The 57,671-nt window shown below is 60.5% G+C and carries 47 protein-coding genes and 1 pseudogene (1 of these 48 running past the window's edge); 12 read left to right on the forward strand and 36 right to left on the reverse strand.

All coding sequences use genetic code 11. The annotated features are described in order from the left end of the window. A pseudogene (locus J1G18_RS22465) lies at positions 1–1,102 on the forward strand (hypothetical protein); the annotation flags it as partial. Positions 1,103–1,572: 470 nt separating this feature from the next. Here J1G18_RS22465 and J1G18_RS22470 read toward each other — a convergent pair. Then, positions 1,573–1,932, reverse strand: coding sequence for a DUF6124 family protein (locus J1G18_RS22470; protein WP_223008499.1), 360 nt, complete (start codon positions 1,930–1,932; stop codon positions 1,573–1,575). Positions 1,933–2,072: 140 nt separating this feature from the next. Further along, on the reverse strand, positions 2,073–2,447 hold the full coding sequence (locus tag J1G18_RS22475; protein WP_223008501.1) for a DUF6124 family protein: 375 nt from the start codon (positions 2,445–2,447) through the stop codon (positions 2,073–2,075). A gap of 617 nt (positions 2,448–3,064) precedes the next feature. Here J1G18_RS22475 and J1G18_RS22480 point away from each other — a divergent pair. Continuing rightward, positions 3,065–3,847 (forward strand): endonuclease/exonuclease/phosphatase family protein, encoded by a 783-nt coding sequence (locus J1G18_RS22480; RefSeq protein ID WP_098963919.1) that lies wholly within the window; start codon positions 3,065–3,067, stop codon positions 3,845–3,847. Positions 3,848–3,997: 150 nt separating this feature from the next. Here the strand turns inward: J1G18_RS22480 and glgB are convergent, their stop codons facing one another. The 3 genes from glgB to J1G18_RS22495 all read right to left on the reverse strand — a co-directional run bounded on the left by glgB (position 3,998) and on the right by J1G18_RS22495 (position 11,762). After that, a complete protein-coding gene (gene glgB / locus J1G18_RS22485; protein ID WP_095135576.1) occupies positions 3,998–6,229 on the reverse strand; it encodes a 1,4-alpha-glucan branching protein GlgB in 2,232 nt (743 codons plus the stop codon). Between the two features lie 2 nt (positions 6,230–6,231). Then, positions 6,232–9,573, reverse strand: a complete 3,342-nt coding sequence (gene treS, locus J1G18_RS22490; RefSeq protein WP_223008503.1) for a maltose alpha-D-glucosyltransferase — start codon at positions 9,571–9,573, stop codon at positions 6,232–6,234. A 191-nt stretch (positions 9,574–9,764) separates the two neighbouring features. Continuing rightward, positions 9,765–11,762 carry an alpha-1,4-glucan--maltose-1-phosphate maltosyltransferase gene (locus J1G18_RS22495; RefSeq protein WP_223008505.1) on the reverse strand — a complete coding sequence of 666 codons (1,998 nt, stop codon included), beginning with the start codon at positions 11,760–11,762 and terminating at the stop codon, positions 9,765–9,767. Positions 11,763–11,979: 217 nt separating this feature from the next. On the opposite strand from J1G18_RS22495, the gene J1G18_RS22500 reads away from it, so the two are divergent. Then, positions 11,980–12,138, forward strand: coding sequence for a hypothetical protein (locus J1G18_RS22500; RefSeq protein ID WP_003224520.1), 159 nt, complete (start codon positions 11,980–11,982; stop codon positions 12,136–12,138). Between the two features lie 40 nt (positions 12,139–12,178). Here the strand turns inward: J1G18_RS22500 and J1G18_RS22505 are convergent, their stop codons facing one another. Continuing rightward, a complete protein-coding gene (locus tag J1G18_RS22505) occupies positions 12,179–12,691 on the reverse strand; it encodes an MgtC/SapB family protein (RefSeq protein WP_223008507.1) in 513 nt (170 codons plus the stop codon). Positions 12,692–12,814: 123 nt separating this feature from the next. Here J1G18_RS22505 and J1G18_RS22510 point away from each other — a divergent pair, with 123 nt between their 5' ends. The 3 genes from J1G18_RS22510 (at position 12,815) to mapR (ending at position 16,319) form a co-directional block, all read left to right on the forward strand. Next, on the forward strand, positions 12,815–13,063 hold the full coding sequence (locus J1G18_RS22510; protein ID WP_223008509.1) for a DUF3203 family protein: 249 nt from the start codon (positions 12,815–12,817) through the stop codon (positions 13,061–13,063). Between the two features lie 195 nt (positions 13,064–13,258). Further along, positions 13,259–14,689: a cytochrome c oxidase accessory protein CcoG gene (gene ccoG / locus J1G18_RS22515; protein ID WP_223008511.1), complete on the forward strand. Its 1,431-nt coding sequence runs from the start codon at positions 13,259–13,261 to the stop codon at positions 14,687–14,689. A gap of 220 nt (positions 14,690–14,909) precedes the next feature. Beyond that, positions 14,910–16,319, forward strand: a complete 1,410-nt coding sequence (mapR, locus tag J1G18_RS22520; RefSeq protein WP_008087199.1) for a GntR family transcriptional regulator MpaR — start codon at positions 14,910–14,912, stop codon at positions 16,317–16,319. A 142-nt stretch (positions 16,320–16,461) separates the two neighbouring features. Here the strand turns inward: mapR and J1G18_RS22525 are convergent, their stop codons facing one another. The 11 genes from J1G18_RS22525 to J1G18_RS22575 all read right to left on the reverse strand — a co-directional run bounded on the left by J1G18_RS22525 (position 16,462) and on the right by J1G18_RS22575 (position 32,069). Further along, positions 16,462–17,208, reverse strand: a complete 747-nt coding sequence (locus J1G18_RS22525; RefSeq protein WP_007968514.1) for an SDR family oxidoreductase — start codon at positions 17,206–17,208, stop codon at positions 16,462–16,464. A gap of 243 nt (positions 17,209–17,451) precedes the next feature. Then, positions 17,452–19,533: a putative bifunctional diguanylate cyclase/phosphodiesterase gene (locus J1G18_RS22530; protein ID WP_223008513.1), complete on the reverse strand. Its 2,082-nt coding sequence runs from the start codon at positions 19,531–19,533 to the stop codon at positions 17,452–17,454. Between the two features lie 253 nt (positions 19,534–19,786). Then, the gene (locus tag J1G18_RS22535) at positions 19,787–21,247 is read right to left on the reverse strand and encodes an efflux transporter outer membrane subunit (RefSeq protein ID WP_139054519.1); all 1,461 of its coding nucleotides are present in this window, start codon (positions 21,245–21,247) and stop codon (positions 19,787–19,789) included. Continuing rightward, positions 21,244–24,351: an efflux RND transporter permease subunit gene (locus tag J1G18_RS22540; protein ID WP_223008515.1), complete on the reverse strand. Its 3,108-nt coding sequence runs from the start codon at positions 24,349–24,351 to the stop codon at positions 21,244–21,246. The genes J1G18_RS22535 and J1G18_RS22540 overlap by 4 nt, the downstream gene beginning before the upstream one ends. Before the next feature lie 142 nt (positions 24,352–24,493). Beyond that, positions 24,494–27,589 carry an MdtB/MuxB family multidrug efflux RND transporter permease subunit gene (locus J1G18_RS22545; RefSeq protein WP_223008517.1) on the reverse strand — a complete coding sequence of 1,032 codons (3,096 nt, stop codon included), beginning with the start codon at positions 27,587–27,589 and terminating at the stop codon, positions 24,494–24,496. Then, a complete protein-coding gene (locus J1G18_RS22550; protein ID WP_135295701.1) occupies positions 27,586–28,893 on the reverse strand; it encodes an MdtA/MuxA family multidrug efflux RND transporter periplasmic adaptor subunit in 1,308 nt (435 codons plus the stop codon). Before J1G18_RS22550 ends, J1G18_RS22545 begins: the two co-directional genes overlap by 4 nt. Before the next feature lie 175 nt (positions 28,894–29,068). Beyond that, positions 29,069–29,569, reverse strand: a complete 501-nt coding sequence (gene tpx, locus J1G18_RS22555) for a thiol peroxidase (RefSeq protein WP_003224497.1) — start codon at positions 29,567–29,569, stop codon at positions 29,069–29,071. 230 nt (positions 29,570–29,799) lie between these two features. Then, a complete protein-coding gene (locus J1G18_RS22560; RefSeq protein ID WP_236645243.1) occupies positions 29,800–30,264 on the reverse strand; it encodes a hypothetical protein in 465 nt (154 codons plus the stop codon). Then, entirely contained in the window at positions 30,251–30,949 is a 699-nt protein-coding gene (locus J1G18_RS22565) for a hypothetical protein (RefSeq protein ID WP_123587948.1), read from the reverse strand. The genes J1G18_RS22560 and J1G18_RS22565 overlap by 14 nt, the downstream gene beginning before the upstream one ends. After that, positions 30,949–31,452 carry a PAAR domain-containing protein gene (locus J1G18_RS22570; protein ID WP_096797341.1) on the reverse strand — a complete coding sequence of 168 codons (504 nt, stop codon included), beginning with the start codon at positions 31,450–31,452 and terminating at the stop codon, positions 30,949–30,951. Before J1G18_RS22570 ends, J1G18_RS22565 begins: the two co-directional genes overlap by 1 nt. Positions 31,453–31,700: 248 nt before the next feature. Continuing rightward, the gene (locus tag J1G18_RS22575; protein ID WP_139054515.1) at positions 31,701–32,069 is read right to left on the reverse strand and encodes a DUF6124 family protein; all 369 of its coding nucleotides are present in this window, start codon (positions 32,067–32,069) and stop codon (positions 31,701–31,703) included. A 571-nt stretch (positions 32,070–32,640) separates the two neighbouring features. On the opposite strand from J1G18_RS22575, the gene J1G18_RS22580 reads away from it, so the two are divergent. Continuing rightward, on the forward strand, positions 32,641–33,066 hold the full coding sequence (locus tag J1G18_RS22580; protein WP_047602197.1) for a YciI family protein: 426 nt from the start codon (positions 32,641–32,643) through the stop codon (positions 33,064–33,066). A gap of 122 nt (positions 33,067–33,188) precedes the next feature. On the opposite strand, the gene J1G18_RS22585 is transcribed toward J1G18_RS22580, so the two are convergent. From J1G18_RS22585 to J1G18_RS22600, 4 genes are all read right to left on the reverse strand, one after another. Further along, positions 33,189–33,860: a DUF3313 domain-containing protein gene (locus J1G18_RS22585; protein WP_139054513.1), complete on the reverse strand. Its 672-nt coding sequence runs from the start codon at positions 33,858–33,860 to the stop codon at positions 33,189–33,191. A gap of 328 nt (positions 33,861–34,188) precedes the next feature. Further along, positions 34,189–35,163: a hypothetical protein gene (locus J1G18_RS22590; protein ID WP_098963910.1), complete on the reverse strand. Its 975-nt coding sequence runs from the start codon at positions 35,161–35,163 to the stop codon at positions 34,189–34,191. Between the two features lie 307 nt (positions 35,164–35,470). After that, positions 35,471–35,950 carry a DUF934 domain-containing protein gene (locus J1G18_RS22595; protein WP_096797324.1) on the reverse strand — a complete coding sequence of 160 codons (480 nt, stop codon included), beginning with the start codon at positions 35,948–35,950 and terminating at the stop codon, positions 35,471–35,473. Continuing rightward, positions 35,947–37,620 (reverse strand): nitrite/sulfite reductase, encoded by a 1,674-nt coding sequence (locus J1G18_RS22600; RefSeq protein WP_223008519.1) that lies wholly within the window; start codon positions 37,618–37,620, stop codon positions 35,947–35,949. The genes J1G18_RS22595 and J1G18_RS22600 overlap by 4 nt, the downstream gene beginning before the upstream one ends. A gap of 353 nt (positions 37,621–37,973) precedes the next feature. Between J1G18_RS22600 and ccoN the strand changes: the two genes are divergently transcribed. Both ccoN and J1G18_RS22610 read left to right on the forward strand, forming a co-directional pair. After that, a complete protein-coding gene (ccoN, locus tag J1G18_RS22605) occupies positions 37,974–39,401 on the forward strand; it encodes a cytochrome-c oxidase, cbb3-type subunit I (RefSeq protein ID WP_027613751.1) in 1,428 nt (475 codons plus the stop codon). An 18-nt stretch (positions 39,402–39,419) separates the two neighbouring features. Next, entirely contained in the window at positions 39,420–39,638 is a 219-nt protein-coding gene (locus tag J1G18_RS22610; protein WP_096797626.1) for a CcoQ/FixQ family Cbb3-type cytochrome c oxidase assembly chaperone, read from the forward strand. A 133-nt stretch (positions 39,639–39,771) separates the two neighbouring features. Here the strand turns inward: J1G18_RS22610 and J1G18_RS22615 are convergent, their stop codons facing one another. Beyond that, positions 39,772–40,263, reverse strand: coding sequence for a hypothetical protein (locus tag J1G18_RS22615; protein WP_223008521.1), 492 nt, complete (start codon positions 40,261–40,263; stop codon positions 39,772–39,774). A 205-nt stretch (positions 40,264–40,468) separates the two neighbouring features. On the opposite strand from J1G18_RS22615, the gene J1G18_RS22620 reads away from it, so the two are divergent. Further along, entirely contained in the window at positions 40,469–41,161 is a 693-nt protein-coding gene (locus J1G18_RS22620) for an aspartate/glutamate racemase family protein (RefSeq protein ID WP_223008523.1), read from the forward strand. Positions 41,162–41,180: 19 nt separating this feature from the next. Here J1G18_RS22620 and J1G18_RS22625 read toward each other — a convergent pair whose 3' ends face one another. From J1G18_RS22625 to J1G18_RS22690, 14 genes are all read right to left on the reverse strand, one after another. After that, positions 41,181–41,690, reverse strand: a complete 510-nt coding sequence (locus tag J1G18_RS22625) for a GNAT family N-acetyltransferase (RefSeq protein ID WP_223008525.1) — start codon at positions 41,688–41,690, stop codon at positions 41,181–41,183. Positions 41,691–41,881: 191 nt separating this feature from the next. Further along, positions 41,882–42,862, reverse strand: a complete 981-nt coding sequence (locus J1G18_RS22630; RefSeq protein WP_223008527.1) for a LysR family transcriptional regulator — start codon at positions 42,860–42,862, stop codon at positions 41,882–41,884. A gap of 161 nt (positions 42,863–43,023) precedes the next feature. Beyond that, the gene (locus J1G18_RS22635; RefSeq protein WP_134786271.1) at positions 43,024–43,971 is read right to left on the reverse strand and encodes a peptidylprolyl isomerase; all 948 of its coding nucleotides are present in this window, start codon (positions 43,969–43,971) and stop codon (positions 43,024–43,026) included. After that, on the reverse strand, positions 43,968–44,438 hold the full coding sequence (locus J1G18_RS22640; protein WP_115987509.1) for a YbjN domain-containing protein: 471 nt from the start codon (positions 44,436–44,438) through the stop codon (positions 43,968–43,970). The genes J1G18_RS22635 and J1G18_RS22640 overlap by 4 nt, the downstream gene beginning before the upstream one ends. Before the next feature lie 21 nt (positions 44,439–44,459). Next, the gene (locus J1G18_RS22645; protein ID WP_223008529.1) at positions 44,460–45,089 is read right to left on the reverse strand and encodes a DNA repair protein; all 630 of its coding nucleotides are present in this window, start codon (positions 45,087–45,089) and stop codon (positions 44,460–44,462) included. A gap of 18 nt (positions 45,090–45,107) precedes the next feature. Further along, positions 45,108–46,805, reverse strand: a complete 1,698-nt coding sequence (locus tag J1G18_RS22650) for a putative porin (protein ID WP_223008531.1) — start codon at positions 46,803–46,805, stop codon at positions 45,108–45,110. A 39-nt stretch (positions 46,806–46,844) separates the two neighbouring features. Beyond that, entirely contained in the window at positions 46,845–47,549 is a 705-nt protein-coding gene (locus J1G18_RS22655; RefSeq protein ID WP_027613761.1) for an energy transducer TonB, read from the reverse strand. Positions 47,550–47,552: 3 nt separating this feature from the next. Continuing rightward, positions 47,553–47,978 carry an ExbD/TolR family protein gene (locus J1G18_RS22660; protein WP_003224462.1) on the reverse strand — a complete coding sequence of 142 codons (426 nt, stop codon included), beginning with the start codon at positions 47,976–47,978 and terminating at the stop codon, positions 47,553–47,555. A gap of 11 nt (positions 47,979–47,989) precedes the next feature. Next, the gene (locus J1G18_RS22665) at positions 47,990–49,789 is read right to left on the reverse strand and encodes a DUF2341 domain-containing protein (RefSeq protein ID WP_223008533.1); all 1,800 of its coding nucleotides are present in this window, start codon (positions 49,787–49,789) and stop codon (positions 47,990–47,992) included. A 12-nt stretch (positions 49,790–49,801) separates the two neighbouring features. Then, positions 49,802–51,400 (reverse strand): ShlB/FhaC/HecB family hemolysin secretion/activation protein, encoded by a 1,599-nt coding sequence (locus J1G18_RS22670; RefSeq protein WP_223008535.1) that lies wholly within the window; start codon positions 51,398–51,400, stop codon positions 49,802–49,804. A gap of 57 nt (positions 51,401–51,457) precedes the next feature. Further along, positions 51,458–52,069 (reverse strand): transposase, encoded by a 612-nt coding sequence (locus J1G18_RS22675; protein WP_223008537.1) that lies wholly within the window; start codon positions 52,067–52,069, stop codon positions 51,458–51,460. Positions 52,070–52,343: 274 nt separating this feature from the next. Continuing rightward, entirely contained in the window at positions 52,344–53,552 is a 1,209-nt protein-coding gene (locus tag J1G18_RS22680; RefSeq protein ID WP_223008608.1) for a DSD1 family PLP-dependent enzyme, read from the reverse strand. A gap of 74 nt (positions 53,553–53,626) precedes the next feature. Beyond that, positions 53,627–54,955: a D-arabinono-1,4-lactone oxidase gene (locus tag J1G18_RS22685; protein ID WP_193774891.1), complete on the reverse strand. Its 1,329-nt coding sequence runs from the start codon at positions 54,953–54,955 to the stop codon at positions 53,627–53,629. Positions 54,956–55,031: 76 nt separating this feature from the next. Beyond that, a complete protein-coding gene (locus J1G18_RS22690) occupies positions 55,032–55,385 on the reverse strand; it encodes a c-type cytochrome (protein WP_098963893.1) in 354 nt (117 codons plus the stop codon). Between the two features lie 373 nt (positions 55,386–55,758). Between J1G18_RS22690 and J1G18_RS22695 the strand changes: the two genes are divergently transcribed. Both J1G18_RS22695 and J1G18_RS22700 read left to right on the forward strand, forming a co-directional pair. Continuing rightward, entirely contained in the window at positions 55,759–57,384 is a 1,626-nt protein-coding gene (locus tag J1G18_RS22695) for an NADP-dependent glyceraldehyde-3-phosphate dehydrogenase (RefSeq protein ID WP_223008539.1), read from the forward strand. A gap of 46 nt (positions 57,385–57,430) precedes the next feature. Further along, positions 57,431–57,671, forward strand: partial view of an FUSC family protein gene (locus J1G18_RS22700; RefSeq protein WP_223008610.1) — the 5' portion only. The gene runs 800 nt beyond the window's last position; only the first 241 of its 1,041 coding nucleotides appear in the window; it begins with the start codon at positions 57,431–57,433; the stop codon falls past the right edge of the window.

Below are 57,671 nucleotides of genomic sequence, written 5' to 3' on the forward strand. Positions count from 1 at the left end.
GTATGGTAATGAGGAGGTATCGCTTCCGCGGATCGTGGTCGTGGTGGCTGCCGACACACCGGCCATCACATCAGTAAAAGACGAGAGCAACTGGAACATCCGCGAAAACGGTTACACCGTGCACACCAGCGTCACATTCACTGGCTCCGTGCCGGTCGGCCAGGAGGTGGAGGTTTTCCTCGGTGCGGTCTCCAAAGGCAAGGCCAAGGCAGAGAGCAACTCCATCTGGACCCGTACCGTGAGCGGGTTATCACTGAACGTGTTGCATACCTTCAAGGTTATTGGTCAATACGCAAATAACCCGCCGTCGAATACTTGGCGCCTGACCGTGTTGAATGGGGTCCGGCCGGCCATCACCGGTGCGGAAGATTCCAAAGGGCAGCCAATCAGCAATGATGGAAGCACCGGTGACACCACTGTTCGTCTGAGGGGGACGGCGACCAAGCATCTTGAGGTGGAAATTTTCGACGGTAACAGCTCCACAGGAAGAAGGGTCGAGGCCAATGCAGATGGAATATGGACGGTTGAACTGACCGGACTGACGCGTACGAAGCATGTGTTCAAAGCCAAGGCGTTGTATGGCAGCGGGACGGAGTCGGGAGAGTGGATAGTAAACGTGGCCGATCTCGTTGACTTCGTCGAAAACTTTGATTCATATCCAAGAGAAAAATGGGTCACAAACCCAGGGGAAACCCTCGAAGGGACGCACACCAAACTAACGGTATTTACAGACATAGGGCGGGATTTTCGTTGGGTCCAAGTGACAGAAAGCCGAACTCTTTGGATGCAGATCAGCAGCCAAATTGCTCCAGCCGCATTTGGGTATGCCGTAGCACTGAAACAAGGGAACGCCAAGAGTGCGACAATCAAGGGAGAGTTTCAGAGTCTTAGGCGTCACCGCATCCAGATTGAGTTTCTACAGAGTAATGATGTGGTCTCCTCAATACTCTTCTTCGAAGGCGTCAGTCTTGAACGGTTTGAGAGGGACGTCGCTCCACAAAACGGCCAAGCGTTCAACGCTATCAAATTTGTGATGACGATTTTGGAGGGGATAGGCGCTATGGAGATGTTTCTTATATATGAAATTGCTTACAGAAGTTAAAGGCTTCTGTTGCCTACAATTTGGTGAAGAACAGATGCCCCCGATGCTTTAGATCAGAGGAAATCACTTTTGCATCACTGACACGAAAAACGGTAATCCACGCTAAGCGCCTCTCCTTGGTGGGAAGGGGCTTAGCAGTTGCTCCTAAAGCTGGTGTGTTTTCAATGAACTGAAGTAAACACAGGAGGTTATTGGCAGGGTAACGCTTTCCCACGAAAGTGTTATCCCAATCAATTGTCCCGAGCACAGCTTTATCCCAATACTTACCTCCACTGCACAAAATATCTGTAGGCGAATTCTTGGGCTGCGAAAAAATCTGGATTGAGGCGGATAAGAGTGCGGATTCATTTAATGCCAATCGCGAGCAGGCTCACTCATGCAATGGATCTTTGCCGGACACATAACCTGTGACTAACGCAGATCCACTGTGGGAGCGGGCTTGCTCGCGAAGAGGCCAGAACTGTCAGCACCTATTCCTTGGGCACAACATTATCCAGCACCTGATTCACCGCCAACTCCCCCAGCATCACCACCTGCGCAATGCCCAACACCGTATTACGACTCGGCCCCTCCAGCGTGCCGGCGAAATCGCCGAGCATGACCGTGGCCGAGGCCAGGGATTCGCAGGCGTTGGCCAGCAGGGATTCGGTGTCGGTCTGCGGGTTGACCATGAACATGCTGCTGGGGATGTAGGGCGTTGCCATGATGTTCGCGGGCGCGAGGTAATGGTCGAGGGCGCGTTCGGCGGCTTCGTGGAGTTTTCTGGAGTTGAGGGATTCGTAGGGTGATAGCGGGTCTGTGATTGGCGGATTGGGCTTGGTTTCGGACATCAGCTGGAACTCCGATCGAGGCACTTTGGAAGAATGATGACCTGTAGGAGCTGCCGAAGGCTGCGATCTTTTGATCTTGTTTTTTAAAAGCAACATCAAAAGATCGCAGCCTTCGGCAGCTCCTACAGGGGACCGAGCAGTTAGTTCGGCACGCGGCGGCCGTCCAGTACCCGGTTGACCATCAGTTCACTGAGCATGATCACCTGATGCAGCATCAGCATCGCCCGGCGCTGTGGGTTGTCGACGGTGTCGCCGATGTCGCGGGCCATGTCGCTGGCGGCGGCTAATGATTCGCAGGCTTCGACGAGCAAGGTTTCTTCGTCCACGGTGGGGTTGATGAGGAAGATTCTGTTGGATTTGCTTGAGGGGGTTGAAGGGATCGAAATCTTCAGTGCGCCGGGGTTGAGGTAGAAGTTGATGGCGCGGTCGGTTGCCGCTTTTATCTTCTGCGGGTCGAGGGCCGGGTCGTATGGGATCGGGTCGACGTCTGGGGGGTTGGGTGTGGCTTTGAACATAAATATCTAATTCCTGATTGAGGGCCGCGACCGTTCTCTACTAAAAGAAGGGTGGCGGCTGTGCACAGGTTAGTAGACCGGAGGAATTAGCAAGACCGGCGCGCTCGAGAGCGCCCTGCGCACAACCACCATCGAAGTGCAGGCAATAGATACGCCTGGCTCAATGGGACTCATGCACTTACTAAAACCATACGAGCTACTAAACCCGACCACCGATGGGCAGTGGCAGGGAAACGATATAGCGCAGAGCATGGTCGTGTAAGCCGGCGGATTCTGGCGTACGCGTAGGTAACGGCGCAAGGCGTTGTAGCCGTTATGGCGTAACGGTTCGTGTACTTTAAACGCGGATGCGGAGTTATGTTTATTTGCGGGGTTTGCTCTGTTGTTTTGATTTTGTCTGATAGGCCGCTTTCGCGAGCAAGCCCGCTCCCACAGTTTGACTGAGTGCATTCAGTCAGAGATTGGTCGATCGGGAGGCCGCTTTCGCGAGCAGGCTCGCTCCCACAGGTTTTCTGGCGGCTCTGGTGATTTGTATTACGGCCTGGGGCATCTGGAAGGAACTGCCCGCTCACAGACCAGTCGCATGAACAGGAAGCCGTTTTTTCAGAGGAGTGAACGTGTCCAGCGATCCCAAGCGTCACGCCGTAGACGCACCCGTCATCCATCGCCTGCGCGTGTTGACGGTCAACACTCACAAGGGTTTTACCGCCCTCAACCGGCGCTTCATCCTGCCGGAACTGCGCGAAGCGGTGCGCAGCACCTCGGCTGATCTGGTGTTTCTGCAGGAGGTGGTGGGCGAACACGAGCGACATTCCAATCGCTACCACGAGTGGCCGCAAACCTCGCAATACGAATTTCTCGCCGACAGCATGTGGAGCGACTTTGCCTACGGGCGCAACGCGGTGTACCCCGATGGCCACCATGGCAATGCCCTGCTGTCGAAATACCCGATCCGCGAATACCGCAACCTCGACGTGTCGATCACCGGCCCCGAGCGCAGAGGCCTGCTGCACTGCGTGCTGGACGTACCGGGCCACGCCGAAGTGCACGCGATCTGCGTGCACCTGAGTCTGCTGGAAAGCCACCGCCAATTGCAGTTGCAGCTGCTTTGCCAGTTGCTCGAATCATTGCCCGACGATGCGCCGGTGATCATTGCCGGCGACTTCAATGACTGGCAGCTGCAGGGCAATGCCGCCCTCGCCCGTCGCGATTACCTGCACGAAGCCTTCGAACGCCACCACGGCCGCCCAGCCAAGACCTATCCTGCGCGTTTTCCACTGCTGCGCCTGGACCGCATCTACCTGCGCAATGCCAGCAGCCACGACCCGCAGATCCTCGGCAACAAGCCGTGGACACACTTGTCGGATCATTTGCCGCTGGCGGTGGAAGTGCACCTGTAATCCTGCTGCGGCAGCGATCCCCGGATCACCGAAAACGCCTGTGGGAGCAGGCTTGCCCGCGATGACGGCGGATCAGGCAACACAGATGATGTTGAATGTTCCGACCTCTTCGCGAGCAAGCTCACTTCCACAGGGTTAGCGGTGTCTGGATCAACCCTCCGGCTTGAGAATCAACACCGCCAGCGGCGGCAGATTCAGCTCCAGCGACAGCGACTGGCCATGGCTCGGCACCTCTTCGGTAAACGCCCCGCCGCCATTGCCATAATTGGACCCGGCGTAGGTGTCGGCATCGCTGTTGAGCAGCTCGTTCCAGCGCCCGGCGAACGGCACGCCAACCCGGTACGACTGACGCGGCACCGGAGTGAAGTTGGCCACCACCAGCACCGGTTTGCCGTCCTTGCTCCAGCGCAGCCACGCGTACACGCTGTTGATCGCATCATCGCCGATCAACCACTGGAAACCCTGCGGCGCATCATCCTGATCGTGCAGCGCCGGTTCCTCGCGGTACAAGCGGTTGAGGTCGCCGACCAGTTTCTGCACGCCTTTGTGTTCCGAGTATTGCAGCAGGTACCAGTCCAGTTGCTGATCGTGATTCCACTCGCGCCACTGGCCGAATTCGCAACCCATGAACAACAGCTTCTTGCCCGGATGGGTCCACATGAAACTCAGATAAGCGCGCAGGTTGGCGAATTTCTGCCAGCGGTCGCCAGGCATCTTGTCGATCAGCGAATGTTTGCCGTGCACCACTTCGTCGTGGGAGATCGGCAGGATGAAGCGCTCGGACCAGGCGTAAACCAGGCCGAAACTCAATTCGTTGTGATGGTGCGCGCGATACACCGGATCCTGCTGGATGTAGTGCAGCGAGTCGTGCATCCAGCCCATGTTCCATTTGTAGGCGAAACCAAGACCGCCCTGCTGGGTGCTCTGACTGACGCCCGGCCATGCGGTGGACTCCTCGGCGATCACCAGCGCCCCCGGGGCCTCCAGCTCGACCACGTCATTCAAGTGGCGGAGGAAATCGATTGCCTCCAGATTCTCGCGCCCGCCGTGACGGTTCGGCACCCATTCGCCGGCCTTGCGCGAATAGTCGCGATACAGCATCGAGGCCACCGCATCGACGCGCAGGCCATCGATGTGGAAATGCTTCAACCAGTGCAACGCCGACGCCAGCATGTAGCCGTGAACTTCAGTGCGCCCAAGGTTGTAAATCAGCGTGTCCCAGTCCTGATGAAAGCCTTCCAGCGGGTTGCCGTATTCGTACAACGCCGTGCCATCGAACTGCGCCAGACCGTGAGTATCAGTGGGGAAATGCGCTGGCACCCAGTCAAGGATCACGCCGATGTCGGCACGGTGGCAGGCATCGACGAACTCACCGAACTGCTCCGGCGTGCCGTATCGGGCGCTCGGGGCGAATTGCGAGAGCAACTGATAACCCCACGAACCACCAAACGGGTGCTCCATGATCGGCATCAGTTCGATGTGGGTGAAACCCAGTTCCTTGACGTAAGGAATCAAGCGCTCGGCCAGTTCCGGCCAGGTGTACTGGCGGGCGACTTCGCCCAGATCGTCGAGTTCGCACTGCCACGAGCCGGCATGCAATTCGTAGATCGACAGCGGCGCTGAATGCTTCTGCCGCTCGCGGCGGCCGTTCATCCAGTCCTGATCCTGCCAGTTGATCTGCAGCGGTGCGGCGACTTTCGAAGCGGTGTCCGGCGGCAGACTGGTGGCCAGGGCCATCGGGTCGGCCTTCAGCGGCAGGATGCCGTGGGCGCCGAGGATTTCGTACTTGTACAACTCCCCTGCTTGCAGGCGCGGAATGAACAACTCCCAGACCCCGGATGGATGGCGCAGGCGCATCGGATGGCGGCGACCGTCCCACACGTTGAAATCACCGACCACCGACACCCGCCGGGCATTCGGCGCCCACACGGCAAAACGCACACCGTCGACGCCATCGACCGTGGTCAGTTGCGCGCCAAGGCAACTGCTGAGGTCGCGGTGATTGCCTTCAGCGAACAGATACAAATCCATTTCGCCGAGCAACTGGCCGAAGCTGTAGGGATCTTCCGCGACCTGTTCGCCGCCGGCCCAACGCGTGCGCAGCAGATACGGCCGCGCCTGATCGAAGTGACCGACAAACAATCCCGGTGTTTCGGTGGCTTGCAGTTCGCCGCGTTCTTCACCGCTGTCCTTGTCCAGCACTTCGACTTTCAATGCACCCGGCAGATAAGCGCGGATGAACTGCCCACCGGCACCATCACCGTGCGGGCCGAGAATGGAAAACGGGTCGTGGTGTTCAGCGCGCACCAGGGCGTCGATGTCCCGCGCCGCCGGCAATAACGCTTCTTTAGCGTGACCCTGTTCCTTGTTCGAGAAACTCATGACTACTCTCCACCAAGATCGGAAAAGGGTTTAAGCCCCGTCAATAACCCATACAAACCGTGCAACGGCACGGGCAGCCACGTGGGGCGATTTTCGGCTTCATAGGCCACTTCATAGGCCGCCTTCTCCAGGCCGAACAGCGCAAGCGCAGCGTCGGCACCCGCAGGATCCTGCCAGGCATGATCAAGACTAGCTGCCGCTTGGCGATATGCCTGAACAAATGCCTCGCGCGCCTCACGCAGGTAGCGCTCGGCAACCCGATGCCGGGCCGCTTCCGACTCTGTACTGTGATCGACGTTGTGCACGTTGATGGTCATCGCCGCCGCGTAATCGAAGGAGCGCAGCACGCCGCTGACGTCCTTGTACGGACTGTGTTTGCCGCGCCGTTCGTGCAGCGGCCGCGCCGGTTCACCCTCGAAATCGATCAGATAGGCATCGCCCTTGATCACCAGCACCTGACCCAAATGCAAGTCGCCGTGGACGCGAATCCGCAAACCGCCAACGGCTTTCTGCGCGAGTTCCTGCACATGGCCGAGGATGACTTTTTTGTTGTCGAGCAGCCGCGCGACCATTTTCTGATCCGCCGCGCTCAGATGACTCTGATGCTGCTTGAGCAGCTTCAACGCATGCTCGACCTGCGCCGCGACGTCCTTGCCAGTGGCTTGGGCGTCCTTGGCGCTGGTGGTTTGCGGGGCGAAGTCGGGGTTGTCGCTCGGCGCCGCCAGCACCTGGTGCATTTCGCCCAGACGCTGGCCGAGCATGCCGGCAAAGTCCTTCAGTTCGCCGAGGGCGTTGTAATGCTGTTCCTGCTCGGACATCGCGTCCGCCAGCTCATCACGCAACGCCCGTTCGAGGTTGTTCTGCGTCCATTCCCAGGCATCGCCCTGATTGCTCAGATAGCCTTGGGCGATCAACAGCAGGTTGTCTTCGCCCGCGCCATCGCGGCGGATCACCGAGCCGAGCAGCGGCGAGATGTTGGCGAAACCGGCCTCGGTCAGGTACGCGCTCATTTCCAGTTCCGGGTGAACACCCGAGGCGACCTTGCGGATCAGCTTCAGCACCAGACTGTTGCCGATCACCACCGAACTGTTCGATTGCTCGGCCGACAGATAACGCACCTCGGATTCGGCACCGAGGCCGAGTTTTTCCAGCTGCGCGGTCGGCGCAAAACGAATCTCGCCCTGTTCGGAGTTGAGCACGGTGTTGCTCTGCATGCCTTGCAGCACCGCGTGGACAAACGTTTCGAGGCTGAACGCGTCAGTGATCAGACCGACCTGACGCCCGCGACGAACACGCGACAATGCCAGTTGCTGCGGCAATGCCGGCCCGACCTGATCTTCAGCGATGAAGCCGAACGGCAGTTGATAGCGACTGGTCTGCCCGGCGCTGGTGACTTCGATCTCGCTGAGCAACACCGGATGTTGCGCGTCGCCGAAGCGCACGCCATAGGCCAGATTGACCTGTTCGATGGCTGCGTCCTTGCCGGCGAACCAGCGGCGGTTTTGCAGCCAGCTCGGCAGAATGCTCTGCTCCAGGGTGGTACGCGTCGGCGCCTCGAGCAGCTCTTCCATGCGTTTTTTCAGCACCAGCGTGGTGAAGTCCGGCAGGCTCTGCGCCGGTTCCACGTGCCAGCTCGGCATCTGGTTTTCTGCAGCCAGGGCGAACCAGTAGAAACCATACGGCGCCAGGGTCAGGAGGAAATTCAGTTGGCCGATCGGCGGGAACGCGTTACCGCCGAGCATCTCCACCGGGACCATGCCGACGTAGGCCGACAGATCGAGTTCCGCCGCCTGCGCGCTGCGCGAGACGTTGGCCACGCAAAGAATGATTTCGTGCTTGCCGTCGGCGTCGGTGAATTCCCGGGTGTACGCCAGAATCCGCCGGTTGCTCGGCGAGAGCATCTTCAGCGTGCCGCGACCGAACGCCTTGGACTGCTTGCGCACGGCGAGCATGCGCCGCGTCCAGTTCAGCAGCGAATGCGGATCGCCGGCCTGGGTTTCGACGTTGACCGAGAGGTAACCGTATTGCGGGTCCATGATCGGCGGCAGCACCAGACTCGCCGGATCGGCGCGGGAGAAACCGCCGTTGCGGTCGATCGACCATTGCATTGGCGTGCGCACGCCGTCGCGGTCGCCGAGGTAGATGTTGTCGCCCATGCCGATTTCGTCGCCGTAATACAGGGTCGGCGTGCCGGGCATCGACAGCAGCAGGCTGTTGAGCAGCTCGACACGGCGGCGGTCACGCTCCATCAACGGCGCCAGACGCCGACGAATGCCAAGGTTGATCCGCGCGCGACGGTCAGCGGCGTAGTAGTTCCACAGGTAATCGCGCTCCTTGTCGGTGACCATCTCCAGCGTCAACTCATCGTGGTTGCGCAGGAAGATTGCCCACTGGCAGTTGGCAGGAATTTCCGGGGTTTGCCGCAGAATGTCGGTGATCGGGAAGCGATCTTCCTGGGCCAGCGCCATGTACATGCGCGGCATCAGCGGGAAGTGAAAGGCCATGTGGCATTCGTCACCGTTGACGCCCTCGGCATCGGTGTCGCCGAAGTACAGCTGGGTGTCTTCCGGCCATTGGTTGGCCTCGGCCAGCAGCATGCGGTCCGGGTAATTGGCATCGATCTCGGCACGGATCTGCTTGAGGACATCGTGGGTCTCGGGCAGGTTTTCGTTATTGGTGCCGTCGCGCTCGATCAGATACGGAATGGCGTCGAGGCGCAGGCCGTCGATGCCCATGTCCAGCCAGTAGCGCATCACCGACAGCACGGCTTTCATCACTTGCGGATTGTCGAAGTTGAGGTCGGGCTGGTGCGAATAGAAACGGTGCCAGAAGTACTGGCCGGCGACCGGGTCCCAGGTCCAGTTGGACTTTTCGGTGTCGAGAAAGATGATCCGCGTGCCGTCGTACTTCTGATCGTCATCCGACCACACATAGAAGTCCCGCGCCGCCGAACCGGGCTTGGCCTTGCGCGCCCGCTGGAACCACGGGTGCTGATCCGAGGTGTGGTTGATGACCAACTCGGTGATCACCCGCAAACCACGCTTGTGCGCCTCGGCGATAAAGCGCTTGGCGTCGGCCATGGTCCCGTAGTCGCTGTGTACGCCGCGGTATTCGGCGATGTCATAGCCGTCATCGCGACGTGGCGACGGGTAGAACGGCAGCAGCCAGATGGTGTTGACGCCGAGTTCGGCGATGTAATCGAGTTTGGCGATCAGGCCGGGAAAGTCGCCGATCCCGTCGTTGTTGGAGTCGAAAAACGATTTGACGTGAACTTGATAGATCACCGCATCCTTGTACCAGAGCGGGTCTTTGATAAAGGTGGCTGCCTTGGGTTTCTTCGCCATGTGAAACTCCTGTTCAATTCTGTCAGACCACACGGATGCCCTGTGATGAGGGGCTCTGTGGTGAGGGGATTCATCCCCCGACGGGCTGCGAAGCGGCCCTGCTTTTATTCAGTTTTACCCGGTTGTTCTTTGTGGCTGCTGCGCAGCCAGTCGGGGATAAATCCCCTCACCACAAGTTTTTGAGCAAGGTCTTACGCGGCAGTAATCCGCCAAATCCCGAAGGGCTGGTACGCCGGGTCAATGCGCATGAACTGATACTTGCCATGCCAGTCCCAGCGATGCCCGTTCATCAAGTCCTCACCGTGGGTGGTTGCGTCGTCAGGCAGGCCCATCTCCCACAGCGGCAGTTCGAAATTGGCTTCCTGCACGTTGTGCGGATCGAGGCTCACCGCCACCAGAATGAAATTGCTGCCGTCAAAGCTGCGCTTGCCGAAGTACAGAATGTTGTCGTTCCAGGCGTTGTAGACCTTCAGCCCCAGGTGCGTGTGCAGCGCCGGGTTCTGCCGGCGGATGCGATTGAGCTGGGCGATTTCGGCAATGATGTTGCCCGGCGCATTGAAATCGCGGACGCGGATCTCGTACTTCTCCGAATCGAGGTATTCCTCCTTGCCCGGCACCGGCGCCGCTTCGCACAACTCATAACCGGAATACATGCCCCACAGGCCCGAGCCCATGGTCGCCAGCGCCGCGCGGATCAGAAACCCCGGCCGCCCCGACTCATGCAGGAACGCCGGGTTGATGTCCGGCGTGTTGACGAAGAAGTTCGGCCGGTAGCATTCGCGCCACGGCGACTCGTTGAGTTCGGTGAAGTAGCTCGCCAGTTCCGACTTGGTATTGCGCCAGGTGAAGTAGGTGTAGCTCTGGCTGTAACCGACCTTGCCCAGACGCGCCATCATCGCCGGTGTGGTGAACGCCTCGGCGAGGAAGATCACTTCCGGGTGCAGTGCCCGCACATCGGCAATCAGCCATTGCCAGAACGGCAGCGGCTTGGTGTGCGGATTGTCGACGCGAAAGATCTTCACACCTTCGTTGACCCAGCCGACGACGATATCGCGCAGCTCGACCCACAGGCTGGGGATGGCATCCGGCGCATAGAAGTCGACGTTGACGATGTCCTGGTACTTCTTCGGCGGGTTTTCCGCGTATTTGATCGTGCCGTCCGGGCGCCAGTTGAACCAGCCTGGATGCTGCTTGAGCCACGGGTGATCCTGCGAACACTGGATGGCGAAATCGAGGGCGATTTCCAGGCCATGCTCAGCGGCAGCGGCCACCAGCCGGCGGAAGTCTTCGCGAGTACCGAGCTGCGAGTGAATCGCCTCATGGCCACCCTCCTCACTGCCGATCGCGTACGGACTGCCCGGATCATCGGGACCTGCGGTCAGGGAATTGTTGCGGCCCTTGCGGTGGGCGCGGCCGATCGGGTGGATCGGCGTGAAGTACAGCACGTCAAAACCCATGTCCTGAATCATCGGCAGCCGCGAGTGCACGTCGTTGAAAGTGCCGTGACGCTTGGGATCGTCGGTGATCGAGCGTGGAAACAGCTCGTACCAACTGGCGAACTCGGCCAGTTCCCGTTCGACATCCACCGGGAATTCAGCGCTCAGGCTCAGATAGGCGCGGTGATCGGCCTGCGCCATCAATTGCGCACTGCGCGAGTGCAGAAACAGCGCCACCTGCTCGGTTTCGAGCAGGCCGGACAATTCGTGATGCAAGGCAGCGAGTTCCTCGCTGAGCTGACCTTCGCTGCGTTCGGCAGCCTGCTGCACCATGCTGCGGCCTTCCTGCAGTTCGAGTGACACCGGGACGGCGGCGTTATGCTTTTTCTCCAGTTCGTACTGGAAACTGGCGAAATGGTCGATCCACGCTTCGATGCAGTACAGGTAGCGCCCCTGGCGGTCGGGACGAAACTGCCCCTGCCAACTGTTATTGCCCAGCTCGTTCATCACCTCGCTGTGCCAGGACTCTTCGCCCTCGGCACGCCAGCGGATGCGCACGGCCAGCTTGTCGTGGCCGTCGGCAAAGACCTTGCTGGTGACGATCACGTCACGCTCGACGATCGACTTCACGGCAAACTGCCCGCCATCGAGGGTCGGCATGGTGTTTTCGATCACGATGCGCGGCAGCAGCAACGCCTGCGACAGCGGCATGTGCGGGTTGTAGCTCTGCTCTGAAGGTTTTTCAGCAGACATCGAGCATCTCTCCTTAACGCCCCAAGGACGCTCTTGTGCCGGAACAGTGTTCACAATGAGGCACCCGCCCCGACTTGAACTCACTTAGGTTCCGAGCGACCGGCGCGGGGAAAAGTTCACAGGGATTTGTCTGGACAGAAAAGCGGATCGAATTCATCACACGGTGGTCAATCCACTTAAGCACTTCTCACGCCATGTGCCACACGGAGGTCTACAGATGAACATCCCGATTCCGGCCGAAACGCCAGATCCGAACATCGACAAACCCACCCTGCCCGAGACCGAGCCACAACCGATCCCCGAGCAGGAACCCCCAGGCACCACGCCACCGCCGAAGGAAGAGCCGCCGACGACGATGCCACCGGTGATCGTCTAAGCACCCAGCCGATCGTTCCCACCATCATGGGAACGATCGGTTACAGATGCTGGTTTTTCTCGCCGTCCTTCTCAAACATCCTGACCACCCGTGGCATCACGCTGAAAATCCCCAACGCCAGCAAAGTGCTGAGCAGCGCCGTCGCTTCCCTGCCCAACCCGGCTGCCACGCCGATCGCCGCCGTCATCCACAATCCGGCTGCCGTGGTCAGCCCTTTCACGTGCCCTTCGTCACCTTCCTGATTCTTCAGAATCGTCCCGGCACCGAGAAAGCCGATCCCGGCGATCACTCCCTGCAAAACCCGGCTCATCGCATCGGATTCAGCCCCCGAGGTCTGCGGCACCAGCACAAACAGCGCCGCCCCCAACGCCACCAACATGTGCGTGCGTACTCCGGCAGCCTTGCCCTTATGCTCACGTTCGAAACCGAGAATTCCGCCCAGCACCGCCGCCATCAACAGGCGCACGGTGATGCGCGTCAGTTGCGAGGTATCGCCGACATCAGCGAACTCCGCTTGCAGCGTCACCCACACTTCATGCCACCAGGCGTTCATCGCTCCGTCCTTTCTTATTGGTCGTTAGTGGATGGACAGCAGCGACCATTAATCAGTTGCGCAGAACGATCGGCAAAGCGCGCGCCCTAACCTTTCAGGTACCCATGAAAAAAGGACAGCCTCATGCCCGTTCGAATCGATGAATCCAATCCCGAATCCAAAGTGTGTTTTTTCACCGTCGAAAATGGCGAGGAAATTCGTATCTGCGACACGCTGGAAGTCAAAACCGATAGCGAAAAAGCCATGTCGTTCGTTGAGATTGAAGGCCGGCGCGTTTACATCACCGAAGCAGAGGCGGATGCCTTGACCGTCGCTGGCGCGACAGACGGTCGCAAGCACCTGAAGGCTGACGAGAGTGATTCGGTGATTTGACTGACCCGGATCAACATCCGGCGCAGACGCCTGCGATAGGCGTTTGCGCCTGCGTCTGCGGGCTGCTTCAAGTTGTCGCAGGATGTGTACCAAACGCCATCTGATACGCTTTTTATTAAAATAGCTGAGTCTGTTATGCAAACAGATCGGCGCTCATAGTTCGTCCGCCTGATGGAGGCTGATGAGCGAATGACCATGAGCGAACAAATCCCCGTCCGAACCGTAGAAGCAAGCCCCACCATAAAAAATGTGCCTGGTCGCCCGATGAAGGCGAAGGCCGGCTCCACCGACAATCACATCCACACCCGCAGTTTCACCGGCCTGTTCCGCACCTTGCGCATCAGCGGCGCGGGCTTTCTCTTTTTGCTGTTCTTCGGCACCGTGTGGCTGAACTGGGGCGGTCGTCAGGCCGTGCTGTGGGACTTGGCCGAAAGCAAATTCCATATCTTCGGCGCGACCTTCTGGCCACAGGATTTCATCCTGCTCTCGGCGCTGCTGATCATTGCTGCGTTCGGTATGTTCGCCATCACCGTGTTCGCCGGCCGGGTCTGGTGCGGTTACACCTGCCCGCAGAGCTCGTGGACATGGATCTTCATGTGGTGCGAAAAAGTCACCGAAGGCGAACGCAACCAGCGGATCAAACTGCAAGCGGCGCCCTGGGGCCTGAACAAACTGGCGCGGCGCGCGGCCAAGCACACTCTGTGGCTGGCGATCAGCGTGATGACCGGGCTGACGTTTGTCGGCTACTTCACGCCGATCCGGCCGCTGGCCGAAGAGCTGTTCACCCTGCAGATCGGCGGGGTCAGTCTGTTCTGGGTACTGTTCTTCACCGCCGCCACTTACATCAACGCCGGTTGGCTGCGCGAAGCGGTGTGCATGCATATGTGCCCGTATGCGCGGTTCCAGAGCGTGATGTTCGACAAGGACACCCTGGCGATTTCCTACGACGTCGCCCGTGGCGAAAACCGTGGCCCGCGCAAACGCGACGTGAAACCCGCCGAAGCCGGCCTCGGTGATTGCATCGATTGCCAGTTGTGCGTGCAGGTGTGCCCGACCGGCATTGATATCCGCGACGGCCTGCAGATGGAATGCATCGGCTGCGCGGCGTGCATCGACGCCTGTGATTCGATCATGGACAAAATGAATTACCCGCGCGGCCTGATCCGCTACAGTTCCGAACGCGAATTGCAGGGCGGCAAGACCCATCTGCTGCGGCCTCGGCTGATCGGTTATGTCGCGGTGCTGCTGGTGATGATCGGCGCTCTGGCACTGGCCTTGGTCGAACGGCCGATGGTCTCGCTCGACGTGACCAAGGATCGCGGGCTGTTCCGCGAGAACGGTCAGGGCCAGATCGAGAACATCTACACCCTCAAGGTCATCAACAAGACCCAACAGCGCCAGGACTACACCCTGAGTCTCGTGGAGGGCGATGGCTTCCAGTTGCAGGGCAAGACCGAACTGAGCCTGGCGCCGGGAGAGATTGTCGATGTGCCCGTATCGGTGGCGATGACCACGGAACGCCCGGCCAGCAGCTCGCAGACCTTGAGCTTCAAGATCGCCGACAGCGACGAGCCCGAGATTTATAGCGTGGCGAAAAGCAGGTTTGTGGCGCCGATGAATCGCTGAGCCGTTAGAATCCTCCCCCTCACCCCAGCCCTTTCCCCCCAGGGGGCGAGGGGGAAAGGGAGCAGATCTCAGTGGCTTTCAAACCCGAGTTCGACTCCGGGCTTTCAAGTCGGCGTAACTCGAACATACAACCCGATCAGTCCCCTCTCCCCCCGGGAGAGGGCTAGGGTGAGGGGCTTTCCCTGACACCCTACACACCCAACCAGCACCAAGGCCCCCGATGAAACGCTACGAAAAATTCGCCGACGACATCGCTGAACTGATCCGCTCCGGCGTGCTCGGCCCCGGGCAACGGGTGCCGTCGGTGCGCTACGCCAGCCAGACTTACGGGGTCAGCCCGTCCACGGTGTTCCAGGCCTATTACCTGCTGGAACGTCGCGGTCTGATCCGCGCGCGGCCGCGCTCCGGTTACTTCGTCAACACCCACGCACCGAGTCCGTTCTCGGAGCCGGTGATCAGCAGCCACGTCAACGACTCCACCGAAGTCGACGTCAGCGAACTGGTGTTCTCGGTGCTGGAATCGATCAAGGATCCGAGCACCGTGCCCTTCGGCTCGGCGTTCCCCAGCCCGACCCTGTTCCCATTGCAACGGCTGTCACGTTCGCTGGCCAGTGCGGCGCGGGAGATGGACCCGCGCATGGTGGTCACCGACATGTCGCCGGGCAACCCGCAACTGCGTCGGCAGATCGCCCTGCGCTACATGGTTGGCGGCTTGATGCTGCCGATGGAAGAACTGCTGATCACCAACGGCGCCCTCGAAGCGCTGAATCTGTGCCTGCAAGCGGTGACCGAGCCGGGCGATCTGGTGGCCATCGAAGCCCCGGCGTTCTACGCCAGCCTGCAAGTGCTGGAGCGCTTGAAACTCAAAGCCGTGGAAATCCCCGTGCACCCGCGCGACGGTATCGACCTCGGCGTGCTCGCCCAGACCCTGGAGCGCCATCCGATCAAGGCCTGCTGGTGCATGACCAGTTTCCAGAACCCGATGGGCGCGACCATGCCCGAGGCGAAGAAACAGGAACTGGTGGAACTGCTGCGCCGGCATCAGGTGCCGCTGATCGAGGACGACGTCTACGCCGAACTCTATTACGGTCAGCAGGCACCGAAACCGGCCAAGGCCTTCGACACCGAAGGGCTGGTGATGCACTGCGGTTCGTTCGCCAAGAGCCTGGCCCCCGGCTACCGCATCGGCTGGGTCGCCGCCGGGCGTTACGCACAGAAAATCGAACGGCTGAAACTGATGACCTCGCTCTGTGCCTCGATGCCGGCGCAAGCGGCCATCGCCGACTACCTGCAACACGGCGGCTACGACCGCCACTTGCGCAAACTGCGCTACGCCCTGGAAGAACAGCAAAGCGCGATGCTCGCAGCGATTGCCCGCTATTTCCCGGCGCAGACCCGCGTCAGCCAGCCGGCGGGCGGCTACTTCCTTTGGCTGGAACTGCCACCGCAGATGGATTCGTTGAAGTTGTTTCAGATGGCATTGGCGCAGGGCATCAGCATCGCGCCGGGGCCGATCTTCTCGCCGACTCAGCGGTTCAGGAACTGCATTCGCCTGAATTACGGCAGCCCGTGGACCGAGGATTCGGAGAAGGCGATGGAGACGTTGGGGCGGATTGTGCGGTCGTTCTGACAGACAGATGTTGGGGCTTATGACGCCTTCGCGAGCAAGCCCGCTCCCACAGTAGACCGCATTCCATCTGGAGAAACGCGGTCTACTGTGGGAGCGGGCTTGCTCGCGAAGAGTCCAGATCAGGCAACACAAATCCCAACGATCAGCGCCCGCCACCCAAATCAACAAACGTCCCGGTCGCATAAGAAGCCTTGTCCGACAACAACCAGACAATCGCCTCCGCCACTTCATCCGGGCGCCCGCCCCGGGCCATCGGAATCGCCGACTCAAGCTTGCTGACCCGATCAGGATCGCCGCTCAGTGCATGGAAATCGGTATAGATATAGCCCGGACGCACCGCGTTGACCCGAATCCCCTCACCCGCCACTTCCTTGGACAGACCGATGGTGAAGGTGTCGAGTGCGCCTTTGGACGCGGCGTAGTCGACGTACTCGTTGGGCGAACCCAGGCGCGCGGCGACCGAGGAGACGTTGACGATGCTGCCGCCCTGCCCGCCGTGTTTGGGCGACATGCGCAGGATCGCGTGCTTGGCGCAGAGGATCGGCGCCAGGACGTTGGTTTTCATGATTTTAAGAATGCGGAATTCGGACATTTCATCGACCCGCGACTTGTGCCCGACGGTGCCGGCGTTGTTCACCAGCGCGGTGACCCGCCCCAATTCGGTGTCGACCCGCTGAAACAGCGCGATCACTTCGTCTTCGATGCTGACATCGGCGCGTACCGCAATGGCTTGCGCCCCCAGCGCCCGCACTTGCTCCAGCACGCTTTGCGCGGCCTGTTCATCCGACTGATAGTTGATGCAGATCCGATAGCCCTGCCCGGCAGCCAACAACGCCGTAGCGGCGCCAATTCCGCGCCCGCCACCGGTGATTACCATGACTTTATCCATGCTGGCCCTTCCCCCCAATGCACACGTAACAGTCGGGTTGAAGAATAACCGCCATTGGGCGGTTTTGCATGGGCTCTGTCAAAGACAAAACCCTGCATGAGACTGAGATGTTTTTTGTGGCGAGGGAGCTTGCTCCCGCTCGGCTGCGAAGCATCCGTGATGCCGGGCAACACAGTAAAACCGAGTAAAAACGCGGCCGCTTCGCGCCCCGGCGGGAGCAAGCTCCCTCGCCACCGAATGCAGTCAGACTGCCGCCAAAGCCTCTCCACGGGCAATTTTCTGCATGAACGCATCCGCCGGCATCGGATGCCCCAACAGATAGCCCTGCAACGAATCACAACCCAACTGCGTGAGAAAATCCTGCTGCACGCCGGTCTCCACCCCCTCGGCAACAATGCGCAAACCGAGTGCCTGGCCCAACGCCACAATCGCCGAGACGATGGCCGCGTCATCGCTGTCGTGCTCCAGATCGCGGACAAAACCGCGGTCGATCTTCAGCTCGTTGGCCGGCAAACGCTTGAGGTACATCAGGCTCGAATAACCGGTGCCGAAGTCGTCGATCGACAGGTCGACGCCCATGTCGGACAACTCCTGCAACACCTTCATGCTCGCATCCGCGTCGCTCATGGCCGTGGTTTCGGTGATCTCCAGGGTCAGGCTGTTGGCCGGCAGATGGTGGGTCGCCAGCGCCTTGGCCACGCTCTGCACCAGCCCCGCGTGGCAGAACTGCAAGGCCGAGAGGTTCACCGCAATGCGCCAGTCGGTGTAACCGAGCACGTACCATTCGCGCATCTGCCGGCAAGCTTCGTTGAGCACCCACTCACCGATGGCGATGATCAGGCCGGTCTTCTCTGCCAGATCGATAAATTTGTCGGGCAGCAACATGCCCTGGGTCGGATGCTGCCAGCGCAGCAGCGCTTCGGCACCGACCGGACGACCACTGATGGCGTCGAATTTGGGCTGGAAATACAGGCTGAACTGACTGTGTTCCAGCGCGGCGCGCAGGTCCTGCAACAGCTGCAGCTGCTTGCGCGCGTTGCTGTTCATCGAAGCATCGAAGAAGCTGTAACCGTTTTTGCCGCTGCCCTTGGCGTGATACATCGCCGCGTCGGCATTCATCAGCAGTTCCTGGGCGCTCAGGCCGTTACCCGGGTACAGGGCGATGCCGACGCTGGCAGAAATCTGCAAGTCGTGCTCGGCCACGCGGAACGCCTGACCGAGCAACCCGACCTGACGCGCAGCCAGTCCCAGAGCATCGTCGGGTTCGCTCAGACGCACCAGCAGCACGAACTCGTCGCCGCCAATTCGCGCGAGCGTATCCTGACTGCGCAGATCTTCGCGCAGGCGCACCCCGACTTCACGCAGCAACTGGTCACCCATGTGGTGGCCGAAGGCATCGTTGACCGGTTTGAAACCGTCCAGATCGATGAACATCAACGCAAAACAACCGCCCTGCTCCTCGACCTTCTTCATCGCCTGATTAATCCGGTCGTCCAGCAGCATACGGTTCGGCAGACCGGTCAGGGTGTCGTGCAATGCCAGTTGCGTCAGTTCACGGTTGGCCAGGGTCAGCGAATGCGCCAGATCGGCGGTACGCGCTTCAAGGCGCGCATCGAGAATCGAAGTGAGCAAGGCGATCGACAGCACCGCCAGCGTGGTGATCAGCACCAGATTGTCGAGGCCGTTGCCTTTTAGGCCGTCGAGCGTTGCGCCGCAGAAACTGCCATCAGGAAACTGCGCGGCGGCCATGCCGGTGTAGTGCATGCCGACAATCGCGATGCCCATGATCACTGCCGCACCACCACGAATCAGACGTACATAAGGCGAGTGCTGGCGCAGGCGGAAGGCGATCCATAACGCCGCCGCCGAGGCCCCGACCGCGATCAGCAATGAGGCGCCGAACAGGGTCGGGTCGTAATCGATGCCAGGCGTCATGCGCAGCGCGGCCATGCCGGTGTAATGCATTGCACTGATGCCGGCGCCCATGACCAAAGCGCCAAAGGCCAATTGCAAAATCGGCAGTTTCGGCTGGCTGACCAGCCACAGGGCAAACCCGCAGGACAGCACGGCAATCAGCAGCGACAGCGCGGTAATCGCAATGTCGTAGCCCAGGTCGATCGGCAGCTTGAAGGCCAACATGCCGATGAAGTGCATTGACCAGACGCCGACCCCCATCGCCAGTGCACCGCCGGCCGTCCAGAAATGCACTGCGCGCCCACGGGCGCTGGCGATGCGCCCGGTCAGATCGAGCGCGGTGTAGGACGCGAGGATCGCCACACACAAAGAAATGAAAACCAGGGTGAAGGAATAATTACCGATGAGCATGAAGATTCTCGCGACCACCCGCGCCGTACTGCGTCCATTCTCGGCTGGGCAAATGCGGCGATTGTACTGATTGCGCGGAAGAACGCACTGACAAAGTAATCATTTTGCCATCAACCCGATGAAACGCTTGTTTGATGGTTTTGCGAGGCTCTGGAACAACCATCACAACCTGTAGGAGCTGCGGCACGCTGCGATCTTTTGACCTTGTTTTTAAAGATCAAAAGATCGCAGCGTGCCGCAGCTCCTACACAGGCTATTCGGTGGCCAGTTGTCCGTCCCAGCCGCCACCCAGCGCCGCAATCAACTGCACGCTGGCAATCAGGCGACTCTGCAGAATGTTCAGCACAGTCCGCTCGTTGCTCAGCGCCGTGGCTTGCACCACAACCACATCGATGTAGGCAATCAACCCGGCCTTGTACTGGTTCTGGGTCAGGCGCAGCGAGTCGCGTGCAGCATCCAGTGCTTCCTGACGCACCGCCGCCTCGTCTTCATACACCTTCAGTTGCACCAGATAGTTTTCCACTTCGCGGAAGCCGTCGAGCACGGTCTGGCGGTACTTGGCAACGGTTTGGTCATACACCGCCTCGGTACGGTCAACCTCGGCCGAACGAATACCACCGTCGAATATCGGCAAATCCAGTTTCGGCCCGACCGACCAGAAACGGTTCGGCAGCGTTAAAAGATTTTTCGAGGTACTGCTGCTGTAGCCGCCGCTCATGCTTAAGGTCAGATCGGGGTAGTACGCCGCTTTGGCCACACCGATATTGGCGTTGGCGGCGATCACCGAACGCTCCGCCGAGGCAATGTCCGGGCGGCGTTCCAGTAGCTGCGACGGCAGGCTCAGGGGAATCTGCGGCAGATTCGGAATGTTCTGGGTTTCAGCGATGCTGAATTCGGCCGGCGCCTGCCCGGTGAGCACGGCGATGGCATTTTCAAACTGCGCCCGCTGCCAGATCAGGTCGACCAGATCGGCCTGGGTGGTTTTCAACTGGGTCTGCGCCTGCGCCACCGCATCACGCCCGGAAATCCCCGCGCGGTACTGGTTCTGGGTCATTTGCAGGGATTTTTCGTAGGCCGCGACGGTGGCTTCGAGCAGGCGTTTCTGCTGGTCGATAACTCGCAGTTGCAAGTAATTCTGCACCAGCTCCGACTGCTGGCTCAGGCGCATCGCGGCCAGATCGGCGAAGCTCGCCTGGGCGCTGGCCTCGTTGGCTTCCAGACCTCGGCGCAACTTGCCCCAGATATCCGCTTCCCAACTCACGCCCAACTGCGCGTTGTAGGTGTCGCGAATGCCGCTGGCGGAACTGCTCAGGCTCGAACTGCTGCTGCCGGTGCCCTGGCTGGAGCGGGTCTTGCCCACGCTCAGGTCGACACTGGGATAAAACGCTCCACGGGCGCTACGCACCAAGGCCTGGGCCTGACGAAACTGCGCTTCGGATTGCGCGACGGTCTGGTTGGAACTGTTGAGTTTTTCGATCAGGCCATTGAGTTGCTGATCGCCGTACAACTCCCACCAGGCGCCGCGCGCCAGCGAATCGCTCGGATTGGCCTGACGCCAGCCCTTGGCCTCCTTGTATTGCGCGACCTCGGCGGTCTGCGGACGCTGATAGTCCGGGCCCACAGCGCAGGCACTGAGCATCGCCACGCACAGTGACAGACTCAACAGGCGCGAGCCGCGCGCAGTGGCCAGATTGAGAAGCGAACGGTCAGTCATAGCGGAGTTTCCAGAGCGGCGTCAGTACGCACGCCACGCCACTTGTTGAAGCGGTGGCGCAGCTTGTCGAGATAGAGGTAAACCACAGGCGTGGTGTAAAGGGTCAGGACCTGGCTGAAGATCAGGCCGCCGATGATGGTCAGGCCCAACGGCTGGCGCATTTCTGCGCCTTCCGCGCGGCCGAGCAGCAACGGCAAGGCGCCGAGGATCGCCGCCAGGGTGGTCATCAGAATCGGCCGCAGCCGTTGCAGGCAAGCGCTGCGGATCGACTCCAGCGGCGACAGGCCTTGATGGCGTTCCAGTTGCAGCGCCAGGTCGATCATCAGGATCGCGTTTTTCTTCACCACCCCGATCAGCAGGAACAATCCGAGCAGGGAGATCAGGCTGAACTCGCCGCCCAGCGCATAGATCGACAACAGCGCACCGACCCCGGCCGAGGGCAAGGTCGAGAGAATCGTCAGCGGGTGAATGTAGCTTTCATACAGCACACCGAGCACCAGATACACCGCCAGCAGCGCACCGAGGATCATGAATGGCTGACTCTTCTGCGTGGCGGCAAAGGCATCGGCGGTGCCGGCCATTTTCGCGATCACGTCTTCCGGCAGACCGACCTTGGCAATCGCCCGCTCGATCGCAGCACTGCCCTGCTCCACGGTCACGCCTTCAGCCATGTCGAACGCGATGCTTTCGGAGGCGAACTGGCCTTCGTGGCTGACGCGGTCGTCTTCCAGGCTGTTTTCATAATGGGCGATGGTCGACAACGGAATCCGCGCACCGTCAGCGGTAATCACCTGCACCTGATTGAGCGTCACCGGATCCTGCGCGTATTTCGGATTGACCTCCATCACCACCTGATACTGGTTGAGGCTGTCGTAGATCGTCGAAATCTGCCGCTGGCTGTAGGCGTTGTTCAACACCGCCGTGACCATGTTCATGTCGACCCCGAGGCGCTTGGCCTGATCGCGGTCGACAATCAACGTCACCTGCTGCGCGCCGCGCCCCTCGCGGGCATCAATGGCGGTCAGCTCCGGCAGTGCGCGCAGCGCGGTCACCACTTTCGGGTACCACTCGCGCAACGCCCCCAGATCGCCGCTTTGCAGGATGTAGCTGTATTGCGAGGTGGTCTGCTCGCGACCACCGCCGAATTGCAGATCCTGATCGGCCATCAGCATCAACTGGGCGCCGGGCACCTTGGGCATTTCCTTGCGCAGGCGCTCGATGACTTTCTGCGCCGACAGGTTGCGCTCCTTGATCGGCTTCAGGCGTACCAGCATGAACGCGTTGTTGGTGCCGTTGGTGCCGCCGATGAACCCGGCGACGCTTTCCACTGCTTCGTCCTTGAGCACGGCGCGGCGGAAGGTTTCCATTTTCGGTTGCATCACGCTGAACGACAGACCGTCGTCACCCCGGACGAAACCGATCAACTGGCCGGTGTCCTGCTGCGGCATGAACGTCTTCGGCACCACCACGTACAGCGCGACGTTGACCCCGACCGTAATGATCAGGCTGAGCAAAGTCAGACGGCGGTGGCGCAGCACCCAGTCGAGGCTGGTCGCGTATTTGCCGACCATCCAGTCGTTGGCGCGGCGGCTGCAGCGTTGCAGGCGGTTTTCCTGGCCCGGCGTGTGCGGCTTGAGCCAGCGGGCGCAGAGCATTGGCGTCAGGGTCAGCGAGACCACCAGCGAGACCACGATGGCTGCTGCCAGGGTGATGGAAAACTCACGGAACAGGCTCTCGACAATCCCGCCCATGAACAGGATCGACAGGAACACCGCCACCAGCGACACGTTCATCGACAGCAAGGTGAAACCGACTTCCTTGGCCCCGAGGTAGGCAGCCTGCATCGGTTTGACGCCTTCGTCGATGTGCCGGGAGATGTTCTCCAGCACCACGATGGCATCGTCCACCACCAGTCCGGTAGCCAGAATCAGCGCCATCAGCGACAAGTTGTTCAGCGAGAAGCCATAGAGGTACATCACCGCAAAGGTGCCGACCAGCGACACCGGCACTGCCAGCGTCGGAATCAGCGAGGCGCGGAAATTCCCGAGAAACAGGAACACCACCAGAATCACCAGCGCCACGGCGATCAGCAGGGTCATTTCCGCTTCGTGCAGCGTGGCCTTGATCACCGGCGAGCGGTCCATCGCCAGGTTCAGTTTGACGCTGGCCGGCAGCACCGCTTGCAACGCCGGCAACTGCGCCTTGATCTCGTTGACCGTCTCGATGATGTTGGCACCGGCCTGACGGTTGATCACCAGCAGTACCGCCGCGTCATCGTTGAAGAAGCCGCTGTTGTAACGGTCTTCGACGCCGTCGCTGACCTTGGCCACGTCCTTCAGGCGCAGGGCCGCGCCGTCCTTGTAATGGATGATCAGCGACTCGTAATCCTTGGCTTTCTCCAACTGGTCGTTGGCCTGGATCTGCCACAGGCGCTCGCCGTCTTCGACCGAGCCCTTGGGCCGGCGCACGTTGGCCCCGGCGATGGTCTTGCGCACATCGTCGAGCGCCACGCCGTACTGGTTAAGCGCCTGCGGTTCAAGTTCGATGCGCACCGCCGGCAGCGAACTGCCGCCGATCTGCACTTCACCGACACCCTGCACCTGGGACAGGCTCTGGGAGAGGATGGTCGAGGCCAGGTCATAGAGCTGGCCTTTTTCCAGCACATCCGAGGTCAGCGACAGCACCATGATCGGCGCCTGCGACGGGTTGACCTTCTTGTAGGTCGGCATGCTGCGCATCCCGCTCGGCAACAGGTTGCGTGAAGCGTTGATCGCCGCCTGCACTTCCCGCGCCGCGCCGTTGATATCACGGTCGAGGTCAAATTGTAGAATGACCCGGGTCGAACCCTGGCTGGAGCGGCTGCTCATGGTGTTGACGCCGGCAATCGCCCCGAACGAGCGCTCCAGCGGCGTCGCCACCGTGGACGCCATCACCTCGGGACTGGCGCCGGGCAGACTGGCCTGGACCACGATCACCGGGAAATCCATTTGCGGCAGCGGCGACACCGGCAACAGACCGAAACTGACACCGCCCAGCAGCATGATCGCCAGACTCAGGAGCATGGTCGCGACCGGGCGCTTGATGAAAGGACCGGAGAGGTTCATTGACCGCAATCCCCAACATCACACCAGTCCCTTGTGGGAGCGGGCTTGCTCGCGAATACGGTCTGACATTCAACATTCATGTCGCCTGATACAGCGCTTTCGCGAGCATGCCCGCTCCCACAGGGGGAATGTGTCCAGACAGTCATACCGGTACCTCTTCGGCATTGGTTTTGCCAAAGCGCCGACCGAGACGGTCGAAGTACAGATAGATCACCGGCGTGGTGAACAGGGTCAGCACCTGGCTCACCAGCAGACCGCCGACCATCACCAGACCCAGTGGCTGACGCAACTCAGCCCCGGAACCGGTGGCGAGCATCAACGGCACGGCGCCGAACAACGCTGCCAGAGTGGTCATCAGAATCGGCCGGAAGCGCAGCAGCGCCGCCTGATAGATCGCCTGCTCCGGCGCCATGCCCTGGGTGCGTTCGGCGTCGAGGGCGAAGTCGATCATCATGATCGCGTTTTTCTTGACGATACCGATCAACAGGATGATGCCGATGATTGCGATCATGCCCAGATCATTGCCACTGAGCAGCAACGCGAGCAAGGCACCCACCGCCGCCGACGGCAGGGTCGACAGGATGGTGATCGGGTGAATGTAACTTTCGTAAAGCACGCCGAGCACGATGTACATGGTCACCACCGCCGCCAGAATCAGCAGCAAGGTGCTCGACAGCGACGCCTGGAACGCTTCGGCCGCGCCCTGAAACTGGGTCTGCACGCCAATCGGCATGCCGATGTCCTTCTGCACCTGATCGATGATGTCCACCGCATGTCCCAGCGCCACACCGGGCGCCAGGTTGAACGACATCATCACCGCCGGGAACTGGCCGATGTGGGTGATCGCCAGTTGCGCCTGACGCTCCTCGACATGGGCCAGGCTCGACAGGCGCACCTGTGCACCGTCGGTGGTCTTGACGTGAATCTGATCCAGTGCCGCCGGCCCGATCTTCTCCCCGGCCTGCGCCTGCAGCACCACGCGGTACTGGCTGGCCTGGGTGTAAATGGTCGAGATCTGCCGCTGGCCGAAGGCGTCATACAGCGCGTCGGTGATGTTCTGCACCGAAACGCCAAGGCGCGAGGCCGCGTCACGGTCGATCACCAGATAGACCTGCAGGCCCTTGTCCTGCAAGTCACTGGCTACGTCGGTCAACTCCGGACGCTGGGCCAAGGCCTCGACCAGACGCCCGCTCCACTGACTGAGCAATTCTGCATCCGGCGAAGACATGCTGAACTGGTACTGGGTCCGGCTGACCCGATCCTCGATGGTCAAATCCTGCACCGGCTGCATGAACAGGCGGATGCCGACCAGCTTGTCCAGTTGCGGTTGCAGGCGCGCGATCACTTCGGTGGCGCTCAGGTCACGCTGGCCGTGGGGCTTGAGGTTGATCAGCAGGCGACCGCTGTTGAGCGTGGCGTTGTCGCCGTCGACACCGATGTAGGACGACAGGCTTTCAACCGCCGGATCTTCAAGAATCACCTTGGCCAGCGCCTGCTGACGCTCACCCATGGCGGCGAAGGAAATCGACTGCGGCGCCTCGGAAATGCCCTGAATCACCCCGGTGTCCTGCACCGGGAAGAAGCCCTTGGGCACCACCATATAAAGGAACACGGTCAGCGCGAGCGTACCGATGGCCACCAACAGGGTCAGCGGCTGGTGTTTGAGCACCCATTGCAACTTGCGCCCGTACGCGGCGATCATCCAGTCGATGACCGCGCCACTGGCCCGGTAGAAGCGGCCCTGTTCGTGGGCCTCCGGCTCACGCTTGAGCAAGCGCGCGCACATCATCGGCGTCAGGGTCAGCGAGACCACCAGCGAAATAAGGATCGCCACCGCCAGAGTGATGGCGAACTCGCGAAACAGCCGCCCGACCACGTCGGCCATGAACAGCAGCGGAATCAGTACCGCAATCAGTGACAGGGTCAGGGAGATCAGGGTGAAGCCGATCTGCTTCGCGCCTTTGAGCGCCGCCTGCAGCGGGCTGTCCCCTTCTTCAATGAAACGCGCGATGTTCTCCAGCATCACAATCGCATCGTCGACCACAAAACCGGTGGCGATGGTCAGCGCCATCAAGGTCAGGTTGTTGACCGAGAAGCCGGCCAGGTACATCACGCCAAACGTACCGATCAGCGACAGCGGCACCGCAACCGACGGGATGATCGTCGCGCTGGCACGCCGCAGAAACAGGAACGTCACCATCACCACCAATGCAATGGCGATCAGCAGTTCGTGCTGCACGTCAGTGACCGAGGCGCGGATGGTCTGGGTGCGGTCGGTGAGCACGGTGACGTCAAGGCCGGCCGGCAGGTTGTCGGTGATGCTCGGCAGCAAGGCCTTGATCCGGTCGACCACCTCGATCACGTTGGCGCCCGGTTGACGCTGGATGTTCAGCAACACTGCCTGATTCTGATTGGCCCACGCGGCGAGACGTTCGTTCTCCGCGCCGTCGACGATTTCCGCCACATCCTTCAGACGCAGCGGCGCGCCGTTCTTGTAGGCGAGGATCAGGTTGGCGTAGTCCTTGGGCGACGTCAGTTGGTCGTTAGCGTCGAGCATCGAGACCCGGGTCGGGCCGTCGAAGTTACCTTTCGGCTGGTTGACATTGGACGCGCCGATCAGGGTGCGCACGTCTTCCAGGTTCAGGCTGTTCGCCGCGAGGGCTTCCGGGTTGACCTTGATCCGCACCGCCTGCCGCTGACCGCCGGCAATGCTGACCATGCCGACGCCGCTGATCTGGGCGATCTTCTGCGCCATGCGCGTATCGACCAGATCATTGAGCTTGGGCAGGAGCATGGTTTTCGAGGTGATCGCCAGGGTCAGCACCGGGGTATCCGCCGGGTTGACCTTGTTGTACACCGGCGGCGCCGGCAGGTCGGTCGGCAGCAAGTTGGTCGCGGCGTTGATCGCGGCTTGCACCTGCTGTTCGGCGACGTCCATGTTGATGTCGAGGCTGAAGCGCAGGGTCAGCACCGAAGCGCCGCCGGAGCTGGTCGAGGCCATTTGCGTCAGGCCCGGCATCTGCCCGAACTGACGTTCGAGCGGCGCGGTGACGGCACTGGTCATCACGTCCGGACTGGCGCCGGGGTACAGGGTCATGACGCGAATGGTCGGATAATCGACCTGCGGCAATGCCGAGACCGGCAGCAGGCGATAAGCAATCAGGCCGGCCAGAACAATGGCCAGCATGCTCAGGGTGGTGGCTACCGGACGGAGGATGAACAGCCGCGAAATGTTCATGCGCCCTTCTTGGCCTTGTCAGCCGCGGCGGCGTCCGGTGCACTGGCGGCGGGTTTGCCCTGCAGGTGCCCGGTCGGGGTTGTCGGCACGTCATTGCTGTCGTTGACCACTTCCACTTCGCTGCCTTCCTTCAGGCGGTCGGTGCCTTCCAGCACCACGCGATCGCCCGCGGCGAGGCCTTCGGTGACCACGGTGTTGGTACCGTCACTGGCGCCAATCTTCAGTTGGCGGATGGTGACTTTCTTGTCGCCGTCCAATGCGTAAACGAATGTGCCGTTGGTGCCGAACTGAATCGCCGCCGACGGTGCGAGTACCACGCCTTTCAAGGTATCGGCCAGCAGATGGACGTTGACGAACTGATTGGGGAACAGCGACTGGTCGCGGTTATCGTAACGGGCCTTGAATTTCAGGGTGCCAGTGGCGACGTCGATCTGGTTATCGAGACTTTGCAGCACGCCGCTGGCCTGGATCTTGGTATCGCCGCGATCCCATGCCTCGGCCGGCAGTCTGGCGCCGCTGTGGTAGCGCGCCAATACGGTTTCGAGACTGTTTTCCGGCAGGGTGAAGACCACGCTGATCGGTTGGGTCTGAGTGATGACCGCAAGGAACGTGGTGTCGTTGGCCGCGACGAGGTTGCCGACGTCGACCTGACGCAGACCGACGCGACCGGCAATCGGTGCGCGGATCTTGGTGAATTCGAGATTGAGCTTGGCGTCGTTGACCGCCGCCTGATTGGTCTTGACCGTGCCCAGGTACTGGCCGACCAGCGCTTCGGCAGTGTCCAGGGTCTGCTTGGCGATGCTGTCTTCCTTGTACAGGCCGCGATAACGCTCGACGTCGACCTGTGCGTTTTTCAACTGTGCCTGATTCTGCAGCAAGGTGCCTTCAGCCTGGAGCAAGGCGTTCTGGTACGGACGCGGATCGATCTCTGCCAGCAGGTCGCCGGCCTTGACCATCTGCCCTTCCTCGAAATTGATCTTCACCAGTTCACCGCCGACCCGGCTGCGCACGTTGATGGTGTTGAGCGCAGTCACCGTGCCCAGTGCCTTGTAATACAGCGGGAAGTCGCCCGTGACCGCCGGCGCCACACGCACCGGAATCGGCCCGGCCGCGCCGCCGAAGCCCGGCCGCATCATTCCTGAACGTCCGGCATGGCCGCTCGCAGCCTTGTCGGCGCCCTCCTTGTGGGCCGAACCGGCGGGCCAGAATTTCCAGCACAAAACGGCGATGACCAACAGGACGAGCAGGCTGATCAGCCAGCGACGGGAATTGCGAGGGGACGATTGCATGGATTGATTAACCATTGGGCGCGTGGGCTTCTTTTACGGGAGGCTGAACGATAAGCACTGATCGGATTTAAGCAAAGCAGCTTTACCGGCAATTTACCTTCAACTTACGTTTCAAGGTGTGAGGCAAAACACTGATACACAAATGAAAACGGCCTGGACAGGGCCAGGCCGTTAACAATTGTAAAAGCGCTTATTTCAGAACGGCGAGTGCTGCGTCGTAGTTCGGCTCTTCAGCGATTTCCTTGACCAGTTCGCTGTGCAGGACGTTGTCGTTCTCGTCCAGCACTACCACGGCACGGGCGGTCAGGCCTTTGAGCGGGCCGTCAGCGATGGCTACGCCGTAGTTTTCGATGAATTCGGCACCGCGCAGGGTCGACAGGTTCTGCACGTTTTCCAGACCTTCGGCGCCGCAGAAGCGTGCCTGAGCGAATGGCAGGTCAGCCGAGATGCACAGCACCACGGTGTTGGCCAGTTCGTTGGCCTGAGCGTTGAACTTGCGTACCGAAGTGGCGCAGGTCGGGGTATCAACGCTTGGGAAGATGTTCAGCACTTTGCGCTTGCCAGCGAAGCTCGCCAGGGTGACGTCGGACAGATTGCCGGCAACCAGGGAAAAGGCTGGCGCCTTGGAACCGGCTTGTGGCAACTGGCCGTTGACTTGAACCGGGTTGCCTTTGAGGGTGACTTGAGCCATGACTTTAGTCCTTCTTAACGTGGTGATTGAGCATGCAAGAGGCCGAAGTTAACCACGAAATTGTCCGACGACCTATGCCCTGACTGAAAATTGTCAGGGGCCTGCGCAGAAAATTGTATACAACCCAAGCCCCCCTGTAGGAGCTGCCGCAGGCTGCGATCTTTTGACTTTATCTTTTCATCAAGATCAAAAGATCGCAGCTTCGTTTCACCGACAGCTAAAAGAATGGGTCAGTCGGGCATGGATCGGATGATGTCGGCTAGATCATCCTTGGTTATTTCATTGGCCTTGATAGCAGCGGCAATATCGGTTTTGGAGAGCGGAAACCGTTTGAAAATTTCTTTCAAGGTTTCCTCATCAACATTGGCCAGCCAGAGCGGATCTATAAATGAACCGCCATACTCAGGCTTCATGGGTACTTCTTCGTGTGCAATTGCACCTTTATGATTGAGATACACCACATAACGGTCATGCCCTTCAGGAAAGCTTTTATCGTGATAAAGGGTAGTACCCAAAGGCAGGACATAGTAATTCTCGTCACCATTTGGCCCTTCAATCAGCAACGGTTCTTTAGTTTTGATCATTTTCATATTGTGCCCCTTCGCAATATCGCCAAAAATCAGAAAAGCCAAAAAAATCGCATTGACGGATAAAACTGCCACCAGCCATAGGCCAAGACGTCTATTTGTAAACATTTTTCTTATCATAGGGGGCCTCGGTATTCGCTTCGAGCATGGCTTGTAAATCCGCAGGCATGAAAATACCGTCCTTCGGACTACTTTGCGTACGCGCTGCCTGTCTTTCGATAAAAGAAAGACCTCGCATCTCATTGAATTTCGCCGGGTTCTGCACAATTGACTTTCCCGAAACCTTTGCTCCTGCGATTGTCACGGTTGTGCAATTATTCGTGGTCGGATGATAGTTCGATGGCAAGACATACCGAGCTGATGAGGCAGTCTTTTTTCGCTGTTCTTTTTGCTGGGCGACAATACCGTCGAAATGAGCGATCACAGCCTCGGCTTTTGCATTTTCCAAAAAATAAACAAAACCTGTTGTTGTACGCCCCAAACTGTTTTCACCAGAGATATACGCTTTGAAGGACGTCCAGACGTTCAACACGCCTTCGCCCTCGCTATCGAACGTGCCCCAGGTTTTTCCATAGCGACCAAAGTCATAAGTAATGTCTTTGCTACCGACCACCACGTGTAAAGCAGCGTGCCCGAAAGGATGTTCTTCTTTATCGCGGGTGTAGGGACCACCCACCAGCACTTCCATATACGCACCGGATACGACCACCTGATTGGTTTTCGTGGTTTTCCCTGATGCGCCTGTATTTTTTGCTGCCTGGGTTGTGCTGGTAGTTTTAGTAGACTGAACCATTAAAGATGTTCCGTATCTTCAAGTTTCGGAAACTTTATGCTGCAACTCCCCCTGGGAATATTTGCAACATGCACAAAGCCATTTTCGTCGAGGACGCCAGTCATCAAGGTTCCATCGGGAAGCGTCAATTCATACGCCTCGTTGGCTACAGGTTCATCTCTTTCATTAAGCAACTGAAACTCGACGAACGTCTTTTCTTTCAGAAACTGCGAGAAGAAGCTGGCGGGAGCACTACCAGAATCACCGACGAAGGTGTCGGGTGATCCAGCAGTAATCGTCGCTCCACATGCCGTTTGGGAACCGACATGGGCAACGTCCTTTCCCAATCCAAAAACATGGGGGGCGCCCGTTGTTATGGGATTACTGCCGTGAATCGGGCAGGAATAGATATCTCCTACCAAAGCTACGGGAGTCGAGTTAACAAAAATAGGACTTGATCCAGTGCTGATATTTCCACCATGACTACCTGGATCTCCGAGCCTTGCGACTGGCTTTCCTGCCATCGTTTCTCTCCATTGAATATCACGACCTGCGGATGTTACCCGATCTTGTTTTGGAAAACAGGGTATCCATGGCACCTGCGGACTGGATAGAAAATACAACCGGCTAGAGTCTTTTTTGGTTGGTCGTTGACCGTTCCAACGCGCGGTAAAGGAATGTAACAAGAGAGCTCTGTGCGCCAACTCACGAATCTGACGCAGAGCCTCAAGGGCTTCATTGCTTTGCTGCGCGCGGGAAGGGTCATGATCAATCAGTCTTTAAGTTCTACGTGATCCAGTGCTTGATTTACCGCTAACTCCCCCAGCATGACGACCTGAGCAATGCCCAGTGCTGTTTTGCGCTGGGAGGTTTCCAGCGAGGCAGCGAAGTTGATGAGCATCTCGCTGGCCGAGCCGAGTGTTTCGCTGGCGTTGGCTAAAAGAGATTCGGTGTTGAACCTGGGATTGGCGAGGTACATGGACCCCGGCTCGTTGGCGCTAGACATGATACGGGCGGCGGGATTGAGGTAGTAGTCGAGGGCGCGGTCGGCGGCTTCGTGGAGTTTTTTACTGTCGACTGAGGCGTAAGGGGTTGTGGTGTCGGCGCCTGATTCTGGGGGGTTGGGTGTTGGTTTTTTCATGGTGTAACTCCACTGAATAGTCGGAGCTGCCCCCTTCGGTTTCCGGACGAAGAGGTGGCAGCTGTACGCAGGTTGGAAACCCGGGCAGCGGCGACCCGGACGACCCGAAGGTCCCCCGCGCACAGCCGCCATAACGGAGTGCACACATTCGAAGTGCGCAAGGATACGTTATGAAAGGCGTGTACGCGCCACTAATACCCATCGGGGTTTCCAGTCCCGGTCGCTGAATTGGCAGCGACGAACACAGGCTAGAGACCCTACGTCCGACGGACAACCTGAAAACCTTGTGGGAACGTTCCGCAAAATCGAAACAACGTTTAAACATCCTGAATTGAAATACGCACGGGGAGCTGCCGCAGGCTGCGATCTTTTGATGTTGGTTTTTAACGACAAGATCAAAAGATCGTCCGATCGCGGCCCGAGCCTGCGGCAGCTCCTACATTGGCAGTTGCAGTGTGTCGGATTGCGTTTGTTAAAACGCCGGACTGCATCTTTTATTCAGAGACCTGTCGATTCACGCCCTGCCCGCTCGACTATGCAGTGAATCGCCCCATTCCCTGGAGACATCACCATGCGATTCATGATCCTTGTCAAAGCCAGCGCCGACTCCGAAGCCGGCATCATGCCCAGTGAAGAGCTGATCACCGCCATGGGCAACTTCAACGAAGAACTGGTCAAGGCCGGCATCCTCATCGACGGCAATGGCCTGCACCCGAGCAGCAAAGGCGTCCGCGTGCATTTCTCCGGCGCCCAGCGCAGCGTCATCGACGGCCCGTTCATCGAGACCAAGGAGCTGGTGGCCGGGTACTGGATCTGGGAAGTCAAATCGAAGGAAGAAGCCATCGAATGGGTCAAGCGCTGCCCGAACCCGATGCCGGGCGACTCTGATATCGAAATCCGCCAGATCTTCTCTGCCGAGGATTTCGGCGCCGAGTTCACGCCTGAGGCGCGGGCGCAGGAAGAGCGTGTTCGCGAGCAAGCGAAGAAAAACCTGTAATCCCTGCCCCCTGTAGGAGCTGCCAAAGGCTGCGATCTTTTGATCTGGCTTTTAAAAAATCAAAGTCAAAAGATCGTCCGATCGCGGCCCGAGCCTGCGGCTGCTCCTACAAAGGCCCCAGCTTATTTGGACTTGAGCTTCACATACATCTGACGCATGTCATTGGCCCAGCCGTCGATCACAGGTTTGACGTCGGAGGCCTTCATCGCTTGAGTTTCATTTTCCAACGGTTTACCGGTGCCTTTGCGCACCACTTGCGCCACCACCTTGTTGCTCGCACCGTCGAGGAACACCGCTTCGGTGGCCAGGGTGGTTTCCTGATCGCGGATACCGCTGGCGGTGCTGACCGCTGCCGCGACCAGAGCGACCGGGATCACTTCATACGCGTGCAGGCCTTCGGTCTTGCTGCTCACGGCAGTGATCGCCGCCCGCACCACAATCACCCCTGGGCCGGGGCCGTTGGCCAACGGCAGATCCTTGCTGATTTCACGCTTGAGCGCCTGATCGTAATAGGAGGTGATGCCGTTGAGGGTCTGCTGCGAAATCTTTGCGGTCGGTTGCGGCTTTGGATAGAGCTGGGTTGGCTCGATGTACACGCTGGTGAACTTGCTGATGTCGACCTTCGGATCGATCCAGCGCATCACCTCGGCGCCGGAAGGCGATTTGGCCTCCTTGAGCTGGCTGTAGTCCTTGAGAAAGCCGGAATACTCATCGGGAGCGACGGTTTTGCTGGAGCAACCCACCACCCCAAGGGTGGCGATGCAAAGGGTGCCCATCATTACTGCTAGCTTCATGCTGTAACTCCTGTCAGAAGGCCTGAATGTGCGTATGGGAGAGTTACAGGTATAGCTAAAAGCGCGGCGATTGCGTTGCAAAACCACAAAATTCATACGAGACCCCGCGCGGCTTGGCAAACCTCATTTAAGCCACAGATGCAGATACCACTTAAGGCTGGAAGAAAATGAACATGAGCGATCCGGCGCTGAAGTGATCGCTGATCCCTTGTGGGAGCGGGCTTGCTCGCGAATGCATTCCCTCAGCCAACATCAAGGGTGACTGATGTACCGCATTCGCGAGCAAGCCCGCTCCCACAGGGTCAGTGTTGGTCTCGAACACTGAGTATTACCAGGAAGACGTCGCCCCGCTCTTCAACGCCATCTCGCGCCGGCTGTTGGCGCGCATCGCCTTGATCAGCGATACCGAGCCCACCAGCAGGATCGCCGCGCCGAACAGGAAGTCGATGTTGTACAGCTGGAAGTCCTGCACCGGCCCCACCAGCAGCACCCGCACCACGGCAATCGTCACCAGCGTGGCGAGGAAATCGATCCCCGGCTCGTCGCGATAGAACACGTGCAACAGCGGCAGGCACAGCACCAGCAGGAACAACAGCACCACGACCTTGAACGAGCCTTTGCGCTCGACGCTGAACGCGCATTCGTGCGGGCCGTAGGCCTTGTAATCCTCGTCGCGGATCATCGAGTTCTTCTCGTTGATGTACTCGACGCGGTTGTATTTCTGAATCGGCGTGAAGGTGTTGGACATCTCCATCAGCGTGGTGATGTTCTTGAAGCGCAGGTCGATGCGCTCGCTGCCCTTGAGGTAATACAGCACCGGTTTGTAGCCGTAGCGATAGGTGTCGAAGGGGAATTCGGTGACCTGGCCCTGCACGCCGATCGGCCGCGGCTCAAGCTCGGCGTAGGCGCTTTTGGTCGGTGAGGCGAGGTTGCGGCTCAGTGGCTGAACCTTGACCTGTTCGAGGAAGATCGGCGTCACACCGTACGACCACTGCAACGGTTCCAGGCGCAGACGCAGCTCGTTGCGGCCCAGATCGTAGCGGTTGAAGGTGCGTTCGGAGACCACCAGCGAGCCACTGAGCATGAACTCGCCGCGCAGGTTGTTGGTGACGCGCAAGGTCAGTTGATCCTTGCCCAACAGCGCCGCTTCGGTGGACGGCGGCGCGCCGCACCACGCGGTGCTTTCACCGGCGCCGCCCAACTGGCCGTCGCGGTTTTCCTTGAACACATAGAAGTAACTGGCCCACAGCGTCAGCATCAACAGCAACGCCGTGAGGCCCAAAATCTTTTTGCCCGCACTCACTACCCAGACTCCCTTCTTCGTTCCGTCGCCCAGCCGAAAACCCGCTGGCGACGGGGACTCTACCAAAAGGCCAGCATCGACCCAAGGAAAAATCCGGGAATGGTGCGGGATGTAAGGGTTTCCCCTGTAGAGAAGGGGCCGCTAGGCAATTGTGGTGAGGGGATTTATCCCCGACCGGCTGCGCGGCGGCCGCAGAACCAGCCAACAGGTTTTAGCTGAAGAAATGCTTCGGCAGATTTTAGGTCTGCTTCGCAGCCCATCGGGGATAAATCCCCTCACCACAAAGTATCTATCAAGCAATGGATATTCAGCGTCTACGAAACAGCGGGCGTGGCTCGATCACCGAGCGGCCGTACAGCACGCTCATGCCGGCCAGTCCCTTCAGCGCATCCTCAGCCGATTTGTCCTCGCGTACCGCAAAACTGTCGAACCCGCACTGACGCATATGGCTGAGCTGATCACGCAAAACATCACCAATCGCGCGCAGCTCACCGGCCCAGCCAAACCGGCTACGCAGCAGATACGCTTGACTGTAGGCGCGACCGTCGCGAAAGCTCGGAAAATCCAGGGCAATCAGCGGCAGCGAGGCCAGCCAAGGCACCACGCTTTCAACTTCATCGTCCGGCCCCAGCCACACCGCGTGGGTCGAGGGCGATTGCAGCCAGTGCGCCAGCGGCAGGATCAGCAACCCTTGCGGCCTGCCCTGCTCCGGCTCGCGAACCAGCGTCCATGGGTCGTCCTCGATCAGGCGTGCGACACCTTGCTCCAGACGCAGCAGATTGTTCATGCCGACGCCTCCAGCACTTTCGGGTAGACGCGTTCCTTGAAAGGCTCCAGACCAATGCGCGCCACGGTGTCGACAAACAGTTCCTCGCTTTCGCGGTATCGCACAAAAGTGCCGATGATCCGCTCGATCACCTGCGGCACTTCGGCCGCGCTGAACGATGGGCCGATGACTTTGCCCAAGGCGCTGTTTTTGCCCTGCGCGCCGCCAAGGGTGATCTGATACCACTCGCTGCCGTTCTTATCGACGCCGAGGATGCCGATATTGCCGATGTGGTGGTGGCCGCAGGCGTTCATGCAGCCGGAGATGTTCAGGCTGATGTCGCCCAGGTCGTGCAGGTAGTCGAGGTTGTCGAAACGCGCCTGAATCGCCTGGGCAATCGGGATCGACTTGGCGTTGGCCAGCGCGCAGAAATCGCCGCCCGGGCAGGCGATGATGTCGGTCAGCAGGCCGACGTTGGCGCTGCCCAGATTGCGCTCGCAGGCCAGCTGCCAGAGTTCATACAGGTCAGACTTTCGAACATCGGGCAGAACGATGTTCTGCTCATGGGCAATGCGAATCTCGCCAAATCCGAATCGCTCCGACCAGTCGGCCACCGCGAGCATCTGCTGGCCGGTGACATCACCCGGTGGTGCACTCAGACCCGGTTTGGTCGACAGCACCACGCTGGTGTAACCCGGTTTCTTGTGCGGCTGCACGTTGCGCGCGACCCAGCGGGCGAACGCCGGGCTTTCAGCCAGATGCGTGCCGAAATCCAGATCGGTATCGGCCAGGGTGTGATAGATCGGCGGCACGAAGGCACTGGCGACCCGCTCGTATTCAGCCTCGGTCAGCTGCGCCGGGCCGTCCTTGAGGTGCTGCCATTCTTCCTCGACCTCTTTGGCGAATGCCTCGATGCCCAGCGCCTTGACCAGAATCTTGATCCGCGCCTTGTACTTGTTGTCGCGCCGGCCATGGCGGTTGTAGACCCGCAGGATCGCTTCGACGTAGGACAGCAGATGCTGCCACGGCAAGCCTTCGCGGATCTGCAGACCGAGGATCGGCGTGCGCCCCAACCCGCCACCGACGATCACCCGCAACAACATCTGCCCGTCGCGCCCCGGATAAAGATACAGGCCGATGTCATGCATCATGATCGCCGCGCGATCCTGCTTCGCCGAGCAGATGGCGATCTTGAACTTGCGTGGCAGGAAGAGGAATTCCGGGTTGATCGTCGACCATTGCCGCAGGATCTCGGCCAGCGGGCGCGGGTCGATCATCTCGTCCGCCGCGACCCCGGCAAACGCCTCGGTGGTGATGTTGCGCACGCAGTTGCCGGAGGTCTGGATCGCGTGCATGTTGACCTGCGCCAGGCGTTCAAGGATGTCCGGCACCTGCGCCAGTTCGATCCAGTTGAATTGCAGGTTCTGCCGCGTGGTGAAGTGGCCGTAGCCGCGATCGTAATCGGCGGCGATGCTCGCCAGCGTGCGCATCTGCTCGGCACTCAATGTCCCGTAGGGAATCGCCACGCGCAGCATGTACGCGTGTTTTTGCAGGTACAGGCCGTTTTGCAGGCGCAGCGGCAGGAACTCCTCCTCGCTCAACTCTCCGGCCATGAAGCGCTCGACCTGATCGCGAAATTGCGCAACGCGCTCGAACACCAACGCCCGGTCGTAATCATCGTATTGATACATGCAGCGGCTACCCCATCAGGTTTGATCCCAGATCAAAACTGTGGGAGCGGGCTTGCTCGCGAAAGCGGCGTGTCAGCCAACAAGTCAGTTGCCTGACACGCCGCTTTCGCGAGCAAGCCCGCTCCCACAGGATTTTCCCCGACTATGGACGAGCAGCGCAGCACGCAACAGATTCACCTGAAGTCATAAAAACCATATCAGGGCGCGGCAGAACGCCGCAGGCAGGACTTGAATCTGATCCGTACAAATGAAAGATTCCTGAGCCTGTTTTGTTTCCAGTGGTGTTTCTACAGTGCAGCTCGTGCCAGACCAGGGTGGCCTGGCAAGACTTTGCAACCGTGGATGAACTGACCATGAGCACAGCAACAATCGGACAGGCTTATAACTACAAGGTCGTCCGCCAATTCGTTATCGCGACGGTTTTCTGGGGTGTTGTCGGCATGGCGATGGGGGTCTGGATCGCCTCGCAACTGGTGTGGCCGGACATGAACCTCGACCTGCCCTGGACCACCTTCGGCCGCTTGCGGCCATTGCACACCAGCCTGGTGATTTTCGGTTTCGCCGGCAGCGCGCAATTCGCCGCCAGTTACTACGCGGTGCAACGCACCTGCCAGGTGCGGCTGTACTCGGACAAGCTCGCGGCCTTCACCTTCTGGGGCTGGCAATCGGTGATCGTGATCATGCTGATCACCCTGCCAATGGGCTACACCACCACCAAGGAATACGCCGAGATCGAATTCTCCGGCGCGGTGTGGATGGCGGTGGTCTGGGTCGCGTACGCCATCGTGTTTTTCACCACCGTGGTGCAGCGCAAGACCAAACACATCTACGTGGGCAACTGGTTCTTCGGCGCGTTCATTCTGGTGATCGCCATGCTGCACGTGGTCAATCACCTGTCGATCCCGGTGGACTGGTTCAAATCCTATCCGGTGTATTCCGGGGCCACCGATGCCATGGTGCAGTGGTGGTACGGCCATAACGCGGTGGGTTTCTTCCTGACCACGGGCTTTCTCGGAATGATGTATTACTTCGTGCCGAAACAGGTCAACCGCCCGGTGTATTCGTATCGGTTGTCGATCGTGCATTTCTGGGCGTTGATCACCCTGTACATCTGGGCCGGCCCGCACCACTTGCACTACACCGCGCTGCCGGATTGGGCGCAGTCGCTGGGCATGGCGATGTCGCTGATCCTGCTGGCGCCGAGCTGGGGCGGGATGATCAACGGCATGATGACCCTCTCGGGCGCCTGGCATAAGTTGCGCACCGATCCGATTTTGCGCTTCCTGGTGCTGTCGCTGGCGTTCTACGGCATGTCGACCTTCGAAGGGCCGATGATGGCGATCAAAACCGTCAACGCCCTCTCCCACTACACCGACTGGACCATCGGCCATGTTCACGCCGGGGCCTTGGGCTGGGTGGCGATGATCACCTTCGGCGCGACTTATCACATGGTGCCGAAAGTCTTTGGCCGCGAGCAGATGTACAGCACGCCGCTGATCAACCTGCACTTCTGGCTGGCGACCATCGGCACCGTGTTGTACATCGCGTCGATGTGGGTCAACGGCATCACTCAGGGCCTGATGTGGCGAGCGATCAACGAGGACGGCACGCTGACCTACTCCTTCGTCGAAGCACTGCAGGCCAGTCATCCGGGGTTCATCGTGCGCTTTGCCGGCGGGGTGTTCTTCCTCAGCGGCATGCTGCTGATGGCCTATAACGTCTGGCGCACGGTGCGGGTCGCCGACGTGGCGCTAGCACGCAGCCAGGCGCAGATCGCCTGAGGCAGGGAGCCGCAGAGGATGGATATTTTCTTGAATGTGCTGGGGGTGGTGTTTCTGTGGCTGGCGGTGGAGTACTGCCTGCGCCATCAGACTTCAGAGAGCCTCGACGATGCGAGCATGGTGCCGTTTGCTGATGATCCGGAGGTGGCACGGCGGGTGGAACTGGCGACCGGCAAAACCGTGAAGGCGGTGGCGCCGGAAGAGGCGAAGCCAGGCTGGATCAACCTCGATATGTAGAACCACCCTCAATCCACTGTGGGAGCGGGCTTGCTCGCGAAAGCGGTATGTCAGTCACCATCAATGTTGAATGGGCTGCCGCCTTCGCGAGCAAGCCCGCTCCCACAGGAGGAAATGGTTGAAGCCCTGGATATCAGCTGCGATCGCGCGGAATCAGGCTCTGCAACTGCTGCGCGAGAAAATCCGCATCGAACACGAAGGTGTCCGGATCCTTCAAGCCATTGGTCTTGCGCCATTGCCACTCGCCGTTCGGCAGCCCGACCAGCGAAATGCTGCCGTAGCGCGCCGCCGTCAGGCCCATCACCGCCAGGGAAATCTGCCCGGCGCTGCCCATCACGTCTGGCACGAATTCCACCGCTTTGCCGGCAATCACGATGCTCAGTTTCTCGGTCTTGAAGGTCGAGGTTTCCACCGGCGTGCTCGGGCCGAACGCGACGTAAGCCTCGCGGCTCACCTCCAGCAGGTTCGGTGCCTGCACCGGTTCCAGCCATTGCTGGATCTGGCCGAACAGCTCGGTGATGCGGCTGGCCCACGCCTGTGACTGCGTTTCGAACAGTTGCTTCTTGTGCGCTTCACTCTCGGCATAGTGACGAAGCATTTCGCCCAGTTGTTGTACGTCGTTCATCGGTACGTTCCTCGGGGAGAGCCTGCGATAGTCGATAGTGACAGATCGAGGCGCCGGCGTACGTTAAACCTCGATCGCCGGCACCGGGACACTTGGCAACAGGATCAACGGTACAGTTGCTTTGTACTGGCATCCGTCATTGAACCGATGGACACTCGGCCGGAGCCCGACTTTTCCAATACGGGCCATTGTTCGAGGAGTTTCAATGCGCACCATCGGCCTGATCGGCGGCATGAGCTGGGAATCCAGCGCGGAATATTATCGTCTCATCAATCAACAGGTTCGTGACCGGCTCGGCTCGCTGCGCTCGGCGCCAATCCTGATGTACAGCGTCGACTTCGGCCCGGTCGAACAGGCGCAGCACGCCGGGCGCTGGGACGACGCAGCGGCGATTCTGGTAGATGCCGCGCGCAGGCTCGAGGCCGGCGGCGCCGAATGCGTGGTGCTGTGTACCAATACCATGCACAAGGTCGCGGCGCAGATTCAGGCAGCGATCAGCATTCCGTTCCTGCACATTGCCGAGCCGGCGGCGCAGGCAGCATTGGCCATCGGTGCGCGCACGGTCGGTCTGCTCGGCACGGCGTTCACCATGGAGCAGGACTTTCTCAAGCAGCGCCTGATTGCGCAGGGTCTGACGGTACTGGTGCCGGACGACGCCGAGCGCAAGGACGTGCACCGGATCATCTACGACGAACTGTGCGTCGGAGTGATCAGTGACGAATCACGCAAAATCTATCAACGGGTGATCGAAGCGCTGACTGCGCGCGGCGCCCAGGCGATCATCCTCGGCTGCACGGAAATCGGCCTGCTGGTCAAACCCGAACACAGCGCCCTGCCCCTGCTCGACACCACCGAACTGCATGCGCAGGCGGCGGTGGCGTTCGCTCTGGGCAACTGACCCCCACAGGATTTTTGGCTTATCGACGACGCAGACGGGCCATGCTCAGGGTGTCGACCCATTGCCCGTCGCGCACGGCGTAGTCACGAAACAGGCCTTCGTTCTCGAAGCCGAACTTGCGGTAGAGATTGATAGCCGCCTGGTTGTCGGCGTACACCGAAAGTTCGACCCGGTGCAGGTTCATCCAGTTGTCGGCGACGTCCAGCGCCGCCGCCAGCAGTTTCGACCCGACACCCTTGCCCTGCCAGGCCACGGCGACCGCCATGCCGACACTGCCGGCGTGGGCGCGGCGAATTCGCGAATAGTTTTCCAGCCCGAGATGACCGACCACCGCGCCCTGGTGCAGCGCCACCAGTTTGACCATCCGCTCGTTCTCCGCCAGCAGCCGTTGGCGCCAGATCTCGGTGGACTGAAACGGCATCTGCAACACCTGCCGGGTCACAGCCGGATCGTTGTACAGCGCGGTAACGGCCTCGATATGGGATTCGTTGAAGCGTTCGAGGGTGATGGCGGGGTTGTGGTCGGGCATGGCGGATCCTTCCTGGATCGATGTGTGGCCGCTTACTCTAAACCGTTGAGCGTCTGGCTGGCGAATATCAAAATGTGGGAGCGGGCTTGCTCGCGAAAGCGGTCTGAAATTCAACATCGCTGTCACCTGACACACCGCTTTCGCGAGCAAGCCCGCTCCCACAGGGGATTGGGGGTGTTGGCAGAATCGGATCAGGTCTGGAACCACTCCTGGCGCTCATTGAAGGTGTGCTGGATCAGCTCGACCAGGGTTTGCACCTCGGCGACGTCCCGGGATTCAGCATTCACCGCCAGCCATGCCTGCAACTGCATCGGCTCGTCAAACAACCCCGGCAGCGCAATCAGCCCGCGATCGAAACGGCTCATGTACGCCGGTAGCAACCCGATGCAAGCGCTGCAGCGGATCATTTCCAGCATCAGCTCATAGGACTGCATCTGCACCACGCCGGCTAGACGTTGTTCGACCAGTTCATTCCACGGCCGGAAGCTGTCGATCTGCCGGTCGTGCTGCCATTGCACCAGCATGAAATCGCTCAGATCATCGGCACTCGCCGGGCGCGCGGTGACCCGGGAATAGCGTTTGGCGATGTGCGGCAGGTAATCCAGACGCGCCAGGGCCTGCGGCTGACTGGTGGCGAAGGTCGGGCCGGGGCTGGGGGTGTCGCCGTGGGCCAGCCACAGCACCACGTCGGCGCTGACTGCGCGCAAGGCCAACTCGCTGTCCAGCGCAATGATCTCGAGACGCACGCTGGCATTGCGCCGCAGCAACGCGATCAGGTCGCGACCGAGAATGTCATGCAGGATCGATTCGGCTACCGCCAAACGCACCAGTGGCTGCTCGACCACCGGCAGTTTGCGTTCGTGGGCCAGCGCCACCAGTTGCGCCTGCAACTGCTGACCTTCACGGGTCAGGCTCAGGGCGCTGCCCTGAAAGCTGAACAGCGAGTGCTGCAGTTCCTGCTCAAGCTGCGCCAACTGCTTGCGCAGCAAGGTCGAGCGCACGTTGAGGCTGCGCGCCGCCTGCATGAAACAGCCGCAACGGGCACTGACCAGAAAATATTGCGCGACCTCGGCATCGATGGTCGCGGCTTGCGCCAGCCAAGGCTCGCGCTCGCCCTGTGCCCAGCGATAGTCGGGGCTACCCTGTCGTCCTGCGGGTTCGGTGAATGACATCGATGACTCCCTGTCGATCTTTGTATTTTGGAAAACGCCACGGTTCTAATGTGGGAGCGGGCTTGCTCGCGAAGGGGCCATGCCAGCCAACTTGTTTGTTGAAAGACCCACCGCTTTCGCGAGCAAGCCCGCTCCCACCCGGGATCTGCGGTGAATCACCATCAGCGTTTCTCTTCGAGGACCTTGTTCAGCTCAGCCCCATCGATACTCAGCGTCGCGGTATTGAGCATCCCGTCCAGATACGCCTGAGCAATCTGCTCCTGACGTTGCGCACGCAAGGCTTGAGTCAATTGGTCGCGCAGTTCGTCGAGGGTCGCAGTACGTGCCGGTTGCTGTTCAGTGAGTTTGATCACATGGAAGCCGGCCGCGCTCTGCACTGGATCGGACACCGCACCGACCTTCAATTTCGCCACCGCACCCCTTACCTCCGGCACCAGTTGCTGCAACGGTTGCAGCCCGGTGTCGCCGCCGCGTTCGGCGGTCAGGCGATCCTGCGAATACTGAGTCGCCAGCGCGGCAAAATCCCCCGGTGTGCTCTGGGCCTTCTTGCTTAGCTCGGTGGCCTGCTTGCGCACAGCTTCCAGGCTCTGGGCATCCGGCACCGCGAGGAAAATCTGGCTCACCCGATACAACGCCGGAGTCTGCCAGTTGCCCTTGCCAGCGTCATACGCCTGCTGCAACTCGCTCGCACTCGGGTAGTCCGCCGGCACCGTGCTGACCGAGCGCAGGTAATCGCGAAAGACGATCTGCTCAGTGGCCGCGCGGGTTTGCCGCACCACGTCCGGACGCTGTGCCCAGCCCTGAGCGTCGGCCTGTTCCAACACGGCTTTTTCCGCCAACCGCGCACGAATCCAGCGCTCCAGCGCTTCACGGTTGCCGCGCAATTGCTCGCGAGTCGCCGGCGGGACGGTCGCCAGCAGCGCCTGCAACTCCTGCGGCGTCACTTGCTGATTGCCCAACCGCGCCACCGCAGGCCCCGCAGCAACCGCCGCCAACGGCGACGATTGCTGGGCGGCGACCGGGTCAGCACCCGGTCGCAGCACCAGCGCCACGGCTACCACCAACAGCGCCACTGCCCCGGCGCCGATCACCATGGCAGGCTTTTTCACAGCGCGACTTCCTCTTGCTCAGCGGTGGCGACTTTTGCTGTCGAAGCTTGTGCGGCCTGGCTGAAATCACGCAGGTAGACGATGAACTCCTGCAACAGGCGATCCCACAATTCCAGATTGCCGCGCAGGTGATCGTTGCTCACACCGGCCGCCAGCACCACGTCCATTTCCATCACCAGAAATTCGCCCTGCAACGACAACCGCGCAAAACGCCGGGTGGCGTTCCACTGTTCGGCCACGCCCTGCGGCAACTCACCTTGCACCCGCAGCGCGCAACTGAAAGTGAAATCGACGTAGCTGCCCTGCTCCACCGCCGGGTTGCCGAAACGCACGGCATAACCGATGCCCTGACTGGCGCTGAGCAACTGCACGATGCCGTTCTGTTCGGTCTGGTTGACGCGATAACCGGCCGCTTGCAGGACGTCGGTCAGGGATTGCGGGGACACATGGCTGATCAATTGAGTCATGACTTCTTCCTTGTTTGTAAATCAGTGTGCGAGCGCAGCTTGCGGCGCGTCGAATTGAGTCTTGTACAGCTCGTCACCAAACCCCTGGGCCAGCTCATCGAACTTGACCCGGGCGCTGCCCGCAAAGGGCTGGCGGATCTTCATCACCTCGGCCACATCGATGTTTTCGTAAGCGCTGAGGATCTGTTTGGCGACGCCATACATCTGCTGATTCTTGACTGAACATTGCTGCACTTGTGTGTCACGTTCAGCCAATTGCGCTTGAAGCTTAGACCGTTCTGCCTCTTTGGCACGGGCCATGACCAGCAACTCGTCGTAGGCCTTCTTGAACTTGCCGACCTGTTCGCTGCTGGCGGCGACTTGCGCTTGCGCCTGGCTGTGCAGGTTCTGCTGCTGGCCGGCCAACTGCTCGGCGACGCCTTTGGCCTTGGCCAGTTCGGCGGTCAATTGCTTGATCTGCGCCTGCGCAGCCTTGGCTTCGTTCTGCGCCGCCAGTTGCGCGGCGCTGGCCTGAGCCTGCTGACTTTGCAGGGCCTGCAACTGCTGAGTGGTGCTGCGCAACTGGGTACGCAGACGCTCCTCCATGCCTTCGGCGTGCGCGCCTTGTGCAATGAAAAAACTCAGCCCCAACAGAAAAACTCGTGCGTGCATGACCGTACTCCCGGCGCCTTAGAAGCGCGTGTTGATCTCAAGCTGCAAGACGTCGATGTCGAACGGCGCGCCGTACACCGCCTCGGTGCTCAGCCAGCGGCCGGTGGCGTAGACGTTCTTCGCCAGACCGTAATTGCCACCGAGGAAATAGCCCTTGGCGTTGGTGCCGCCGAGGTGGAACGACGAATCGTTGAAGCCGTCAGGCAAGGCATCCGGCTGGATGTACTTGTAGCCGGCGAACAGGTTCCAGTCGCCCTGCTTCTTCAGATCCAGCGCGTTGCCGAGGGTGAACTGCACCATCCACGCATTGGCGCCGCTTTCGATCTCGCCGTTGCTGTTGAGGTTGTTGACGATCTGCCCCTCGGCGCGTTTGCGCATGTCGCCTTCGTCGTAACCGAGATTGTGGATGTAGTTGCCCTGGCTGCGCAGCTTGAAGTCCTCTGGCAGATCGGCGTCCCACACCAGGTTCAGGTCGAGCAGGTTGAACTCCGATGCCAGGCCGACAAACTGCGGCTGCGGTGTGGTGGTCGGGTTGGCCGGGTTCGGCGTGATGTCGCGCAGCAGAAATACGCTGTTGCCCTTCTGCATGAACGCCGCACGGCTGCCATCGGTGTCGCAGCCCGGGGCGCCGGCCCAAGGTTCGCAAGGGCTGGAGCGTTGGCCTTGAATGTCGTCGAAGCGGTAGTAGGCCAGCGCACCTTTGAGGCGGTTGTTGCTGTTGATCGCCCACTTAGCGCCGAGCTGCGCGCCGTAGAGCCACTTGTTGTCGCTTTCTTCCTTGTCGAAACCGTTGCTGGTGGTGGTGTCGTTGGTGTAATCCACCGGGAACGCGCCGACGGTGCCGAACACGCCCCAGTCGCGGTTGAGCTTGTGGTCGAAAATCGCCGCCACCCCGTCGAAATTCAGGTCGTTGGAATAGAGCATGTCGGTGGACATGAACGGGTTGGCGAAGCGCCCGCCGGTCAGGGTCAGCTCATCGGTCGGCTTCCAGTTCAGGTAGCCCTGATCGAGCCAGATGTCTTTCTTGGCAAACCCGCCGCCGAGGTTCTGCGTGGTCGACACCGGGTTGTTGTCCGAGCCGGTGCCGATGCGGATGCCGGCGGTCCATTCCGGCGAGATCACCGCTTTCATGCCCAGACGTGCGCGCAGGCGGAATTGGTTGGTGCGATCTTCACGGGTATTGAGCAGCGGCGGCAGACTGGTGCTGCTGTTGGGGTTCACGTCGTACGGGCCGTTGTTGTTGAGTTTGGCGAAGTCGACGATTTCGTTGCTGTTGCTGCCCGAGTAGTAACGCGATTCGTCGCGCAGGCGGATGTCGCCATCGAAGCTGATGCGCGACGCCCAGTCCGGGAAGGTGTTGGGCGCCGCCCAGTTTTCCTGCTTGGCGGTGGCCATGACTTCGGCTTTGACCTGATCGCGGATCTGGTCGCGCACTGCCGCTGGCACGTACTGCACGCGCACATCGCCCGGTGCCGCCACCGGTCCGGCCGCTACGGCTGTCGAAGCCGCTGCCTGCTTGGCCTGGGCGGCTTCGTTCTGCGCCTGGGCGATCAGCGCGTCGGCCTTGTCCTGTTTCAGAATGCCCTGCTCGACCAGCAAGCGGATCAGATTGATCGTGGCGTTCTCCGAGGGCGCAGGCGCTGCCGCGGCCTGGCCGACCAGGGTCGCGATGACCATGCCGACCGCCAGGGACAATCGATTCACGTTGGAAATCATCTGCACACAACTCCTTTTCATACAGCTTTATGAATTCGGTTAACCCGGACGCCGCCCTTGCAGGGACAGGCGCACAGGCAAAGTGATGGAGGCCGGTGGCCGTTCGCTCAGATGGGGCGCGTTACGCAATGCGGCCAGCACCTGAGTGTCGATCTCGGGCTTGCCGCTGGACTTGACCAGCTCGACCCGGGTGATTTCGCCGACGCTGCTCAGCCACACATCGGCCTGCAGCGAGAATGCGAGGTTGCGCAGATCGGGGTTCTCGCGCAGCAAGCGCTGAAAAGTGAACGCGAGGAACTGGCTGTAAGTGCCGGTGCCCAGGCGTCCGCCACCCGCACCGGCCATGCCGCCACCCTTGCCGGCGCCGATGTTGAAAGCGTCGTTGCCACTCTGCGCGTCACCGTCCATTTGCATCGGGTTGGCCAGATCGTCCGCCGGCGATGGCGGCGCCTCTTCCTCGGGCTTGACCTCTTGCGGCTCGGGCGTGGGTTCGGGCTCGACGACTTTTTCTTCCACCGGGGTTTCCGGCTCCGGTGGTTTTTCCGGAGGTGGCGGCGGCGGAGGCGGCAACGGAATGATCGTCGGCACCTTCGGCGCTTCACGGCGCACGCCGCTCATGTCATTGGCCCACTGCCACAGGAACCACGCGGCGAGCGCGCCGAGCAGCAGCCCGGCGCCCCACTTTACAAAGCGCATCGGCGACCTTTTCACCGGCAGCGGCTCGATCGGAAGTTGTGCGGTCATCACTCAGCCCTGCGTCGGTTTGCCGGTCACCAGACCGACCTGAGACAGTTCGAGCCGGCGCAACAGATCCAGCACTTCAATGACCTTCTGGTACTGCACCGTGGCGTCGCCGCGCACGATCACCGGGAAGTCCGGGCTCTGCGCCTTCTCGATACGCAGGCGCTCTTCCAGCTCGGCCAGGGTCACCGGGTAGGCGTCGAGGAACACCTGACCGCCGTCGTTGACCGAAATCGCTTTGGTCTTGGCCTCCGACAGCGACACCGAGGCGCTGGCCTTGGGCAGGTTGATCTGGATCCCGGAGACCTGCGCGGTGGCGGTGAGGATAAACATCACCAGCACCACCATCAGCACGTCGACCAGCGGGGTGATGTTGATGCTGTCCACCGCTGCATCTTCGTCATCGTCGTGGGAGGCATTTACGGACGCCATGGCAGTGCTCCTCAGGCCGGTACGGAGTGGTTGGCGTGATGACCGCGCTGATGCGACGACTCACTGAACTGGCTCTCGCCGTGCATCTCCGCCAGACGCGTGATGAACTCGTCGACGAACACGCGCATGTCGGCGCTGACTTCCTTGTTGCGGGTGATCAGGCGGTTGTAGCCAAACAGCGCCGGGATCGCGACGAACAGGCCCATGGCGGTGGCCAGCAATGCGGCGGCCATGCCCGGCGCGATGGCGTTGATGTTGACGTCGCCGGCCATGGCCGTGCCGAGGAACACCACCATGATCCCCAGCACGGTGCCGAGCAGGCCGATGTACGGGCCGCCGGCGATGGCGTTGGACAGGGTCGAGAGTTTCGAGCTGAGCGCCTGGTTCTCACGGATACGCACGCCGTCCATCGAGCAGCGGATCGCTTCAATGGTTGCCGCCGACACCGAAGAGGTATCGGCGCCCTGCTCGCGGCGGGTACGGATTTCCTTGACCGCCACCGCGTACAGGCGCCACAGCGGCGAATGCTGCAGACGCTGGGCGAGTTGCGCGTCGTCGGCGAACATCTCCAGGCGCGTACCGACCTTGGCGAATTGCTCGCGGAAATCCTCGTTGGCCTTGCTCACGCGGCTGAGGGTGCGGTTCTTGCGCAGCATGATGATCCACGACTGGAACATCATCAGCACCAGCACGGCGATGATCACCCAGGCGTCGACCGGCACCGCATTGAGCAGGAAACCGAGGCTGCCGAAACCGAAACCGGACTGTTCTTCATCGACGCCGTAGGCCACCAGTTTCGACTCGGCGCCTTGCGCGGTCGCATCAGCCAGCAGCAACGGCGCCGGACGCGCGACTTTCGACAGGCGCAGTTCGTCGATGGCGCCCACGAACGGCTGGTACGGGCCAGCGGTCAGATCGCCGCCAATCGCCATCACCGAATTGAACGCCGGCATCGCCTGAGCCAGCGTCGCGCCCTCACGACCGTTAATGTACAAGCTGACTTTCGAACCTTCGGCGGTCAGCGCGACGTGCTGCCATTGGCCGGGGTTCAGCGGCTGAGAGGCCACGGCGCGCTGGCCGTCGATCTCCACAAACGGCACACCTTGATTGACCCCGACCAGCAGGCTGTTGGCGCCTTCGCGGCGGGCAAGGATCAGTTGCTCGCCATTGGCCTGATCCAGACGCAGCCAGGCGCTGAAGGTGAACGCACTGCCGGCGCTGTGCTGCAACGACGGACTGGCCGGCAGTAGCAACGGCTGACCGCTGAACTGCAAGGCGCGCCCCACTACACCGTCAATCGCCGCGCCGGTGGCGCTTTGTGCGGTGTTGCCGTAAGCGGTGGTGTCCTTGGCCGGGGTGCCGGTGGCGCCGTCGAAGTGATACAGCACGGTGTAATTCGGATCGAACGTCAGCTGGCCGTTGCCGGTGGCCGGGGCCTTCTGGTTGCCGTAGTACATCCAGATGTCCTGACGCTGGCCGCCCTCGACATTCGGCACATCGACCCAGATCAGCGCCATGCCCATCAGCGCATCGAAGCTTTCGATCTGGTGGTTAAGCACGGTCTTGTCATCGGCGGCGACGAAGCGCAAATCCGCGCCGTCTTCCTTGACGCCATCGAAGGTGAAGTTGCCGGTGTGCAGGCGCACCAGCAACGCGGTGCGGCCGAGGGCCTGATTGATCCCGGCGCCCTGCGGCGTGGTGTCGACGGCGATCTGTTTGCGGTAATGCCAGTCGTCCTGCCACCAGGCCTGCGCCGTGGCCGGGAGCACGAAGCCCAGGCAGATCAACAACGAAAGAATGAGGCGCTGCATGAACGTGCTCCTTTAGAAAGTGGCTTGAAGGTTGAAGTGCAGGCGCGACTCCTGCTTCGAGGTGTTCGGCCCTTCGAGTAACGGGTAGCCCCAGTCGAGGCTGCCGGACAGCCATTTGCTCAGGCTGGCGCGGGTGCCGAGGCCGACGCTGGCCAGGGCGTAACTGGCGTCCTGGTCCGGCAGTTCGTCGCGCAGGTACAGTTGCGCGCCTTCGGCAAAGGCGTAGAAGCGCCATTCCTGCATCCAGCTGCCGGCGTATTTCGCCAGCGAAGGGGTGCGCAGCTCCTGACTGAGCAGCACGCCGTCATCACCGGTGCGCTCGGCCGCCAGATAGCCGCGCACCGAGGTCGCGCCGCCGGCGGAAAACTGTTCGTTGGAGACCAGTGGCCCCGACGCCAGCTGGAACGCGCCTTTGCTCGCGCTCTGCCAGTCGTTGTCGAAGGTCCAGGTGAAGTTGCTGTCGCCCTTGAGCACGGCGAAACTCGGGTTGGCCCGGTAGCGTTTGTAGTCGAAGTCTTCGTCGGAGCTGCCGTAACCGAAGATGCTGCGGGTGGCCGCAACCAGGCTCAGACCGAGGCCGAGCTGGCTCTTTTCGGTGTAGCGGAAGCCGTTGTAGGCGAAGGTGAACGGCGCGTATTTCAGCGGCACCTTGTCGCTCTCGCCGGACAGGGTCAGGCGCTCGTCGAAGTCCTTGAAGTCGATGCCGGCCGACAGCGAGTTCGACCAGCTGCCGCTGGACGGCAACGTGTATATCGCCGACACGCCGTAGGAGTGCCCCTTGCCCAGCACGTTGCTGCCGCCGATGGTGGCGACGTTACTGTCGGACTGATAACCGGAGAACTGCACGCTCCAGCGCTCGGTCAGCGGTGCGGTGTAGGAAGCCGACCAGACCTTGGCGTTGTCGGTGTCCTGCGGTGCGGTGAAGTACGTCAGGTTGATACTGTGGCCGAGTTGCCACAGGTTGTTGTAGCCGAGGCTGGTGACGGCGCGGAGCTTTTCGGTGTCGGCGCTGTAGTCGTTGTTGAGGCCGATGCTGGCGCTCCACGGGTTCTGGTCTTCGACCTGCAAATCGACGTCCATGGTGCCGGGGCGCTGACCTTCGCGCACCAGCGGCATGACCTGACGGCCAGGGGTTTTATTCAACTGCGCCAGTTCGCCCTGAACCTTGGCGAAGTCCGGCACCTCGCCCTCTTTCAGCGCCGGGACGTTGTCGCGGATGTCCAGCGGCGAATAGTGTTTGGCGCCGACCACACGCACCCGGCCGACCTTGGTTTCGCTGACTTGCAGATAGACGATGCCGTCCGCTACCGCTTGCTCCGGCAGTTCGACGAACACCGATTGGTAGCCGCGCTGCTGATAAGCCTTCTGCAAGGCATCGCGGGCGCCTTCGATGTCAGTCATGGCTTTTTGCGGGCCGAGAAACGGGTACACCGCCTCTTCAATTGCCCGGGCGTCGAGCACGGTGTTGCCGCGCACGAAGTATTCGTTGACGTCCACCAGACGTTGCGGCGCGGCGCCTTGGGCAGCCTCTTCGGCGAATGCCGGTTGCGCGCCGGCCGTCACCAGCAGCCAGCCCCACAGCGCCAGCCGTGACGTGAAAATCTGATCCACACTACCCCCTGAATTCGCGATGACCTGTTGGCGCTGTTGCGCGCCTTGTGTGTTGCGTCAGTTGCTGACTGTCGAGACACCGCTGTGCTTGCCGAGCCAGGTGTGCAGCAGCGCGAAGTTCAACGAGAACTCGGGCATTTGCAGCAAGGCACCGCAGAACACTTCGCCGATGATTTTCTGAATGAGCTGCACCGCACGCGGGTTGTTGAGCAGCGTGGCGATGTCACGACTGAGGACGTTGAAGCTCCAGACTTTCTGGTTCAGGCCAAGACCGACGAACCAGCGGAACAGCAGGTTGTAATTGAGTTGCTCATACAGTTGCTGCTCGCTGGGCACCGAATACAGCAGTTGCAGGAGCAGGATGTGCATGACGGTTTGCGCGGGGATGAGCATGCCGGGCTCGGCATTGAGTTCGTGCAACAGGCCTTGATGGGCGTCGAGCAAGTCATCGATCTGCGGGCGCAGCAACACCAGCGAATGGCCGGGCGGAATGTAGCTGGAGACCTCTTTCAAGGCGCCCTGCCAGTCATCCTGCGACACGATCCAGACCCACGGCGCGCCGTAGCGATATACCGAAACCGGCTTCTTGCGCGCGGCCTCGACGATCTTCGACAGGCGCTGATCGAGTTCCTGCATGCCCACTTTCGAGTAGCGTTCCATAGTCCCCATTGCCTCACTCCCGGCGTCCCGCCTCGGCTTGTGAAAAGCGCCCCGTTGGGCCCCTCAAGCGCGTTACATAGGCATGACCGGACTGGCTATGTGCTACCGAACTTTTGTCATAAAAGCTTCATTACAGAAATTGATCGGGATTTGACAGACAACACAAAACCCTGTGGGAGCGGGCTTGCTCGCGAATGCGGTGTGCCAGTCAAATAGATGCTGACTGACAGGACGCTTTCGCGAGCAAGCCCGCTCCCACAGGGGTATCTGAGGTGTTTTTGGGTCAGGTGTAGACCGGCCAGGTGTCGACAATCTTGCCGCCACGCACCGCCAGCAGATCACCGAATTGCAGGAGGACGGCTTCAGTCTGGGTCGGGCGCAGGAACACTTGATCTTCGATGGTCAGGCCCACGGCGTTGGAGCCGTTGACCATCTCCTGATTCGAACTGCGCCCGTACACCCCATTGCTCAGCAACCCTGGCGGCGATTCGAACTCGGCCATCCAGTTGCCGCCGTAGATGAAAAAAGTCTGCCGCTGGTTGGTGTCCCACCACGAGAACAACGTCGACTTGTCATCCAGCGCCGGGATATTCACCGCACCAGTGCTTTTCAGTACCGGCGTGGCGATGTAGGTCGCCGGCACCTGGTCAACCAGAGAAGGCAGGTCGTAATGCGTCGGCTTGAGCATCGCCGTGCCCACCGAAACCTCGGTGCTCAACTGCTCGTTTTCATGGATGCGATAACTCGGGCTGCCGGCGGTGTTCAGGCACAGGTGGTCATTCCACAACGTCGGATACTGCTGTCGGGTGAAATCGACGCAGCGCTGATAAATCACCATCACCTTGGCGAACAGTTCCTCGGGCGAACCGAGAATCCCCGGCACGCCCATGCCCACGAACGGGTCGTAGCCCATGAACCCGGCGAACTGCAGATGTTGTGGATTGGCGCTGATCAGCGTGAGCATCTGCCCCAGCACATTCACATCACTGACCCCGCCGCGATGCAGGCCGACATCCAGTTCGATGTTGATGCGCATCCGCGTGCCCAGCCCTTGCGCCAACGCCAGGTATTGCTGCAGCCGTACAGGCCCGTCGAGCAGCCATTGCAGCTGTATGGACGGATCGAACGGGCCTTTGTGGGTTTGATAGAACAGCTCGGCCGAACGCACCGGCAACGGCTTGCCGAGCAGGATGTCGGACTGCGGAAACGCTACAGCATCGTGATTGAGAAACGGCTGGTGAAACGACATGAGTTTTTGCGTCCCGGCCCGTTGCGCGATGTAGCTCAACAAGCCCGGCGACGGCAGGGATTTTTCCACCAGACGCAATTGCTTGCCGCCGCGTTTGACCGACTGCATCACCACGTCGATGTTGTGATCGAGGCGATCCAGATCGATCAACAACACCGGGCGCATCGGGCCGTTGTCCTTCAGCTCTTTATTCAGCGCGCGGAAATACTCACTGTACGGGCCGCCACGATCACCCGGTCGCAGCCAGGCGCCTACGCCCACTAACAAAGCGCCGACACCCAGCGTGCCGAGGAGAAAATTGCGTCGATTGACCGCCATCAGCTCACCCCCAGAATCGACGACAGATGCGCATTGAGAAAGCGTCCGCTCGGGTCCAGCGCCTGACGGACGTCGACAAACTCGCGCCAGCGCGGGTACAGCGGTTGCAGATTCTTCGCGTTGAGCGTGTGCAATTTGCCCCAGTGCGGGCGGCCGTTGTACTTCCAGAAGATCGGCTCGACCGCGGCGAAGAAGTTGTGATGATCCATCTGGTAATGCTGGTGCACCGAGATCGAACAGCTGTCGCGGCCCTCGAACATGCTCAGCGGAATGTCGTCGGCCTTAACGTAGCGGTACTCGATGGGAAACCAGGTGCGCAGGTCCTTGTCCTGAATCAGCTTGAGGATTTCACGCAGACAGGCCGGGCCGTGTTCGGCGGGCACCGAGTATTCCATCTCGTTGAAGCGCACGGTGCGCACGTTGGCGTAGATGTCGAACGAGTCGCCGACCCGGTCATCGAAACTCGCCATATGCCGCAGGCTGTTGAGCAGCGTGCGGCGCAGCTCGGGGAAGTCGCTGCCGTATTTGTCGATTTTCTCGATCAGGGTCACGAACTCATTGCCGCCCTCCTCCTCAGGGGGAATCGGCGGCGTAGCCGGGTCGCTGGTTTCGTTGAGGGCGATGGACAGCGCGTAGTCGGAATGGGTGACCACGAGCATTTCCCAGTGCTGGTTTTCCCGGGTGTTTTTGTCGAGGTCTTCCAGCAGCTCTTCGGTCTTGGCGATCCATTGACGCTCACGCAGGCGGTAGGCCGGGCGATTTTGCAGACGGATTTTCGTCGCCACACCCAGTGCCCCAAGGGATACCCGGGCGGCATTGAACACTTCCGGGTGGCGCTGACTGTCGCAGTCCAGCACCTCGCCGTTGGCCGTCACCAGTTGCAGGCCGCAGACATGCGCCGAGTACGACTGAAAGGTTTTGCCGGTGCCGTGGGTCGAGGTGGAAATTGCCCCGGCGAGAGTCTGGTAATCGATATCGGCCATGTTCTGCAGAGCCTGGCCGACGTCCTTCAGCGGCACGCCCATGCGCGACATTGGCGTACCGGCGGCGAATTCGGCCTGCAGGGTGTTCGGATCGTGGTCGAGCAGCCCGGTGAAGTAGCTCAGCGACAGCAATGTGCCGTCGGTGGGCACCAGCGCGCTGAACGAATGTGCCGAACCGACCGGGCGGATCTTGCCCTGGGCCTGACGAATCGCAGCGCTTAGTTCATCAAGATTCTTCGGCGCCAGCCGCGCCGCCGGCAGGCAACTCTGCCCGCCCGACCAGTTGCGCCAGGGAATCAGTCGCGGGGCGCGCATCAATTGTCCCAGCGCGGGATTGGCCGCCAATGCACTGAACGCGCCGACGATGCTTGCCCGTTGCAACAACTGACGCCGTGTCAGATCCATGCTCATGCGCGCGCCCTTATTGTGGGAGGGGCTGGTCGGCCATGAAGCCGATCAGTTGCAGGAATTGTTCTTCGGTGCACTCGACGCACTGGCCCATCGGCGGCATGCCGTTGTAGCCGTTGATGGCGTGGTCGAGCAGCGTGTCGGCGCCCTGGCGGATGCGTGGTTCCCAGGCTTGACGATCGCCAGTGAGCGGCGCATTGGCAGCCGGGTTGGCGTGACACAGCTGGCAGCTGTTGGTGTAGATCTGCGCCAGTGCCGGGTCGGTGGGAGTAGCATTGTGAGTGGTCGCCGGCGGTGCGGATTTTTCGTCGCAGCCGCACAGCGTCATCATCAGCGCCAGCAGTAAAGTGAGTGGGATTGCCCGCATAACGATCCTCGAGGGTGGCATCGCTTTTTGTTGTGATCACACCTTAAGGCAGGCACGGCAGCGGGTTGAGGGCATTGCCGGACAACGATGGGGCCAACCGGGGCCAGTAGAGAGTGTTCAGGCCACCCCATTCAACTGTGGGAGCGGGCTTGCTCGCGAATGCGGTGTGTCAGCAAATGAGGATGTCAGTTGAAAGGACGCATTCGCGAGCAAGCCCGCTCCCACATTGGATTTCATAAACCAGTCAGAGCTCTGTTCCGCATCTCTGCGTGACATTCGCGTGACATTGGCGGGTTTAAATATCGGCGCATTCAGGCGTATAACCTGTAAAGACTTTTTGATCTGTATACGGACATCAACACGGGGTAGCGACATGACTACAGCAAACATCCTTGGCAATCTGTTCCCTTCTGTCAGCGACATCCCGGAAAAATACCGCCTCGACGGTCAGGTCGAGCAACGCGAATACCTCGTCGATGGCCAACTGCGGCGCTGGGACGGCCCACTCGCCACCGTGCGCAGCCCGGTGTATCTGCACGGCGAAAATGGCGATGAACAAGTGATTCTCGGCAGCACCCCGCTGCTCGACGCCGACACCGCCCTCACCGCCCTCGACGCCGCCGTGCGTGCCTACGATCGTGGTCAGGGCCTGTGGCCGACCATGCGCGTGGCCGAACGCATCCAGCACGTCGAAGCGTTCCTCGGCCGCATGCGCCAACAGCGCGAAGCCGTGGTCAAGCTGCTGATGTGGGAGATCGGCAAGAACCTCAAGGACTCGGAAAAAGAGTTCGACCGCACCTGCGACTACATCGTCGACACCATCAACGCGCTGAAGGAACTCGACCGCCGCTCCAGCCGTTTCGAACTGGAGCAGGACACTCTCGGCCAGATCCGCCGCGTGCCGCTCGGCGTGGCACTGTGCATGGGGCCTTACAACTATCCGCTGAACGAAACCTTCACCACGCTGATTCCGGCGCTGATCATGGGCAATACCGTGGTGTTCAAACCGGCCAAGCTCGGCGTGTTGCTGATCCGCCCGTTGCTCGAAGCGTTCCGCGACAGTTTCCCGACCGGCGTGATCAACGTGATCTACGGCAGCGGCCGCGAAACCGTCAGCGCGCTGATGGCCAGCGGCAAGATCGACATCTTTGCCTTCATCGGCACCAACAAGGCCGCCAGCGACCTGAAGAAACTGCACCCGAAACCACACCGCTTGCGCGCCGCGCTGGGCCTGGATGCGAAGAACCCCGGCATAGTCCTGCCGGAAGTCGATCTGGATAATGCGGTCAGCGAAGCGGTCACCGGTTCGCTGTCGTTCAACGGCCAGCGCTGCACCGCGCTGAAGATCCTCTTTGTGCACGAGGACGTGGTCGACGCCTTCATCGAAAAATTCAACGCCAAACTCGCCACCCTCAAGCCGGGCATGCCATGGGACAGCGGCGTGGCACTGACGCCGCTGCCGGAGTCGGGCAAGGTCGACTACCTGCACGGTCTGGTGGCCGACGCGCAGAGCAAGGGCGCACAAGTGGTCAACCCGAATGGCGGCGAGAGTCGCGAATCGTTCTTCTACCCCGCCGTGCTGTACCCGGTGACGCCGCAGATGCGCGTGTACAACGAAGAACAGTTCGGCCCGGTGGTGCCGATCGTGCCGTACCGTCACCTCGATACCGTGATCGACTACGTGCTGGAATCGGATTTCGGCCAACAACTGAGCCTGTTCGGCACCAACCCGGTGGCGATCGGCCGACTGGTCGATACCTTCGCCAATCAGGTCGGGCGGATCAACCTCAACACCCAGTGCCAGCGCGGCCCGGACACCTACCCGTTCAACGGGCGCAAGAACTCCGCCGAGGGCACGCTGTCGGTACACGATGCCCTGCGGGTGTTTTCGATCCGCACACTGGTGGCGACCAAGTTCCAGGACAGCAACAAGGATCTGATCAGCGAAATCATTCGCGGCCGCGATTCGAGCTTCCTGACCACCGATTACATCTTCTGACGAGGACTTTGCACTGAGCACCTTCAGCACCCAACGACTGCCACCGCTGCTGCGGCGAATCCTGCGTCCGTTGCTGGACCCGTACCGCCGCTACCAGCACGCCCGATTGATTCACGCGGTGCGGGTAGCGCTGGGGCTGCTGGCGACCATCCTGCTGACCACCGGCATCAACCTGCCCCACGGCGAGTGGGCATCGGTGACCATGCTGGTGGTGATCGGCGGTCTGCAACACCACGGCAACATCGGCAAGAAAGCCGCCGAACGCGCCACCGGCACCCTGATCGGTG

Source organism: Pseudomonas sp. MIS38 (genome assembly GCF_019891575.1).
GTDB classification, from domain to species: Bacteria; Pseudomonadota; Gammaproteobacteria; order Pseudomonadales; family Pseudomonadaceae; genus Aquipseudomonas; species Aquipseudomonas putida_A.

Coding starts and splice junctions, on each gene's coding strand:
- J1G18_RS22470 (WP_223008499.1), bottom strand. CDS start 1,932: ATGTCCGAAACCAAGCCCAATCCGCCAATCACAGACCCGCTATCACCC.
- J1G18_RS22475 (WP_223008501.1), bottom strand. CDS start 2,447: ATGTTCAAAGCCACACCCAACCCCCCAGACGTCGACCCGATCCCATAC.
- glgB (WP_095135576.1), bottom strand. CDS start 6,229: ATGAGTTTCTCGAACAAGGAACAGGGTCACGCTAAAGAAGCGTTATTG.
- treS (WP_223008503.1), bottom strand. CDS start 9,573: ATGGCGAAGAAACCCAAGGCAGCCACCTTTATCAAAGACCCGCTCTGG.
- J1G18_RS22495 (WP_223008505.1), bottom strand. CDS start 11,762: ATGTCTGCTGAAAAACCTTCAGAGCAGAGCTACAACCCGCACATGCCG.
- J1G18_RS22500 (WP_003224520.1), top strand. CDS start 11,980: ATGAACATCCCGATTCCGGCCGAAACGCCAGATCCGAACATCGACAAA.
- J1G18_RS22505 (WP_223008507.1), bottom strand. CDS start 12,691: ATGAACGCCTGGTGGCATGAAGTGTGGGTGACGCTGCAAGCGGAGTTC.
- J1G18_RS22510 (WP_223008509.1), top strand. CDS start 12,815: ATGCCCGTTCGAATCGATGAATCCAATCCCGAATCCAAAGTGTGTTTT.
- ccoG (WP_223008511.1), top strand. CDS start 13,259: ATGAGCGAACAAATCCCCGTCCGAACCGTAGAAGCAAGCCCCACCATA.
- mapR (WP_008087199.1), top strand. CDS start 14,910: ATGAAACGCTACGAAAAATTCGCCGACGACATCGCTGAACTGATCCGC.
- J1G18_RS22525 (WP_007968514.1), bottom strand. CDS start 17,208: ATGGATAAAGTCATGGTAATCACCGGTGGCGGGCGCGGAATTGGCGCC.
- J1G18_RS22530 (WP_223008513.1), bottom strand. CDS start 19,533: ATGCTCATCGGTAATTATTCCTTCACCCTGGTTTTCATTTCTTTGTGT.
- J1G18_RS22535 (WP_139054519.1), bottom strand. CDS start 21,247: ATGACTGACCGTTCGCTTCTCAATCTGGCCACTGCGCGCGGCTCGCGC.
- J1G18_RS22540 (WP_223008515.1), bottom strand. CDS start 24,351: ATGAACCTCTCCGGTCCTTTCATCAAGCGCCCGGTCGCGACCATGCTC.
- J1G18_RS22545 (WP_223008517.1), bottom strand. CDS start 27,589: ATGAACATTTCGCGGCTGTTCATCCTCCGTCCGGTAGCCACCACCCTG.
- J1G18_RS22550 (WP_135295701.1), bottom strand. CDS start 28,893: ATGGTTAATCAATCCATGCAATCGTCCCCTCGCAATTCCCGTCGCTGG.
- tpx (WP_003224497.1), bottom strand. CDS start 29,569: ATGGCTCAAGTCACCCTCAAAGGCAACCCGGTTCAAGTCAACGGCCAG.
- J1G18_RS22560 (WP_236645243.1), bottom strand. CDS start 30,264: ATGTTTACAAATAGACGTCTTGGCCTATGGCTGGTGGCAGTTTTATCC.
- J1G18_RS22565 (WP_123587948.1), bottom strand. CDS start 30,949: ATGGTTCAGTCTACTAAAACTACCAGCACAACCCAGGCAGCAAAAAAT.
- J1G18_RS22570 (WP_096797341.1), bottom strand. CDS start 31,452: ATGGCAGGAAAGCCAGTCGCAAGGCTCGGAGATCCAGGTAGTCATGGT.
- J1G18_RS22575 (WP_139054515.1), bottom strand. CDS start 32,069: ATGAAAAAACCAACACCCAACCCCCCAGAATCAGGCGCCGACACCACA.
- J1G18_RS22580 (WP_047602197.1), top strand. CDS start 32,641: ATGCGATTCATGATCCTTGTCAAAGCCAGCGCCGACTCCGAAGCCGGC.
- J1G18_RS22585 (WP_139054513.1), bottom strand. CDS start 33,860: ATGAAGCTAGCAGTAATGATGGGCACCCTTTGCATCGCCACCCTTGGG.
- J1G18_RS22595 (WP_096797324.1), bottom strand. CDS start 35,950: ATGAACAATCTGCTGCGTCTGGAGCAAGGTGTCGCACGCCTGATCGAG.
- J1G18_RS22600 (WP_223008519.1), bottom strand. CDS start 37,620: ATGTATCAATACGATGATTACGACCGGGCGTTGGTGTTCGAGCGCGTT.
- ccoN (WP_027613751.1), top strand. CDS start 37,974: ATGAGCACAGCAACAATCGGACAGGCTTATAACTACAAGGTCGTCCGC.
- J1G18_RS22610 (WP_096797626.1), top strand. CDS start 39,420: ATGGATATTTTCTTGAATGTGCTGGGGGTGGTGTTTCTGTGGCTGGCG.
- J1G18_RS22615 (WP_223008521.1), bottom strand. CDS start 40,263: ATGAACGACGTACAACAACTGGGCGAAATGCTTCGTCACTATGCCGAG.
- J1G18_RS22620 (WP_223008523.1), top strand. CDS start 40,469: ATGCGCACCATCGGCCTGATCGGCGGCATGAGCTGGGAATCCAGCGCG.
- J1G18_RS22625 (WP_223008525.1), bottom strand. CDS start 41,690: ATGCCCGACCACAACCCCGCCATCACCCTCGAACGCTTCAACGAATCC.
- J1G18_RS22630 (WP_223008527.1), bottom strand. CDS start 42,862: ATGTCATTCACCGAACCCGCAGGACGACAGGGTAGCCCCGACTATCGC.
- J1G18_RS22640 (WP_115987509.1), bottom strand. CDS start 44,438: ATGACTCAATTGATCAGCCATGTGTCCCCGCAATCCCTGACCGACGTC.
- J1G18_RS22645 (WP_223008529.1), bottom strand. CDS start 45,089: ATGCACGCACGAGTTTTTCTGTTGGGGCTGAGTTTTTTCATTGCACAA.
- J1G18_RS22650 (WP_223008531.1), bottom strand. CDS start 46,805: ATGATTTCCAACGTGAATCGATTGTCCCTGGCGGTCGGCATGGTCATC.
- J1G18_RS22655 (WP_027613761.1), bottom strand. CDS start 47,549: ATGACCGCACAACTTCCGATCGAGCCGCTGCCGGTGAAAAGGTCGCCG.
- J1G18_RS22660 (WP_003224462.1), bottom strand. CDS start 47,978: ATGGCGTCCGTAAATGCCTCCCACGACGATGACGAAGATGCAGCGGTG.
- J1G18_RS22665 (WP_223008533.1), bottom strand. CDS start 49,789: ATGCAGCGCCTCATTCTTTCGTTGTTGATCTGCCTGGGCTTCGTGCTC.
- J1G18_RS22675 (WP_223008537.1), bottom strand. CDS start 52,069: ATGGGGACTATGGAACGCTACTCGAAAGTGGGCATGCAGGAACTCGAT.
- J1G18_RS22690 (WP_098963893.1), bottom strand. CDS start 55,385: ATGCGGGCAATCCCACTCACTTTACTGCTGGCGCTGATGATGACGCTG.
- J1G18_RS22695 (WP_223008539.1), top strand. CDS start 55,759: ATGACTACAGCAAACATCCTTGGCAATCTGTTCCCTTCTGTCAGCGAC.